This window comes from Micromonospora sp. NPDC005806 (genome assembly GCF_042871425.1).
Lineage (GTDB): Bacteria > Actinomycetota > Actinomycetes > Mycobacteriales > Micromonosporaceae > Micromonospora.
Window position 1 is genome coordinate 1 of the sequence record NZ_JBIAIL010000030.1, and the last position, 56,501, is coordinate 56,501.

General features: G+C 69.9%; 52 protein-coding genes and 1 pseudogene (1 of these 53 running past the window's edge). 25 read left to right on the forward strand and 28 right to left on the reverse strand.

Translation table 11 applies throughout. The features are described from left to right. Window positions 1–532 precede the first annotated feature (532 nt). On the reverse strand, window positions 533–973 hold the full coding sequence (locus ACFYOS_RS25935; RefSeq protein WP_387146738.1) for a VOC family protein: 441 nt from the start codon (window positions 971–973) through the stop codon (window positions 533–535). Window positions 974–1,075: 102 nt separating this feature from the next. Further along, the gene (locus tag ACFYOS_RS25940; RefSeq protein WP_387146741.1) at window positions 1,076–2,110 is read right to left on the reverse strand and encodes a LacI family DNA-binding transcriptional regulator; all 1,035 of its coding nucleotides are present in this window, start codon (window positions 2,108–2,110) and stop codon (window positions 1,076–1,078) included. Window positions 2,111–2,391: 281 nt separating this feature from the next. Here ACFYOS_RS25940 and ACFYOS_RS25945 point away from each other — a divergent pair, with 281 nt between their 5' ends. From ACFYOS_RS25945 to ACFYOS_RS25960, 4 genes are all read left to right on the forward strand, one after another. Then, the gene (locus ACFYOS_RS25945; RefSeq protein ID WP_387146744.1) at window positions 2,392–3,342 is read left to right on the forward strand and encodes a LamG-like jellyroll fold domain-containing protein; all 951 of its coding nucleotides are present in this window, start codon (window positions 2,392–2,394) and stop codon (window positions 3,340–3,342) included. A gap of 39 nt (window positions 3,343–3,381) precedes the next feature. Further along, window positions 3,382–5,484 (forward strand): PQQ-dependent sugar dehydrogenase, encoded by a 2,103-nt coding sequence (locus tag ACFYOS_RS25950; RefSeq protein ID WP_387146747.1) that lies wholly within the window; start codon window positions 3,382–3,384, stop codon window positions 5,482–5,484. Between the two features lie 414 nt (window positions 5,485–5,898). Further along, window positions 5,899–6,588 carry a class I SAM-dependent methyltransferase gene (locus ACFYOS_RS25955; protein WP_387146750.1) on the forward strand — a complete coding sequence of 230 codons (690 nt, stop codon included), beginning with the start codon at window positions 5,899–5,901 and terminating at the stop codon, window positions 6,586–6,588. 226 nt (window positions 6,589–6,814) lie between these two features. Then, the gene (locus tag ACFYOS_RS25960; protein ID WP_387146752.1) at window positions 6,815–7,612 is read left to right on the forward strand and encodes a maleylpyruvate isomerase family mycothiol-dependent enzyme; all 798 of its coding nucleotides are present in this window, start codon (window positions 6,815–6,817) and stop codon (window positions 7,610–7,612) included. A 143-nt stretch (window positions 7,613–7,755) separates the two neighbouring features. Here the strand turns inward: ACFYOS_RS25960 and ACFYOS_RS25965 are convergent, their stop codons facing one another. After that, window positions 7,756–8,247 (reverse strand): MarR family winged helix-turn-helix transcriptional regulator, encoded by a 492-nt coding sequence (locus ACFYOS_RS25965; protein WP_387146755.1) that lies wholly within the window; start codon window positions 8,245–8,247, stop codon window positions 7,756–7,758. Between the two features lie 115 nt (window positions 8,248–8,362). Between ACFYOS_RS25965 and ACFYOS_RS25970 the strand changes: the two genes are divergently transcribed. The 9 genes from ACFYOS_RS25970 to ACFYOS_RS26010 all read left to right on the forward strand — a co-directional run bounded on the left by ACFYOS_RS25970 (window position 8,363) and on the right by ACFYOS_RS26010 (window position 16,450). Next, the gene (locus ACFYOS_RS25970) at window positions 8,363–9,412 is read left to right on the forward strand and encodes an LLM class flavin-dependent oxidoreductase (protein WP_387146758.1); all 1,050 of its coding nucleotides are present in this window, start codon (window positions 8,363–8,365) and stop codon (window positions 9,410–9,412) included. After that, window positions 9,405–10,436 (forward strand): LLM class flavin-dependent oxidoreductase, encoded by a 1,032-nt coding sequence (locus ACFYOS_RS25975; RefSeq protein WP_387146761.1) that lies wholly within the window; start codon window positions 9,405–9,407, stop codon window positions 10,434–10,436. Before ACFYOS_RS25970 ends, ACFYOS_RS25975 begins: the two co-directional genes overlap by 8 nt. Window positions 10,437–10,438: 2 nt before the next feature. Continuing rightward, window positions 10,439–11,191, forward strand: coding sequence for an NADPH-dependent F420 reductase (locus ACFYOS_RS25980; protein WP_387146964.1), 753 nt, complete (start codon window positions 10,439–10,441; stop codon window positions 11,189–11,191). 182 nt (window positions 11,192–11,373) lie between these two features. After that, on the forward strand, window positions 11,374–11,880 hold the full coding sequence (locus ACFYOS_RS25985) for a SigE family RNA polymerase sigma factor (protein ID WP_387146764.1): 507 nt from the start codon (window positions 11,374–11,376) through the stop codon (window positions 11,878–11,880). Next, window positions 11,877–13,238, forward strand: coding sequence for a hypothetical protein (locus ACFYOS_RS25990; RefSeq protein ID WP_387146767.1), 1,362 nt, complete (start codon window positions 11,877–11,879; stop codon window positions 13,236–13,238). Before ACFYOS_RS25985 ends, ACFYOS_RS25990 begins: the two co-directional genes overlap by 4 nt. Before the next feature lie 391 nt (window positions 13,239–13,629). Then, the gene (locus ACFYOS_RS25995; RefSeq protein ID WP_387146770.1) at window positions 13,630–13,923 is read left to right on the forward strand and encodes a hypothetical protein; all 294 of its coding nucleotides are present in this window, start codon (window positions 13,630–13,632) and stop codon (window positions 13,921–13,923) included. 88 nt (window positions 13,924–14,011) lie between these two features. Beyond that, entirely contained in the window at window positions 14,012–14,740 is a 729-nt protein-coding gene (locus tag ACFYOS_RS26000; protein WP_387146773.1) for a phosphotransferase, read from the forward strand. Between the two features lie 86 nt (window positions 14,741–14,826). Next, entirely contained in the window at window positions 14,827–15,342 is a 516-nt protein-coding gene (locus ACFYOS_RS26005; protein WP_387146776.1) for a hypothetical protein, read from the forward strand. Between the two features lie 709 nt (window positions 15,343–16,051). Further along, window positions 16,052–16,450 (forward strand): hypothetical protein, encoded by a 399-nt coding sequence (locus tag ACFYOS_RS26010; RefSeq protein ID WP_387146778.1) that lies wholly within the window; start codon window positions 16,052–16,054, stop codon window positions 16,448–16,450. 252 nt (window positions 16,451–16,702) lie between these two features. Here ACFYOS_RS26010 and rph read toward each other — a convergent pair whose 3' ends face one another. Next, window positions 16,703–19,300, reverse strand: coding sequence for a rifamycin-inactivating phosphotransferase (gene rph, locus ACFYOS_RS26015; RefSeq protein ID WP_387146967.1), 2,598 nt, complete (start codon window positions 19,298–19,300; stop codon window positions 16,703–16,705). Between the two features lie 530 nt (window positions 19,301–19,830). Between rph and ACFYOS_RS26020 the strand changes: the two genes are divergently transcribed. Both ACFYOS_RS26020 and ACFYOS_RS26025 read left to right on the forward strand, forming a co-directional pair. Next, on the forward strand, window positions 19,831–20,046 hold the full coding sequence (locus ACFYOS_RS26020) for a hypothetical protein (RefSeq protein ID WP_387146781.1): 216 nt from the start codon (window positions 19,831–19,833) through the stop codon (window positions 20,044–20,046). A gap of 141 nt (window positions 20,047–20,187) precedes the next feature. Next, a pseudogene (locus ACFYOS_RS26025) lies at window positions 20,188–20,460 on the forward strand (IS30 family transposase); the annotation flags it as partial. Window positions 20,461–20,626: 166 nt separating this feature from the next. Here ACFYOS_RS26025 and ACFYOS_RS26030 read toward each other — a convergent pair. Then, entirely contained in the window at window positions 20,627–21,190 is a 564-nt protein-coding gene (locus ACFYOS_RS26030; protein WP_387146784.1) for a dihydrofolate reductase family protein, read from the reverse strand. A 494-nt stretch (window positions 21,191–21,684) separates the two neighbouring features. Here ACFYOS_RS26030 and ACFYOS_RS26035 point away from each other — a divergent pair, with 494 nt between their 5' ends. After that, on the forward strand, window positions 21,685–22,059 hold the full coding sequence (locus ACFYOS_RS26035; protein WP_387146787.1) for a YciI family protein: 375 nt from the start codon (window positions 21,685–21,687) through the stop codon (window positions 22,057–22,059). Between the two features lie 429 nt (window positions 22,060–22,488). Here the strand turns inward: ACFYOS_RS26035 and ACFYOS_RS26040 are convergent, their stop codons facing one another. Continuing rightward, complete coding sequence (locus tag ACFYOS_RS26040) at window positions 22,489–23,235, reverse strand: aminoglycoside phosphotransferase family protein (RefSeq protein ID WP_387146790.1); 747 nt, start codon at window positions 23,233–23,235, stop codon at window positions 22,489–22,491. A gap of 414 nt (window positions 23,236–23,649) precedes the next feature. Here ACFYOS_RS26040 and ACFYOS_RS26045 point away from each other — a divergent pair, with 414 nt between their 5' ends. Next, window positions 23,650–24,324 carry a hypothetical protein gene (locus ACFYOS_RS26045; RefSeq protein WP_387146793.1) on the forward strand — a complete coding sequence of 225 codons (675 nt, stop codon included), beginning with the start codon at window positions 23,650–23,652 and terminating at the stop codon, window positions 24,322–24,324. A 270-nt stretch (window positions 24,325–24,594) separates the two neighbouring features. Here the strand turns inward: ACFYOS_RS26045 and ACFYOS_RS26050 are convergent, their stop codons facing one another. The 11 genes from ACFYOS_RS26050 to ACFYOS_RS26100 all read right to left on the reverse strand — a co-directional run bounded on the left by ACFYOS_RS26050 (window position 24,595) and on the right by ACFYOS_RS26100 (window position 35,067). Beyond that, window positions 24,595–25,167 (reverse strand): GNAT family N-acetyltransferase, encoded by a 573-nt coding sequence (locus ACFYOS_RS26050; RefSeq protein WP_387146796.1) that lies wholly within the window; start codon window positions 25,165–25,167, stop codon window positions 24,595–24,597. Window positions 25,168–25,318: 151 nt separating this feature from the next. Continuing rightward, window positions 25,319–25,516 carry a hypothetical protein gene (locus ACFYOS_RS26055; RefSeq protein ID WP_387146799.1) on the reverse strand — a complete coding sequence of 66 codons (198 nt, stop codon included), beginning with the start codon at window positions 25,514–25,516 and terminating at the stop codon, window positions 25,319–25,321. A 285-nt stretch (window positions 25,517–25,801) separates the two neighbouring features. Next, a complete protein-coding gene (locus tag ACFYOS_RS26060) occupies window positions 25,802–26,563 on the reverse strand; it encodes an SHOCT domain-containing protein (RefSeq protein WP_387146802.1) in 762 nt (253 codons plus the stop codon). Between the two features lie 262 nt (window positions 26,564–26,825). Next, the gene (locus tag ACFYOS_RS26065; protein ID WP_387146805.1) at window positions 26,826–27,863 is read right to left on the reverse strand and encodes a DUF1062 domain-containing protein; all 1,038 of its coding nucleotides are present in this window, start codon (window positions 27,861–27,863) and stop codon (window positions 26,826–26,828) included. Window positions 27,864–27,941: 78 nt separating this feature from the next. Then, window positions 27,942–29,150 carry a glycerate kinase gene (locus tag ACFYOS_RS26070; RefSeq protein ID WP_387146808.1) on the reverse strand — a complete coding sequence of 403 codons (1,209 nt, stop codon included), beginning with the start codon at window positions 29,148–29,150 and terminating at the stop codon, window positions 27,942–27,944. Continuing rightward, window positions 29,150–29,989, reverse strand: a complete 840-nt coding sequence (locus ACFYOS_RS26075) for a sugar phosphate isomerase/epimerase family protein (RefSeq protein ID WP_387146811.1) — start codon at window positions 29,987–29,989, stop codon at window positions 29,150–29,152. Before ACFYOS_RS26075 ends, ACFYOS_RS26070 begins: the two co-directional genes overlap by 1 nt. Further along, entirely contained in the window at window positions 29,986–31,149 is a 1,164-nt protein-coding gene (locus ACFYOS_RS26080) for a dihydrodipicolinate synthase family protein (RefSeq protein ID WP_387146814.1), read from the reverse strand. The genes ACFYOS_RS26075 and ACFYOS_RS26080 overlap by 4 nt, the downstream gene beginning before the upstream one ends. After that, a complete protein-coding gene (locus ACFYOS_RS26085) occupies window positions 31,146–32,297 on the reverse strand; it encodes a Gfo/Idh/MocA family protein (RefSeq protein ID WP_387146817.1) in 1,152 nt (383 codons plus the stop codon). The genes ACFYOS_RS26080 and ACFYOS_RS26085 overlap by 4 nt, the downstream gene beginning before the upstream one ends. A 26-nt stretch (window positions 32,298–32,323) precedes the next feature. Beyond that, window positions 32,324–33,145, reverse strand: coding sequence for an ABC transporter ATP-binding protein (locus ACFYOS_RS26090; protein ID WP_387146820.1), 822 nt, complete (start codon window positions 33,143–33,145; stop codon window positions 32,324–32,326). Between the two features lie 7 nt (window positions 33,146–33,152). Further along, the gene (locus tag ACFYOS_RS26095) at window positions 33,153–34,172 is read right to left on the reverse strand and encodes an ABC transporter substrate-binding protein (RefSeq protein WP_387146823.1); all 1,020 of its coding nucleotides are present in this window, start codon (window positions 34,170–34,172) and stop codon (window positions 33,153–33,155) included. Window positions 34,173–34,188: 16 nt separating this feature from the next. Beyond that, window positions 34,189–35,067 carry an ABC transporter permease gene (locus ACFYOS_RS26100; RefSeq protein WP_387146826.1) on the reverse strand — a complete coding sequence of 293 codons (879 nt, stop codon included), beginning with the start codon at window positions 35,065–35,067 and terminating at the stop codon, window positions 34,189–34,191. 196 nt (window positions 35,068–35,263) lie between these two features. Between ACFYOS_RS26100 and ACFYOS_RS26105 the strand changes: the two genes are divergently transcribed. Together ACFYOS_RS26105 and ACFYOS_RS26110 are read left to right on the forward strand one after the other, a co-directional pair. Continuing rightward, window positions 35,264–36,292, forward strand: a complete 1,029-nt coding sequence (locus ACFYOS_RS26105) for a LacI family DNA-binding transcriptional regulator (protein ID WP_387146830.1) — start codon at window positions 35,264–35,266, stop codon at window positions 36,290–36,292. A gap of 14 nt (window positions 36,293–36,306) precedes the next feature. Continuing rightward, entirely contained in the window at window positions 36,307–37,473 is a 1,167-nt protein-coding gene (locus ACFYOS_RS26110) for a mandelate racemase/muconate lactonizing enzyme family protein (protein WP_387146832.1), read from the forward strand. 161 nt (window positions 37,474–37,634) lie between these two features. Here ACFYOS_RS26110 and ACFYOS_RS26115 read toward each other — a convergent pair whose 3' ends face one another. Then, entirely contained in the window at window positions 37,635–38,279 is a 645-nt protein-coding gene (locus tag ACFYOS_RS26115) for a dihydrofolate reductase family protein (RefSeq protein WP_387146834.1), read from the reverse strand. 186 nt (window positions 38,280–38,465) lie between these two features. Beyond that, the gene (locus ACFYOS_RS26120; RefSeq protein ID WP_387146836.1) at window positions 38,466–39,401 is read right to left on the reverse strand and encodes a LysR family transcriptional regulator; all 936 of its coding nucleotides are present in this window, start codon (window positions 39,399–39,401) and stop codon (window positions 38,466–38,468) included. 119 nt (window positions 39,402–39,520) lie between these two features. Between ACFYOS_RS26120 and ACFYOS_RS26125 the strand changes: the two genes are divergently transcribed. The 3 genes from ACFYOS_RS26125 (at window position 39,521) to ACFYOS_RS26135 (ending at window position 42,454) form a co-directional block, all read left to right on the forward strand. Continuing rightward, window positions 39,521–40,375 carry an aldo/keto reductase gene (locus ACFYOS_RS26125; protein ID WP_387146839.1) on the forward strand — a complete coding sequence of 285 codons (855 nt, stop codon included), beginning with the start codon at window positions 39,521–39,523 and terminating at the stop codon, window positions 40,373–40,375. A 76-nt stretch (window positions 40,376–40,451) separates the two neighbouring features. Next, window positions 40,452–41,483 (forward strand): L-glyceraldehyde 3-phosphate reductase, encoded by a 1,032-nt coding sequence (gene mgrA, locus ACFYOS_RS26130; protein WP_387146842.1) that lies wholly within the window; start codon window positions 40,452–40,454, stop codon window positions 41,481–41,483. Window positions 41,484–41,557: 74 nt separating this feature from the next. After that, a complete protein-coding gene (locus ACFYOS_RS26135; RefSeq protein ID WP_387146845.1) occupies window positions 41,558–42,454 on the forward strand; it encodes a GNAT family N-acetyltransferase in 897 nt (298 codons plus the stop codon). Window positions 42,455–42,620: 166 nt separating this feature from the next. Here ACFYOS_RS26135 and ACFYOS_RS26140 read toward each other — a convergent pair whose 3' ends face one another. The 4 genes from ACFYOS_RS26140 to ACFYOS_RS26155 form a co-directional block, all read right to left on the reverse strand. Then, on the reverse strand, window positions 42,621–43,106 hold the full coding sequence (locus ACFYOS_RS26140; RefSeq protein ID WP_387146848.1) for a DUF1062 domain-containing protein: 486 nt from the start codon (window positions 43,104–43,106) through the stop codon (window positions 42,621–42,623). Between the two features lie 491 nt (window positions 43,107–43,597). Beyond that, a complete protein-coding gene (locus tag ACFYOS_RS26145; protein ID WP_387146851.1) occupies window positions 43,598–44,170 on the reverse strand; it encodes a TIGR03086 family metal-binding protein in 573 nt (190 codons plus the stop codon). Further along, window positions 44,157–44,582, reverse strand: a complete 426-nt coding sequence (locus ACFYOS_RS26150) for an SRPBCC family protein (RefSeq protein WP_387146854.1) — start codon at window positions 44,580–44,582, stop codon at window positions 44,157–44,159. The genes ACFYOS_RS26145 and ACFYOS_RS26150 overlap by 14 nt, the downstream gene beginning before the upstream one ends. Further along, entirely contained in the window at window positions 44,572–44,967 is a 396-nt protein-coding gene (locus ACFYOS_RS26155) for an ArsR/SmtB family transcription factor (protein WP_387146857.1), read from the reverse strand. Before ACFYOS_RS26155 ends, ACFYOS_RS26150 begins: the two co-directional genes overlap by 11 nt. A gap of 153 nt (window positions 44,968–45,120) precedes the next feature. Here ACFYOS_RS26155 and ACFYOS_RS26160 point away from each other — a divergent pair, with 153 nt between their 5' ends. Next, window positions 45,121–45,513: an STAS domain-containing protein gene (locus ACFYOS_RS26160; protein WP_387146860.1), complete on the forward strand. Its 393-nt coding sequence runs from the start codon at window positions 45,121–45,123 to the stop codon at window positions 45,511–45,513. Here the strand turns inward: ACFYOS_RS26160 and ACFYOS_RS26165 are convergent. After that, window positions 45,427–46,404, reverse strand: a complete 978-nt coding sequence (locus ACFYOS_RS26165; protein WP_387146863.1) for a sigma-70 family RNA polymerase sigma factor — start codon at window positions 46,402–46,404, stop codon at window positions 45,427–45,429. The two genes, ACFYOS_RS26160 and ACFYOS_RS26165, sit on opposite strands and share 87 nt — an antisense overlap. 130 nt (window positions 46,405–46,534) lie before the next feature. Between ACFYOS_RS26165 and ACFYOS_RS26170 the strand changes: the two genes are divergently transcribed. Both ACFYOS_RS26170 and ggt read left to right on the forward strand, forming a co-directional pair. Beyond that, complete coding sequence (locus ACFYOS_RS26170) at window positions 46,535–47,356, forward strand: alpha/beta fold hydrolase (protein ID WP_387146867.1); 822 nt, start codon at window positions 46,535–46,537, stop codon at window positions 47,354–47,356. A gap of 161 nt (window positions 47,357–47,517) precedes the next feature. Continuing rightward, window positions 47,518–49,320 carry a gamma-glutamyltransferase gene (gene ggt / locus ACFYOS_RS26175; protein ID WP_387146870.1) on the forward strand — a complete coding sequence of 601 codons (1,803 nt, stop codon included), beginning with the start codon at window positions 47,518–47,520 and terminating at the stop codon, window positions 49,318–49,320. Window positions 49,321–49,579: 259 nt separating this feature from the next. Here the strand turns inward: ggt and ACFYOS_RS26180 are convergent, their stop codons facing one another. The 4 genes from ACFYOS_RS26180 to ACFYOS_RS26195 all read right to left on the reverse strand — a co-directional run. After that, complete coding sequence (locus ACFYOS_RS26180; protein ID WP_387146873.1) at window positions 49,580–50,452, reverse strand: TIGR03560 family F420-dependent LLM class oxidoreductase; 873 nt, start codon at window positions 50,450–50,452, stop codon at window positions 49,580–49,582. Window positions 50,453–50,506: 54 nt separating this feature from the next. After that, entirely contained in the window at window positions 50,507–51,994 is a 1,488-nt protein-coding gene (locus ACFYOS_RS26185; protein ID WP_387146876.1) for a purine-cytosine permease family protein, read from the reverse strand. Between the two features lie 203 nt (window positions 51,995–52,197). Continuing rightward, on the reverse strand, window positions 52,198–53,412 hold the full coding sequence (locus ACFYOS_RS26190; protein ID WP_387146878.1) for a sugar phosphate isomerase/epimerase family protein: 1,215 nt from the start codon (window positions 53,410–53,412) through the stop codon (window positions 52,198–52,200). Window positions 53,413–53,511: 99 nt separating this feature from the next. Beyond that, window positions 53,512–56,501, reverse strand: partial view of a ThuA domain-containing protein gene (locus tag ACFYOS_RS26195; protein ID WP_387146881.1) — the 3' portion only. 463 nt of this gene lie beyond the right edge of the window; the window shows 2,990 of its 3,453 coding nt (coding positions 464–3,453); the start codon falls outside the window, past its right edge; the stop codon is at window positions 53,512–53,514.

Sequence of the window (56,501 nt, forward strand, 5' to 3'; positions counted from 1 at the left end):
GCCCGCGTCCTGCCCGCAGGCCAACACCTCCACATCCACCGTGTTCCAGTGCTCAGCCAACAGGCCGCAGACCATCCCCCCCACCAGGTCGGCACGCCAGCCGATCCGTTGCGCAAGCACCGCCTGAGACAAGACCCCGCCGGTCTTCTCGTCCACCCCAGCACGCAGCAACCCACGAGCGCACGCAGTACGGAAGGCCTCACCCTCGGCCCGCGGCAGCTTCCGGCTCACCGACCCAACGCCCCCACATCGATCCAGGAGAACCCACGCCCACGACCGACCCACATCACCGGAACCCTCCCCCAAGCCAGTCTAAAAACGAAGGGCCACAGGGTGAACACCGAAACGCCTCGCAGCCCTCAAGCGCCGAACAACGTCCACACCGTCAACCTACGATCATCGACGATCCCTAATCAAATTGATCAGCCTGTCTTCTCGGGTCCAGGCTCGTTGACGGGCGGCGGGCTTGCCGCGGATCTTGCTGATGCCGTGCCCGGACAATCCGTTGGGTGAACGGCCCCTTCGGCACCCTTCAGCTGAGCTGCTCGGCCAGCGCGGCGATGATGCCCTCGGGGTCGCGGACGTAACAGAGCCGATAGCTGTCCTCGTACTGCGCCAGCTCGCCAACGAGTTCGGCGCCGTGGGTACGCAGGCGGGCAAGGACGTCCTCAATGTCTTCGACGGCGAACATGATCCGACGTATGCCCAGGGTGTTCGCCGGTGCGTTTTCCGGCTCAGCGCTGACCGCCGTCGGAGTGTGGAACTTCGTCAGCTCAAGCCGGCCGTGGCCGTCCGGGGTCCGCATCATGGCGATGTCGAATCGGACCTCGTCGAGCCCGACGACGCGGTCAACCCAACGTCCCTCGACTGGCGCCTCGCCCTCCAGCTCCATACCAAGTTCGACAACGAACGCAGTAGCAGCCTCAAGGTCGTCGACGACGACGCCGACGTGGTCCAGCCGCTGAATCGTCATATCCCCGAGCATAGGGGTCGGATGTGGCCGGCCGTCGATTCCGGCGAGCCGGCCCGCGCTGGCCCGGTCCCACCGACCGTGCCAGGCCGGCCAACGGCCGGGTCAGCCGCCCGTCGCGGGGCCGGTCGAGTCGCGGACGATCAGGGTGTGGCCGGTGGGCCGGCGCCGCGGGCGCGTCGACTTCGGCTTCAGCGCGAGGTTGAGCGCCATCCGCCCCATCTCGGTCATCGGCAGCCGTACGGTGGTCAGGCTCGGCGCCAGGTCGGCCGCGACCGACACGTCGTCGAAGCCGACCACCGACATGCGCTCTGGCACCGGGATGCGCCGCGCCCGCAGGATGGACAGCACGCCGATCGCCATCGCGTCATTGAGCGCGATGATCGCCGTGCTGTCCGGGTGATGGCGCAGGATCTGCTCGGCCGCCACCCGGCCACCGTCACGGGTGAAATCGGAGTGTACGACCGGCAGCTCGTCGAGGGAGAGGCCGTTCGCGGACAGCGCGGCGGCCACCCCGGCGAGCCGGTCGGCCACTGTGGTCAACCCCGGGGTGCCGGCGGCGACGGCGATCCGCCGATGGCCGAGCGCCAGCAGGTGCGCGCCGATGGCGCGCCCGCCGGCCTCGTTGTCGGGCAGCACGGCGTCAACGCCCAGGGTGTGCCGGCCGATGACGGCGACCCGGCCGCCGGCGCGCTGGAATCCCGCGAGTTCGGTACGCGCCTCGGCCTCCACGCGCGGGTCGTTGTAGCCGGACCCGGCGATCAGGATGATCCCCACCCGTTGAGCGATGAGGTGCCGCAGCTGGCGTAGTTCGTTCTCCGGGTCGCGGCCGGAGTGGGCGATCTGGACCAGCAACCCTTCCTCGGCGGCGACCTCGATGACTCCGCTGGCGATCTCCGAGAAGTACGGGTCGTCGATCTGGTGGACGATCAGGCCGACGGTGGAGCTGGCGCCACCGGCGAGGGTACGGGCGTACGGGTTGGCGACGTACCCGAGCTCGCGGGAGATCTGCCGAACGTGGTTGGCCACCTCTTCGCTGACGCCTTCGCGGCCGGCCAGGGCCCGGGAGGCGGTTGCCAGCGAGACGCCGGCGCGTTCCGCCACGTCGGCGAGGCGCAGCCGTGGACCGGGTCGGGGCATCGGCAACTCCTGACAAGCATTGATCCGCACCGTGCTCTTGCCTGTGGCGCAAGCCACAGCATAGGCTACGAAAGCGCTTACGTAAGCGCTTTCGTACGTGCGGCACCGCCGCCGCCCGACCGCCGTCCGGCGAGCCTCACCAGGGCCGTCCGGTGGTCGGACGGCCCTCTGTCCTGTCCAGACGTACCCCCGAACTTCAGCGACCCGAGCCCGGTTCCGCGCCCGTCACGTAAGCGCTTTCGTCCGTGCCCCACCTCGTACGACGAAGGGAGCACCTCCCCATGAGAAGAACCAGACGAGCCGCCCTCGCGGCCACCGCCGTGCTGGCGCTGGCGCTGACGGCCGGGGCGAGCCCCGCCCAGGCCGATCGGCCCGGCCCGTACGACGTCCACCCCGCCCTGTGGTCGCACCTGGTCGCCATGTACGACTTTGACCACCCGGCGCCCGGCGACGTCGCGCTGGAGCAGGACCAGGGCCGCTCCGGCACCGAGATCGCGCTGGTCAACGGCGGCGCGGACATGCGCGTGCCCGACCAGGCGTACAAGGGCAGCGGCAACGCCCTGCAGACCGGCCAGGTCAACCCCCAGGTCGCCGGCAACGACGACTGGAAGGCCGGCACCTGGTCGTCCAGCGGCGTGTCGACGCTGCACGCGTTCAGCGGCGCCGAAGGTGCGACCGTGATGGGCTGGTTCAAGCGGGACATGGACGGCCCGGCGCTGAACTCCACCACGGCCAACCCGACCGACCGGTTCAACGCGATCGGCCTGGCCGGCGTGCTGACCGGCGACTCCGACGGCCACGCCGTGCGGGCCCTGCTCGAACTCATCGACGTCAACGGCGAGTTGCGCCTGGTCGCGCTCGGCCGGCGGCTGGACGGCGGGTCCTCGCAGACGTTCGCCGCGAGCGAGGACTGGCGGACCATCCTCCCGAAGGGGGAGTGGGTGCACCTCGCCGCCACCTACGACTTCACCACCGGCACGATGGCGCTTTACCGCAACGGCGAGCCGGTCGACGGCTTCTACACCGTCGCGGGCGACCCGTGGAAGGTGGCCGGCCCCGGCCCGCACGTCACCACCGCCACCGACCCGCGCGGCATCAAGATCGGCGGGAGCTTCCCGCAGAACACCCTGGAGCGCAACCCGTGCGACTGCCGCATGGACGGCCTCATGTTCCTCGACAGCGTCATCCCGGCGAGCGACGTCGCCAAGCAGTACCGCTACATGGCCCGCTGACCATCCCTCGGCACCGTCCCACCGAGAAGGAGAACCCGCGTGTTCATACGCGCTGGCAGCACCGGCAGGCTCCGTAGAGCCGCGCTGACCGCCGGAGTCACTGCCGCCACCCTCGTCCTGTCCACCCTGGTCGCGGGGCCCGCCCGGGCCGCCGGGGCCGTCTACGACCCGATTCCCCAGACGCCGATCCAGTCCCGGCTGGGGCTGGTCCTGCAGGAGTACGCCAGTTTCCCGCAGTCGACCCCGAACCCGGCCCCGGTCGACCAGCGCCTGGTGCGCAAGGCCCGGATCAACACCATCAGCGAGCTGCCCGACGGCTCGGGCCGCCGAGCGGTGCCGGACCTCAACGGCAACCTGTACCTGGTCGAGAACGGCGTGCCGCAGGTCTACCTCGACGTGGCGGCGACCTTCGCGCCGCAGTTCTTCTCCGGTCGCGGTCTCGGCCAGGGCTTCGGGTACGTCGCGTTCCACCCGGACTTCGCGCACAACGGCCGCTTCTACACCATCCACACCGAGCAGGCCTCCCTGGCCACCCGGACCCCGGACTACGCCCAGCCCAACACCATCTACCAGGGCGTCATCAACGAGTGGACGGCCACCGACCCGGCCGCCGACACCTTCTCCGGCACTCATCGGGAGCTGCTGCGCATCGGCTTCGGCGGCCAGATCCACGGCATTCAGGAGATCAACTTTAACCCGACCGCGGAGCCGGGAGACAGCGACTACGGGATGCTCTACCTCGCCGTCGGTGACGGTGGCCAGGGCTACCGCAACGGCGACCCGCAGAACATGGGCCTGCCGCACGGCAAGCTGCTGCGTATCGACCCGCGCGGCACCAACTCGCCCAACGGCCGGTACGGGATCCCGGCCGACAACCCGTTCGTCAGCAAGGCCGGCGCGCTCGGCGAGATCTACGCGGTGGGTTTCCGTGACCCGCACCGGTTCAGCTGGGACCGAGCCACCGGCCGGATGTTCCTCGGCCACATCGGCGAGCACGCCATCGAGTCGATCTACGAGATCCGGGCCGGGGACAACTTCGGCTGGAGCGAGCGCGAGGGCTCCTGGGTCTTCGACAAGACCGCGACCAAGCCCTGCGACAAGCTCTACCCGCTGCCGGCCGACGACGCGCAGAACGGCTACACCTACCCGGTCGCCGCGTACGACCACGACCCGGCACCGGGCTGGAACTGCACCTCGGACGTCGGGGTCGCGGTGGCCGGCGGGTTCGTCTACCGCGGCCAAACCCTCCCGCACCTGATCGGCAAGTACGTCTTCGGTGACCTCGTCGACGGTCGGGTCCTCTACACCGAGGCGAACGAGATGCGCCGCGGCGAGGGCCTCGCCCCGATCCACCGCCTCGCCCTGTACACCACCGCCGGCGACCTGGTACGCATGCAGGACCTGTCCAGCCCGGGCGCGCCCGGCGACCCGAACCGTGTCGACCTGCGCTTCGGCACCGACGCGGCCGGTGAGATCTACATCGTGGCCAAGGCCAACGGGAAGATCTGGAAGGTGGTCGGCACGAAGACGGTGGCGGAGGGCGACGTGGGCGACGCCAAGGTGGTGCACACCGGCGGCGCGGAGAACTGGACGCCGGTGACCCCGTCGAAGTGGCAGTTCGACGGCGACGAGGTGATCCTCGCCGAGGCCGGCGTCAGCCGCCCCGGCCCGCGCCGGCCGTTCGAGTACGCCATCCTCAACAAGGGCCCGGCCTGGTCGTCGGTGCAGATCGACGCCCGGGTACGGCTCGACACGCCGGTGGAGGTCAGCAACCGGGACGTGATCATCGTCTTCGGCTGGCAGTCGGACACGCAGTACTACTACGCGCACCTGTCCACCGACAACACGATCTACCCGCACAACGGCATCTTCAAGGTCAACAACGCCGACCGGGAACGGATCGACCACCAGTGGAACGGCCGCTCCCGCGGCGCCAACCCGGCGATCACCGACGCCGACTGGCACAAGGTGCGGGTCGTGCACCTGCCCGCCACCGGTGAGATCGCCGTCTACGTCGACAACGACCGGGACCCGCTGATGACCGCGAAGGACACCACCTTCACCTCCGGGCGGGTCGGCTTCGGCTCGTTCGACAACATCGGCCGTACCCGTCTCTTCACCGTGACGGGCTCTCCGGCCTGACGAACGAACAGCGCGGGGGCGGCGGCGAGGATGCCGCCGCCCCTGACCGGCAGACCAGAGGACGGCCTGACCCACCGGTCCGGACCACCGCGTAGCGATCTGTCGCGCTGGTGGAGTCGCCCCCGTCTGCGTACCGACACAAGGGCTGCGCGGGTGGGTGACCGACGGTCTGCTCCCAGTCGCCACCGCTCTTACCGTCGCCACAACCAGGGCCATCCGGACCGAGGAGGCGTCACCGTGAACGGCATCGGCGTCATGAACGCCGCAGGGCGACCGGCGATCGTCGATGTTCCCACGCCCTGGTCGTGCAGCCGCGGCGTAGGATCGCCTCCAACCCGCGTCATGCCGACAGGATGGTGCGTGCTGGTCGAGCCCAGGTTCATGCCGGCGAGCTAGTTGTGCAGGGGGTTTGCGGTGACCGGACGCAATGCCGAGGTCGATGGCGACGAGCCCTATGACATCGACTACGACGAGCTCTACCGCAACACCGCCGATTCGGGCGGGCCGCCCTGGGACATCGGCGGTCCGCAGCCGGCACTCGCGCAGGTGCTCGACGACGGGGTGAAGGGCCCGAAGGTGCTCGACATCGGCTGCGGCCCCGGTGATCTCGCGATCGCCCTCGCCCGCCGCGGCTACGAGGTAACGGCGATCGACATCTCGCGCGTGGCGATCGACATGGCCCGCGCCAAGGCCGCCGGCGAGGGCCTGACGGTGCACTTCGAGGTCCACGATGCCACGGCCCTGTCATTGCCGTCGGCGCCGTTCGACTCGGTGTTCGACTCCGGTCTGCTGCACAGCCTCGTCCGCCGCGGCGGTGTCGGGGCGGACGAATACCTCGCGCTACTGCCGGGCCTCGCCGCGCCGGGCGCGACCGTCTTCGTGCTGGCGGTGTCGCTGGAGGCGGGCCAGGGCTGGGGCGTGACCGAAGAGTTGCTGCGCGCGGGCTTCGCCGAGCCGGAGTGGGTCGACACGGAGGTCGAGGAGATTGACGTGGCCGCGGAGATGGACGGCCGGGAGCTCACTCTGCCCGGCTTCCTGCTCAGCACGGTCCGAGCCTTCGAGACCCAGGCCCGACCGGCGACGGCCGAACCGCTGGCCCAATAGCGCCGCGTCCGCCAGCCACCCGAGCAGCCTTACCCCGACACCGTGAACATTCGTGGTCACGGCACTCGCGGAGCCACAACCGAAATGGGTCTCGGGCCACTCTTACTGGTCGTTTCAGAATGAGGACACCGCGTCATCCGAGGGCGCGCGGCCCGGCCGCGCGGCCCGCCGCGTCGGCTGCGAAATTCGCTGTCCGGCTGCCGGAGCACGGTGATAGACAGCCGGAGTGGTGAAGACTCTGGAGTTCCCCGATCTGCTGCGGCTGATCGACGAACGGTCGACCGCCTTCCGCGCCGCGGTCGCCTCCGCGCCCAGCCTCGACGTGCAGGTGCCGACCTGCCCCGAGTGGACGCTGTTCGATCTGGTGCAGCACCTGGGCGAGGGGCGCCGCTCTTGGGCCGCCACCGTCGCCGCGGGGCCTGCCGCCTCGGCCAGGTCCGCATCGGAGGGCCCGGCTGCGCCTCGGGAGCGCGAGGCCCTGCTGGCCTGGTTGGCCGCATCGACGCAGCAGCTACTGGACGCATTGCGGGAGGCTGGCCCGGATCGCGGTTGCTGGACGTGGTGGGCTACGTCGCAGTCGCCGCAGACCTGCGGTGCCGTCGCCCGACACCAGCTCCAGGAGATCGCGGTGCACACCTACGACGCCCAGGTCACCCTGGGCGCCCCGCAATCGCTGCCGGACGAGGTGGCACTCGACGGTGTCGACGAGTTTCTGTCGACCTGCTGCGCAACGACGGCCGCCTGGCCGCACGAGCCCGCTGCCGTCGACTATCACACCACCGAGGGCCGCTCCTGGCGCCTCTGGCTCTCCGCCGACGGCGCACGGGCCGCCCGCCTGCCCACACCCGGCACAATGTCCGCCACCGCTGCCGGCGAGGACCCGGATGCGGCCGACGCCTCCGCCCGGGGCACGGCCAGCGAGCTGGTCCTGGCTCTGTACGGCCATATTCCGGTGGACTCCCTGAAGCTCGACGGCGACCGACGTCTCTTCGACCTGCTCCTGGCCTGGGACCCGGATGAGTAGGACGTAACGCCATTGTCGTCGAGCTGGCCCACGGCCAGTGCGCCGAGCTGGCCAAGTATGTCGACCGGCAGGCCTGCATACCCGTATCCGACGGCGGGGACTCTCGTTCGCCGTGAGCCGGGGGGAGCCAGGCTCCCCGATGATCATTCCTTGTGCCGCGCGTCCAGGTGTACGCGGAGCGCCTCGGCGATCTCGCCCGCCGCGCGGAGCTGATCCGGCGTGAGCGCGTCGACGAAGTGTTCGCGGATGGCGCGCAGGTGCGGGACGGTGGACCCGCGGAAAGCCTCGGCGCCGGTCGGCGTGAGGTGGATCTCCGCCCCGCGGGGATCGGTTGCACACTCCTGGCGGCGGATCAGCCCGCGCCGCTCCATCCGGCCGAGGTGATGGGAGAGTCGGCTGCGTTCCCAGCCGACGTGCGTGGCGAGTTCCGAGGAGCGCAGCTGCCGGTCCTGCGCCTCGCTGAGGGCGAGCAGGACGGCGTAGTCGCCCGGCGAGAGGGAAGACTCGACCTGCAGGCGCGACGCGAGCCGGGACCTGAGTGCCTCCGCCGTCTCGATGAAGTTCCGCCAGATCTGTAGCTCCTCGGCGGTCGGCAGTTGGCGCCTTCTCCGCCGATCGGGTGTGGTCTTCGTCATCATCATCTCCTGATTGACATGTCAATTTGCAGGCTAGCATGTTTGACGTGTCAATCATCGAGGGCGGCCTGCCGGTGCGGGTCGGCCACCTGGCAACGCACGTGAGGAGGAGACGGTGACAGCGGAAGGCTTCGAACTGGGGCTCAACTCGTTCGGCGAGGTGGCCAGCGACGGCGACCGGATCCTGAGCGACGCCGAGACCGTACGGCTGCTCGTCGACGAGGCGCGGCTCGCGGAATCGGTCGGGCTCGACGTGTTCAGCGTGGGCGAGCACTACCGGGAGGGCCACACCGACTCGGCGGCGCCCGTACTGCTCGCAGCGATCGCGACGGCGACCGAACGCATCCGCCTCGGCACCTCGGTCACGGTGCTCAGCACGAACGATCCGGTACGGCTCTACCACGAGTTCGCGACCCTCGACGCGGTCTCGAACGGCCGCGCCCAGATCGTCCTCGGACGCGCGTCGGCGACCGAGTCGTTCCCCCTGTTCGGTTACGACCTGGCGGACTACGAGCGGTTGTTCGAGGAGAAGCTCCACCTCTTCGTACGGCTCCAACGGGACGAATCGGTCACCTGGTCGGGTACCGTACGCAGCCCTCTGGTCGCGCAGCGGCTGCATCCGCGGATGCGGGCGGGAGGCATCCCGACCTGGATCGGTGTCGGCGGGAGCCCGAACTCGGTGATCCGCGCCGCCCGCTACGGGCTCCCGCTCATGCTCGCGATCATCGGCGGACGCCCGCAGCGGTTCGCCGGCCACGTCGACCTCTACCTCCGGGCGCTCGAACAGGTCGGGCATTCGGTGCAGCCGATCGGGCAGCACTCGCTCGGCCTCGTCGCCGACACCGACGAGGAGGCGGTGGAGACCTGGTGGCGGTACTGGCAGCCCGTCGTGGCGCAGCTCGCCGAGGAACGCGGGTTCTACAAGCCGGACCGTCAACGTTTCGAGGCCGAGCTCGACCACGGGGCACTGTTCGTCGGGTCACCCGAGACGGTCGCGCGGAAGATCGCCACGGTGGCCCGGGATCTGCGGCTGAGCCGCTTCGACCTCAAGTACGACATCATGCACCTGCCCCGTGAGGCACGCGCACGCACGATCGAGCTGCTGGGCAGCGAGGTCGCCCCGCGTGTCCGGGAGCTGTTGGCGAAGGAGCCCACCCATGTCTGACCTCGTGTTCGGCCTCGACACCTTCGGCGACGTGCCGGAGGACGACTCCGGCAAGCCCGTGTCCCATGCCGCGGCGATCCGGCAGGTCGTCGATGAGGCTGTGCTGGCGGACGATCTCGGCGTCGACGTCATCGCCCTCGGCGAGCACCACCGGCCGGAGTACTCGGTGTCCACGCCCGAGACCGTGCTGGCGGGGATCGCCACCCGCACCTCGCGCATCCGGCTCGCGTCCGGCGTGACCGTGCTGAGCTCGGACGACCCGGTCCGGGTGTTCCAGCGCTTCGCGACGGTGGACGCGCTGTCGAACGGCCGGGCCGAGGTCATTCTCGGCCGCGGCTCGTTCACCGAGTCCTTCCCCCTGTTCGGCTACGACCTGCGCGACTACGACGTGCTGTTCGAGGAGAAGATCGAGCTGTTCGCGAAGCTGCTGGACGAGAAGCCGGTGACCTGGAGCGGCAGCGTGCGTGCCCCGCTCGAGCACGTCGACGTCTTCCCGAAGACGGAATCGGGGCGCCTCACCACTTGGGTGGGCGTCGGAGGCTCGCCGCAGTCGGTCGTGCGTACCGCCCACTATGGATTCCCGCTGATGCTCGCCATCATCGGGGGCGCTCCCGAGCGTTTCGCGCCCTACATCGACCTGTACCGGCGGGCGGCCGAGCAGTTCGGCACGACCGCGCACCCGGTCGGGATGCACTCGCCAGGCTTCCTCGCCGACACCGACGACGAGGCGAAGGAACTGTTCTGGCCGCACTACCGCGTCATGCGGGACCGGATCGGCGCGCTGCGGGGCTGGCCGCCGATCCGTCGTGAGGAGTTCGACGCCGAGGTGGCGCACGGTTCCCTCTACATCGGCTCGCCAGAGACCGTGGCCCGCCGCATGGCCCACGCGATCCGCAGCCTCCGCGTCGGCCGGTTCGACCTCATCTACACCGCCGGCGCGCAGCCGGTGAGCGCCCGGATGCGCGCCGTGGAACTGTACGGCACCCGGGTGATCCCCCTGGTCCGCGACATCCTGGCCAGTTGACTGTGCCCACGGACGCCCCCTTCGGCACCCGGAAGGAAGACATGAACGACAGCGCCCACAACGGGCCACAGACCCTCGGCATCCTCGGTGCCGGCAAGGTGGGCACCGTGCTCGCTCGGCTCGCCCTCGCCGCCGGCTACCGGGTGCTCATCGCCGGTTCGGGTGACCCGGCGAGGATCGCCCTCACCGTCGAGGTGCTCACGCCCGGAGCGGTCGCTACCACCGCGGCCGACGCCGTGGGCGGCGCCGACATCGTCATCCTCGCCCTCCCGCTGGGCAAATACCGCAGCATTCCCGCCGAGGCGTTGCGCGGCAAGCTCATCGTCGACGCCATGAACTACTGGTGGGAGGTCGACGGCATCCGTGACGACCTCACCGACCCGCGCACCTCGTCGAGCGAGACCGTCCAGGCTTTCCTGGCCGGTTCCCGCGTCGTCAAGGCGTTCAACCACATGGGGTACCACGACCTCGAGGACGAGGCGCGACCGAACGGCGTAGCCGGCCGCAAGGCCATCGCGATCGCCGGTGACGACGCAGCCGATCTCGCCGTCGTCTCGTCGCTTGTCGATCGTCTCGGCTTCGATCCGGTCGCCGCGGGTCCCCTCGCCGAGGGCGTACGGCTCGAACCGGGCAGCGAGTTGTTCGGCGCCGACGTGAGCGCCGACGAGGTGCGTGCCATGCTCGACCGCTTTCCCGAGTCGGAACGCGGGCGGGCCGTCGCCCACGCGCGAGCCGGGCGGCCGGAGGCGGCCTGACCCGTCACCGGGCGGACAGTCCCTCACCTCGCGACCGGGTCGGACGCGTGCGATACCAAGATCCTGGCGTGGCGGCGGTCCGGATTATCTGATCCCGGCCCGAAACGGCTTCGAAACCGGCCCTGGCCGCGGCACAACCGAAACGGGTCTCGGGCCACTCTTAGTGGTGGTGGGAGGCCGGGTTGCGGAGTGAACGAGAGTACGTCGAGTACGTCCAGGCGCGCATGCTGTGGCTGCGACGCCTGGCGTACCGACTGTGCGGGCAGTGGTCGGCCGCTGACGACCTGGTGCAGGAGTGCCTCGTCGCGCTCTACCGGCACTGGCGGAAGGCGACGGCGGCGGACTCGCTCGACGCCTACGTTCGGACGATGCTGGTCCACGCCTACCTCGCCGAGCGGGAGCGGTCCTGGAGCCGCCGGGTCCAGCCTGTGGCCGACGTGATCGGGCCCTCGGCGGCGCCGCTGGCCGGGGCCGAACACCGCATCGACCTGTTGGCCGCGCTCACCAAGCTGTCCCGCGGGCAGCGCGCGGTGCTGGTCCTGCGGTACTGGGAGGACCTCGACGTCGCGCAGACGGCGGCGGCGCTGGGCTGCTCGGCGGGGACCGTCAAGAGCCAGACCTCGTACGCCATCGCGGCGCTGCGCCGCCTACTGCCGAACTACGTGCCGGGAGGGTGGGACACACCATGAGAGAACTGTTCGCCACCCTCCCGGACGATCCGCCGCCGTTGCCGCTCGGCTACCTGGACAGCGTGCTCACCCGGGGCCGCCGCTCGGTCCGGCGCCACCGGATCGCCGCCGCCGCGGTGTGGGCAGTCGTCGTGCTCCTCCTGGCCGTCCTGGTCGTGCCCGGCGTTCCGTTTCCCGTCCAGCCAGCCGGCCCGGCTAGGATGCCAGGTCTGCCGGACCGCTTCGCCGGCTACTCGGTACTCACCAGCACCGTCACCAGGGCGCCCGCCGGCCGCGCGATCGCCCTCTACGGATACGGCAACGGCGAGCTGTTCAACATGTTCCAGTCGCTGGTCGTCGGAGCCGATGGGAACAGCTACCGGCGCGTCGACGCCATGGAGGAGCGGAACCGCCCGTCGGCGCTGCTCGCCCCGGACGGCACCCGCGTGCTGCTCGGCGATGATCGCGGCGCGACCGGCGACCTGATCCTCGTCGACCTGACCACCGGCAAGCGCCGATCGATCCCGCTCGGCGATTCGGTCGGCGTGCGGCTGCTGGCCTGGTCTCCGGACGGCCGCCACGTCGCGTACAGCGCCGCGCCCCTCACCGGCTCCGGCGAGTTCGGCAGCGTCAATGTCGTCGAGGGCGAGGTGGCCCGCACCGGCACGCTGCGGCTGCTCGACCTGTCGACCGGACGCAGCACCGAGGTGCCGGCGATCAAACCGGCGTGGACGGCGGCGTTCGCGCCGGACAGTCGCGGGCTCGCTGTGCAGGTCGGCCAACAGGCTCACCTCATCGACGTCGACGGCCGCGAGTACGGCAACGTTCCCATCCCGAGCGGACGAGAGTTGGCCGCCGAGGTCGGCTGGTCGCCGGACGGACGGTTCCTCGCCACCATGCCGTGGCTGGCGGACGGCCCGTTCAACGGCACCACCGGCGGCGACACCCGCCACGGCACCTTCCTGTGGAAGGTCGGCGACGTCAAGTTCGTGCCCCTCACGAACGGCAGCTCACCACCGGCGCCGGTCCCGGACGTGGTGCAACTGCTCGGCTGGCGCTCGGCGGGCAGCATGGTCGTCGCGGCCGTCAACGCCGCCGGTCACACATCGCTGGCCGAGGTGCAGCTCGGCGGCGGCACCCGCCGGACCCTGGCCCACTTCGACACCGGTAGTACCTGTGAGCTCGGCACCCAGAGCTGCCAGATCTTCGACCTGCACCTCGCCACCGGTCTGCTGACCGACCTGACGGTGCAGCGCGCCAATCGCGCGCACCGCGGCCCCTGGCCGATGGCCCTGAACGGCGTCGTCGGCGTCGTCGTCCTCGGCGCCGCGTTCCTGCTCTGGCGTCGGATACGTACCCGACGGGCGCGTATGGGATAGCGGCATCAACGGCATCCCGGCGGCCTGCCTCCCCGGTTGGCGTTATCCCCGCCCTAGCGGGCGAGGATTCCCTCCAGGCTGCGCGCGGAACAGCGCGCTTTGGGTCTGTCGGGCCGCCCGCACGTCGAGCACGTCCGGGACGTCGGCGGCGCACCCTTGACCGTGCTACGCCAGTACATCGAGCAGCAAGACCGGCCAGGCTAGTGCACCGTCGGGCCTTGACGGCCCTCCCACGCGGGCCTTCACCCCGCCCCGAAGAGCGGCGCACTGGCCCGCACCTCGGTAGTCAGGCCCGCCTGCGGGTCCGCGGCACTTCCTCACCGACGCCGCGCTGGTCAACCGCGCGACTCGCGGCGTGAGCTGACGTCGACTCGCGTGAGAAAATTCGCCCATGAGCAGCGACGTCGCACTCGAGGTGAGCGCCCTGGCGATCAATGTCACGATCCCCGAGGGGCTCCGCTGGACCGACACTCGAGGCGGTGAGGAGTTCGCACTGACCACACTCAACGTCCGGCTCCTCCGGGACGGGCGCCTCGCGGCAAAGGCCTACGGCCGACCGACTGGCGGCGGCCGCGGCACATACGTCTCGTTTCCCGTTCCCGACCGGCCCGAGCTGGTGGCCCTGATCGACCAAGCTGCCAGCCGCGCCGGCGTGCTGTGGGCCGCCCATCGCGGGCTCAGCTGAAGGTTCGACTGGCTGTGATGCGGCCGTCCAGGTGACGCGGCGGGCTCGGCCGCTAGGGTCGCGAGATGGGGCAGATAGCGAGCATGACGTGGAGCAGCCCTTGGTCGGGGGCCGCTTGACAGCTGGTGTGGTTCGGGTTGGAGACACGGTGCGCCGCCCGGCCTCGTCCGCGTCGCGTTTCGTGGCGCGGCTGCTGACTCATCTCGCCCAGACGGGTTTCGACGGCTGCCCTCAGCACCTGGGTTGGGACCGACACGGTCGTGACATCTTGTCGTTCGTGCCCGGCCACGTTCCTCCACGATGGCGGCATTTCACCGACGACCAGGTCGAACAGGCAGCGACGCTGCTGCGACAACTGCACGACGCCACGCGCGACTTCGTATCCATCCTTCCGGATGAGGTGGTCTGCCATCACGACCCCGGTCCGAACAACACGGTCTTCCGCGACGGCCAGCCCGTCGCCTTCATCGACTTCGACTTCGCGGCGCCTGGCCACCCGCTCGAGGACGTGGGCTACATGGCATGGGCCTGGTGCATCTCGTCACGGCCAGACCGGGGACCCGCGACTGCACAGGCCCGCCAGGTGCGGATCCTGACGGACGCCTACGGCTTGAGCCCGGCCGACCGCGACTGTCTACCTGCCGCCATCCGCGAGCGCTTACACCGCAACGAGGCGTTTTGGCGGGACATCCTCGACGACGACTCATCTCCGATCCCGCGCGCACGCTCTGCCGAGGTGCTCGCCTGGACCCAACGCGAAATCACCTACACCGAGGCCAACCAGAAGACGTTCACCGCCGCACTGAAATCCGCCTGACCGCGCGGAGCGCGTCAGATGAGCGCGGGACTGCCGGAGCCTCGACGACAAGCGCCGGAGGCGTTGAGGGCCGGCATACTGGGCCGGTGTTCGACTTCGGGATCGCCGGGTATCAGCCGCGCTGGTTGAACGGGAAAGACGAGGTCGCGAAGCATCACGGACGACGCCTGAGCAGGCTTGTCGGCCGCGAGCTGACAGGTCCGTGGGTAGTGTGGGACACCGAGAGCGACGAGTGGTTTGCCGACTGCCCGGTGGTGCTCGACTTCGCCGGGGAGCGTCTGGAAGTCAATCACCAGAAGTTCGATGACCTGTCGATCACATGGAACTCGGTGGAGGTGACCCGGCCACCGGTGTGGCCGACATCGGACGGCTTCCGGCTGGTCTGGCGCGATGACGTTCCCGCCGTGTTGGCTGGCCGGCGCGGGCAGCGGCTTGAGGCCGTCGAGCTTCTCGAATGGGCTGGCGGAGACCTCGCGGACGGCGCCGTCGCTGTTGGCCTGCGCTTTCCGGACGGCTGGTTGACCCTGTACAACGCCTTGGACGAGAACGGACTCGCGTTCGGCCAGCTCCAGCCACAGTACCGCCGACACCGGCTGGGGTAGGGCTTGCTCGATGTCCGGCGAGCCGGGATGCTGGTGGATCGGAGGGGATGTGAACGCCCTGAATCCCGCTAGCGGCAAGAGCCGCAGGAACTGACAATTGCACCATGATCGACTACCGTTGCTCGGGCTGCGGCCAGCGCTGTGCGACCGATCTCCCAGCACATGTCGATGAGCCCTGCTACATCTGTGCTGCCAAGACTACCTGGGAGTCGCTTCCGCCGGAGACCCAGCGGGCGATCGATGCGGCCATCACTCGTCGAGCGATACCTGGTCTCCTCGCGATCGAGAAGCGGACCCGCCGATCCTGCTACCCCAGGCCATGGACGTACCCCAGTTCCGCACCAACGCCGGCCTGAGTGACGCGCCGGTTGCCGAGGAGCCGCCTCACCTTGGGTAGCTGGCGATTCGCGGCATGAGCGCGCACCAGATCTTTGAGGTTCAGGTGCGGCGGATTCTTGAGAAGTCGGTTCCAAACGAATATTGCCGGCGGTAAACGGCCGCATGGAGGTCATAGGCGACCGCCGTTGTCCTTCCATAGATAGAGGTCCCGAAGCAGGGACATCTCCGCGCCGTGGTGGATGACCTCCCGGTGGATATGCAGAATGAACTTCACTATCGGCGCATCCGCGTACGGCGGCGGTGACATAGCGCCTTGCGGGCCAGCCAGCCCTGCTGCGCCGAGGCGACGCACATCGCGGATCCACGCATCGTGACCTTCGTCGAGCTGGCGCAACGCGGCGAGCTGAGCATCGATGTGGACTGGTGGTACAGCCTGGCCGGGGTAGGTTCCACTGGCCCAGCAATCGAGCATCTGCCCGGCTGCAAACGGAGCGGGTCGACGGCAAGCTGGGATCTGCCCACCATCGCCGACATCTATGTCAACCGGGTCCCACCGGACGCCGTTGCGACTCTGGTCCAGCTCCGACGACTGCTCGGTGCCCCATGGCCGTTTTCCGGCCTTCGCGACCTGCTCGCCTCCCAACCGTTCCTCGCCGCTGCCGGCAACCCGTCCATGCTGTATCGCACACTCACCTCGCTGCCCGAACTACGGCCGCATCTCTTCTACGGCACGGAGGGTGGGCTCATGCCGGTGTGGTCCGGTACATGAACCTCACCAGACCCTGCTGCCTGATCGCGCCCTCACAATCGGCAGTTGCGGACGCCCCCATCGAGCGGCCAACGCACGGTCAGCGGCACGAGCGGGCGGCTTGATCAAGCCTTACGCCGATACTCTCCCGACACGAAGGCCGTCAAGCGGTTCTCAATGCCTGACGTCCATCGCGTCGTTCACTGCCTCATAGATCAACTGCTTGGCGCTGCCTTACGGGAAGCTACGGATGGGCCTTCTCGGTGTGGTCGGTCAAGGCAAGATCTCGACGTACCCGTCGGTTCCATGCACGCGGATCCGCTGCCCGTCCCGGATCAGCCGGGTGGCCTGCTCCACGCCCACGACGGCCGGCAAGCCGTACTCCCGGGCGATCACTGCGCCATGGGTCATCAGGCCGCCCACCTCCGTCACCAGGCCCGCGATTCCGACGAACAGCGGCGACCAGCTGGGGTCCGTGAAGGTCGTGACCAGGATGTCGCCCGTTTCGAGCTCGGCCTCCGCCAGGTCAAGGATGACGCGGGCCCTTCCCTCGATGGTCCCGGCGGAAACCGGTAGGCCGATCAGGGCGCCGGCCGGCACGTCGTCGCGCCGGTACGCCCCGGTGACGGCCTCACCATCCGAGGTGAGCACCCGGGGCGGTGTGAGCGCGTGGTACGACCGGAACGTGTCCTTGCGCTGCTGGATGAGCTGGCCATCCACCTGGTTCGAGCGCACGACGTCGTGGAGTTCCTGGAACGTGAGGTAGAAGATGTCCTCCTTCTCAGGAAGCACGTTGGCCTGCACGAGGCGCTCGGCCTCCTCCAGCAGGGCCTGCTTGTAGACGAAGTAGCGGCTGACGATGCCGTACTTCGGGTACTCCCGGTACCCGATGAAGGTTCGGACCCGGTCGATCATCCGCTTGGCCTCGTCGGCTTTCTGGTCCCCGTCCGGCAGGGCCCGCAAGCGTGACAGCACGTCCTGCTCCTTCTTCTGCGCCTTCTGCCGCCCTTGCTCGAAGCGCCGCTCGGCGGCGCCCGGCCCGAAGTTCCTGACGTTGTCGAGGATCACGGGCACGAGCGTGGTGGGGCGCTCGCGCCAACGTGGCCTCGTGATGTCGATCTCGCCGACGCAGCGCATGCCGTATCGGTCGAGGTAGGCCTCTATGGCGTCGCGCGCTTCGGTCCCGCCCGCGAGCTTCGGCAGCTCGTCCAGGAAGCCCTCGTCCTCGACGCCCTGCAGGAACGCCATCACCTCCGGGTGCGGGCGGATCACGTCGGCGACGTCGAGCAGCGCCAGTCCCATCTCCGAGGTGACGTTGTTGGGGGCGGACAGTGTGAGCGTGTCGGCCCCGTTCTTCTCGCCCAGCCACTCGTGCAGCTGGTCGTTGAGCCACCAGGTGGCCTCTATCCCCGCCATGATCGCCTGCATGCTCAGCGGATCGCTGAGGACTCGCTTGTGCTCCTGGAAGGCCTCCAGCAGGAAGTCGAACAGCGCCGGTCCGGTCTTCGTCCGGATGTCGCGCCGCAGGGCGGCGATGGACGCCTGGCTGCGCTCGATCAGCTCGGTGACGATGGCCGGGTCGGTCTCGATCGGGGTGGACGCGCCGCTGGCCCGCGGCCTACCGGCACCCGTGTCCGGGAGCGACGGGACGAAGTCGTCGCGGTCGAGGACGGTCTCCAGCGCGTCCCTGGTCAGCGGATCTTCTCTCCCCGCCATCTCCAGGAAGCCGGCGCGGCCCGCGGGCGAGGCCAGGGCCCGGGTGGCGTCGACGAACAGCCTCCCGCCGGCCTCGTGCATCGGCGCCATGGCCGTCAGCTGCCACATCGAGGCGCCCAGTGGCTTCATGGGGTCGGTCATCATCTGTTGGTGGCCGACTGAGAGGTAGACGTGGTTCCCTGCGTCGCGGGCCGCGGGGATGGGGAACAGCGTGGTGATCGGCCGGCTCTGGACGATCTGGAAGTCCTCGCCGACCAGGCACCATTCGATGTCCTGCGGGCGGCCGAAGTGCGCTTCGATCCGCCGTCCGAGCTGCACGAGCCGCGCGACCTGCGCGTCCGTCAGTGCCGGCTGCTCCTGCCGCCTCGGGTCGATCGCCACTTCCTGCGTACCGCCAGTCGGCAGGGCGTGCACGGCACGCTGCTTGGCGGCGATCGCCTTGGCGACGATCTCGCCGTCGCGCACCTTGAAGGTGTCCGGGTTCACCAGGCCGGAGACCAGGGCCTCGCCGAGGCCGAAGCTGGCGTCCACGGTGGCGACCTTCCGGTTGCCCGTGACGGGGTCGGCCGTGAACAGGATGCCGGCCGCATGCGGGAAGACCATCTGCTGTACGACCACGGCCATGTTGACCGAACGGTGGTCGATGCCGTTCCGCTCGCGGTAGGTCACGGCCCGCTCGGTGAACAGCGACGCCCAGCACCGGCCGACGTGCTGGAGGATCGCCGCCGGCCCCACGACGTTGAGGTACGTGTCCTGCTGGCCGGCGAAGGAGGCCGTCGGCAGGTCCTCTGCCGTCGCGCTGGATCGGACGGCGTAGGCGGCTTGCTCGCCGAACCGGGCGAGCGTGCGGGTGATCGCCGCCGTCAGATCGTCGGGGATGGCGATCCCTTCGATGGTCCGGCGGATCTCCGCGCTGATCGTGCGGATCGCCTCCCGGTCGTCCGGGTTCAGGCGCGACAGCTGATCGAGCCGGTCGTCGATCGACGGCGCTTCCGCCATGATCCGCCGGAAGGCGTCCGTCGTCACGCAAAAGCCAGCCGGCACGCGGATGCCTTCGATCCGCGACAGCCCGCCCAGGTGCGCGCCCTTGCCGCCAACGACCGCGACCTGCATCTCGTCAACATCTTGAAGACCCAACACGTACTGCTCGCTCACCGCGATACCTCCGAGGCCGCCGTGCTCCGTTGCCCTGCACTGGCCGCTCGAATCAGCGGCGCCTCCAGCTCTGTCGAACCTCTTGTTGCGCACGTCCTCATCTCTGGTTGCCTTCCCTTTGACGAGTCGACCGGCCGCTCCGCCCAGTCGGCCGGCGCGCACACCCGCACCTCCGCCCCGAGCGCCCGCAACCGCACCGCCCCCACCACTGGCTCGACGTCACCGCGTCCCCCATACGTCGACAACCCCACACGCACGTCGTGCCCCCATTTCCGCAGGTTGTGGCCTCGGCCGACGATTCTGCGCCACAACACGGGTCTTGCCGCAAGCCCCCCAGTGCGCTATACGTTAGAAGTGGCAAGGAGAGAGATCTCCTTGCCTTTGCCATTTGCCATCCGCTGGAACTGACAAGAATCCCGCGAGGCGGCGGCGCGCCTCGTACGGCGGTACGCGTCGTTGGCCCAGGCGGATGTCCCATCGGCCTACGGATGCAGCCGCGGCGTCTGCGCGCAGAGCCAGCGCCCCTCAGGGTGATCGCCGGATTCCTGGCCACGCTGCTGCTCGCCGGCTGCGGGCTCGTCGCTCGCCCCCGCCCCGGCGCCCCGCTGCGGTTTGAGTTCGCGGCCACCACCGGGGACGGGTATATGAACCAACTGCTCACCATCTACAACGGCAGCACGAAATGCTTGCCCCGACACTGGAGTTCACGGCGCTCGACGCCACCCGAAGCCCGCTACCGACGGTAAAGGTCACCACGGTCTACGGCAGCGACCAGGGCAAGCTGGTCATCCCACCGGGCGGTGGCGTCGACGTGCTGATCTTCACGAGCGAGGGAGCCCAATTTTCCGAGGATGTGGTCGTGTCCGTACGCACCACGGAGACGGTCACAGGGCAAGGAGATGTCCCGGCACGCCCAATTCACCGCGGCCACCGGCGTCCAGGTCTACTTCTGCGACCCCCACAAGCCCTGGCAGCGTGGCTCGAACGAGAACACCAACGGCCTGCTGCGCCAGTACATGCCCAAAGGAACCGACCTGTCGGCCCACACCGCCGACGACCTCGCCCGCTTCGCCCGCAGCCTCAACACCCGCCCCCGCAAAACCCTCGGCTACATGACACCATCCGAGAAGCTCGCCGAGCTCCTTGCGCACACCGCTTGAACCCGCCACGTCGAGCATCCGGTGGGACTAGACAGCGCACGGCAAGGCGCGTCTTGTGCCATACACACGGTCTGTGATCCGGGACGGGCATCACGATCGCCTCGAAACACAGCGCCACGAGATCCTTGAGCGGCCCGAAGCCCGGGCCGATCCGAGGTTGGGGTACTCAGCGCCTGGTCTCGTACCTGGTCAGGACCACGCCGTCAGGGAACGTCCGGGTCTCCACCAGGGTCAGGTTCACCCAGTTGTCCAGGGCCGCAAAGAACGGCGTGCCGCCACCTACCAGGACCGGATGGGTGACGATCGCGTACTCGTCGATCAGCCCGTCCCGCATGGCCACTGCGGCGAGTGTGGCGCCACCGATGTCCATGGGGCCGCCGTCTTCGGCCTTGAGCCGCGTGATCTCGGTGACCGCGTCGCCGGTGACCAGGCGGGTGTTCCAGTCGACCGTGCTGGTCGTCGAGGAGAACACCACCTTCGGCATGTCCCGCCAGCGGCGGGCGTACTCGATCTCCGCCGGTGTGGCGCCGGGCTGCTGGTCGGCGGTCGGCCAGTGGGAGCTCATCGTCTCCCACAGTTTGCGCCCGTACAGCGCCATGCCTGTCGCCCTCACCCGGTCGGACCACCACTGGAACAGCTCGTCGCTCGGCACACTCCAGCCGAGGTCGTCGCCGGGCGCGGCGATGTAGCCGTCCAGGCTCAGGTTCATGCCGAAGGTCAGTTTTCGCATGGTGTCAGCCTCCCGTGAGTCGGTACTCGGCGTACAGACCAGCACGGCGCGGACGAATCATCGGTCAGGCCACACCGAGGGCCGGTTCACCACCACGCCAGGACCCCGTAGCGCCAGGACGGCGATACGATCTCCGCACTTATCTCTAGACCAACCGCCAAGCAACACCTAGGACGGCCTCGTCAAGCATCAGGTGGGACTCGACAGCGTGGCCGGCGCAGTGTCCTCCGTCGACTGATGCGCGACAGGCGTCCGCCAACCGATCTGCGACACCTCACCGCGCTGATTGCGGCAGATAAGTGCGGTGGGACTACTCGTCGCCGGTGGCGGCGGCAATGATCCCCACGGACACGGGCGACATGACGCCCGTGGGCGCCGAGCGGCGGAGGTCCCGTGAGAAATTCTTCTGGCATAGCGTCGGATCCGGGGCGAGTCGTTCGTAGAAACAGGTGAGAGGCGGCCGGAGAGGGCCACCGGGACAAGGGAGTCATGGGATGACGCGGTACTTGATCTCGTTCAATGACGGCGCGATGGACCACATCCCCGACGAGGAGATGCCCGACGTGGGCAAGGCCTCACACGCGGTGGTCCAGGACGCCGTGAACGCCGGCGTGTTTGTGTTCGGCGCCGGACTGGAGCGCCAGAGGGCGAACGTCGTAGCCACGGACGGGATGGTCACCGACGGCCCTTACCCGGAGACCAAGGAGGTCATCGGCGGGTTCGTGGTCGTCGACGTGGCCTCACGCGAGGAGGCGCTGACGTGGGCTGCCAAGATCGCCGGCGCTTGCCGCTGCGCGCAAGAGGTCCGGCAGCTCATGCCCGACCCCGAAACAGACGCGATGCTCCGCCAGGCTGACAGGCGATGGTGACATCCCGACGACGACTGATCGAGGGAGACCCGCCATGTTAGAGCAAGAGTTGCGTGGCCGCAGTTGACGACGCGGATCTGCGCATCGACCTGAACTGGAAACGCGGGGCGGTGACCCCGAGGATCGGGCATGCGACGAAGCCCGGTCCTCGGGCCTCGCCGATCCCCGTAACCAATGATCACCCACCCAGTGGAGCGACAGCCACGCCCATCGCGGCGAGTGTGCCCGCTCATCGGCAGATCCGGTCGTTTCGGACGCGCTGTCAGCGGCATGCACCCAATCGTCGAGCGCGCTGGTAGCCGACTGAAGGAAGCACCGCCCAGGATCTTCGAGGACCGTGACCGCGTCGGTCTGGAAGACGACGCGCTTCAGGAGGTGGCCCGCTCGATGCGGCAGTACGGCACTCGTGGGCGTCGGGCTCGTGGAGCCTCACATCCGGGATCTCAGCACGTCGACCTCGCAGCCTGGCGAGAACGGGTCGAAGCCGTGCTCGACCAGCCAGCGGATGACCACCAAGCTCCGCCAGGACCACCACGCGCGGATCACGTCGAGGTCGACGTCGGTGCCGTAGCCGGCGACCACGGCGTCAAGGTGCTCCTCGTGTCCCAGCGTCATGATGGCGAGATCGAACAGGGCGTCGCCCCGGGCCGCCTCGGACCAGTCGATCACGCCCGTGATCTGGTCACCGTCGACGAACACGTGGTCGACCTGCAGGTCGCCGTGCGTGAATACCGGTGTCCACGGTCGGAGCGCGGCCTCGGCAACCCGGCGGTTGCGCGTGACCAGGTCGGTGGGAAGGACGACGTTCGTGACGAGCCACTCGCATTCGCCGTCGAGGCGCATTGCGATCTCGTCGAGGCTCCGACCGGGCCATGGCGGCAGCGGCGCGTCGTGCAGCATCCGTGCGGCGGCACCCGCCGCGGCCCATGCCGCCGACGACGCGATCGACGGCTCGCCGAGGCGGCCGAGTGCCGTGCCTGGGAGGGCGGCGAGCGCGAGCACGGGCGGCTTCCGCCACAGGACCTCCGGAGTCGGGATCGGCGCCATAGCCATCGCCTCGACCTCGACGTCGGTGCGCGTCTGATCAGCGTCGATCTTCAGGAACACGTCACCGACGCGCAGGGTCGCGCGCTCGTTATGAGCAACGACGACCTTGACCTCCTCCACGTCGGCCATTGTCGCGGGGAATGACCACCGACGTCACCGGGTTTTGCCGCCTGCGACTGCGTGGCTGACCGCGTCCCGCTGCCCGGCGGCCTCGCGCACGCCACCGACCGCTGACGGGTCGAGCACTGCCTCGGTCCGCGGGGCCTCGGCACGTGGATCGTGAAGTCCAAGCGGCATGTCGTCGCGGTCGGTGGCCTCGGAGTACGACTCTGCATGCGTTGCGGCGCATAGGCATGGGACCTAGCCGACTCGCTCACATCGGCAGATCCGCACCGCGAGCCCCGAGCAGTCACGCAACCCTGCGTAGCGCGCGGATCGCGGCAGGTCCGTGCACCTGACCTTGATCAGCATGCGGCCAGCGGCACCAATCTGGCCGGCTATTGGTTGAGCGCTCGGTCTCGGCCGGGCCACTACAGTTGTCGCATGCAGCGCGACCACCTCGGTGACGTCCTGTTCCGTTCTCGTGACGGGGGAATGCTTCTCGCCCGGGATATCCGCGGACTCCTCCAAGAGCTGCCCGCCACCGCAGGGTGCACGTGGCGTCCTGACGAACGGCATCGCACCCTGGCCGCGGAACTCGACCGGCATGGCCTGTGGAGCCACCTGCCGCAGGAGCAACGGGCCTCGGCGCGACACGACGTTGCGACGGGCTGTCATCCACTCGACTTCGATCTGCTGTACGGGCACATCGAGTTCTTCGCCGACGGTGAGACCCTGGCCGAGGGCGGGGTCGAACGGTTCCTGTCGGAGATCGGGCCCGGGCTTTCCCGCCTCGGACTGTTGCTCGACGTGGTGACGGTGCAGAGTCCGTACCGAAGTGGGCAGAACGACGACTACGTTATCAATGTCAACGGTGTCCGGTGCGCCGTCTGGACGACCGAGGAATGGGGTGACGACGGTGACCTGTGGGCGAAGGCGACCGTGCGCCCGTTGGCCGTCGTCAACCGCCTTCTCGCCGCCACCACCCCGGTGCGGGCCCACACGTTGTACACCGGCGGCAACGAAGCACTGCTCCTCCTCATCCAACCGGGCGTTCCCGCGGCGATGCGGATGAGCGGTCTCTTTCCCGAGCGGGAGATCCCGGCCCTGGCGCAGTAGCCGGGCCAGCCCGGCATACCGGACTCCGACGCTCCACACGGACGCACAAGCTCTTCCGGCCGGCGCGTGATTACAGCGCGCGGTCTGATGCCCGGCAAGAGCGCGAAGTCGGAGTGATGGTCGGCGACCGATCGGGGCATACGGATGGTGACGGGGTTTCCGACGGCCGACGCGCACCGGCGGCGGCATGAGAGTGCACTGTGCTGGCCCCATCAACTCAGCGGAACGAAGCGCCCGGAGGCCGGGCGCCGTCTCGCGAGCGAGGAGGACTCAGCGGGCGGGAACCGGCTCGGGCGACGGCCGCCACTCCCGCCTGATCAGCCCGTACACCCACGAGTCCGAGACCTCGCCGTTCACGACGCAGTCTTCTCGCAACGTCCCTTCACGCACGAATCCGAGCTTCTCCAGGACGCGGGCAGATGCCGCGTTGCGCGTATCGGTCTCGGCCTGGACTCGATTCAGGTCCAGCGTGTCGAATGCCCACTGCAGCAAGGCGCGCGCGGCCTCCGTCGCGTAGCCGTGGCCCCATGCTGCATCGTCGAGGCAGTAGCCCAGCGACGCGCTGCGGTAGTCCGGGTTCCACCGGGTCAGACTGCACCAGCCGATGAACGCCCCGTCGGAAACGCGGTCCACGGCCAGCCGCGTCCCGGTGCCTTCCTCTGCCATCTGCCGACAAGCCGTTATGAACCGTTCGGCGCGCACACGTTCGGTCCAGGGCGGCGCGTCCCAGTAGCGCAGCACGTAGGCGCTGCTGTGCAGCGCGAAGAGGGCGTTCGCGTCCGCGTCGTTGAAGGGACGCAGTCGCAGGCGAGCGGTGTGCAGCGTGGGGGTGGGCAGGGACATGAGTGCCATGTTGCCTCTCTCAGTGGGCGGACAGAAAGACGTGCCGCCCATCGGCACGTCCGGATGGAGGCACCCGCGATCCGGTTACCGTCCGTGACGAGCGTTTCGCGGCAGATGCGGATAGCTGACCTTGGCGAGCGACAGTCCCGGACTAACGGCACATCCAAGCGGCGTGCCGGGCGCGACGATGCCGCGTTACACGGTCACCACCGCGGTCCACGCACAACTCGTTGGTCTCGTGATCGATCCAATAGGTCTGCCCGGCAACGATGAAGGTCGGCTCTTGCAGGTAGAGCCAGTGATCCACCACGTTGACGAGCATCAGCCGGTCAGCAGCCACACGGTTCACCACGGCACCTCGTCGAGCAGACATCGCACTGCGCGTGCCTGGTGATCATATGCCAGCCGACGCTTCCGCGGTTTCGCGCTCATCGGCAGAGCCGCGACCTCGGCGCCCGACCGCCCGTGACGCGCTGTGACGACCGGTCGGCGGCATGACCGGGTGGCCGCAGCGCACGCTATCTGCGGCGTGTGCGGACGTTACCGCGCGGTGGCTGATGGCGGGAGGTAGGAGTGTGACCCTGCGGCCGCGCAGCTGCGCCGGGCGGCTACCAGCATGTCTGACGTGCTGCGATCAGGGGTCACCGAGCAGTTGCTGGCGAGCCGCAGCGAACTCCTCGTCGGTCAACTCGCCGCGTTGATGCTGCCGGACCAACACCGACAGTTGGGAGATCTGGTCGTCCGTCGGACGGGCTGCCCCAGCGACCGGCGCTGGCGCCGAGCCGCCCAGGTAATGAGTAGCTGGCGGCGGTGCCAGCTGTCTGACCGGACGGAAGAAGCGGTTGGCTGAGGGTCGCGCGAGCAGCACGACGACGACGATCAAGGCGAGCATCGCGAAGAGGGCAAAGCCGCCGCTGAGGTATCGATAGGCCGGCGGGTACGCGGCCGGTAACCGCTGGACGAACGTGTGAGTTCCGGAGTCGTCACGGCTGAAGGCGGACACGTAGGCGATTCCGCTGAAAGCGGGCGTACCAGCTTGGCCCAGCCCGCAGGAGCTGCAGATCAGGGACAGACCGATCGCGATCCAGGCGATGATGCGGCCCGCGAAGTGCCCCGCACGCACCGAGGCCGCGATACCCAGTAGGACCAGTGCTGCCACGGCGGTGATCAACGCCGCGACGTAGGGCAATGCCGAGGCCACTGGCTTGAGGGCGTCAAAGGCACGTGGGTCGACCTCGGAGGCGTTCAGTGCCTCGCGCACACCGTCCGGGTATGCAGCTGCCCCGGCGGCGACCGCCACCGCGTCTGCGAGATACCCGACGGCCACGACGGTCATCAGAGTCGCCGCAATCGTTACCGACCGCGGCCGTCCACCGATCTCCACCCGATCCACCATCGGCACTCCCCTCACAAGGGTTGCCGGTGACGCTAGCAGCGGCCGTCAATGGGACGCGATCGGTCGAACGCCTGGACCACACTCTCATCGGCCAAATGCGGATGCTCGGCGCGGACGGCGCAGGTTTCGGCCCGTGACAGAGCGTCACTCTGGCGGCGTTGATGAGGTGAATTCCGACTACTCGATCAACGGAGCCTGCCAGTCAGTCTCAACCCCCGATCCGTGGCCCGACCCGTCAGGGTCGACGATGGAGTCCGGGCGTTCACCTTCGTCGCTGGTATCGGGCCGGCCCTGACCTTCGTTCGTGCCCGGTCATGAGCGACTGCGCGCGGACCGCCGCGTGATGCAGTCCGGGGCAAGGCCACCTTGCCTCTCGCCCCGGCTCAGGCCCACGGCGGCGGCTCATGGCAGGACGAACGAGAAGTCCCTGTGAGTTCTGCGGTTCAGCGGAATGCCGATCTTTACGCGGCGAGCGATCTCCCAGGGGCTGATGTCCAGCCCCTGGGCGATGAGCCGTTCGGGGCGAAGGGGGCACGGGGTCGTCGAAGATGACCGAAATCTGGATGGGCCAGGGGCTTTCGGGAGGGGACGGGGGGAGCAGTTCCCAGCATGAGTCCCACTGCAGGGCGAACCGGTTGCGCCGGGCGATCAGCGAGTCGAGAAGGACGCGGGCGATGACAGAGGAGTTGCCGGAGTAGGCCTCCAGAAGGGTCGGATCCAGGTACCGGACCGGGACGCGATCGTGAAGGGTGATTTTGCTGGTGCGGTTGCAGGAAACGCAGGCGACCAGGAGCCAGATGTCGAGGGGTTTGCCGTTGGCATTGACGCGGAACTTCCCGTCGCCGGTGCTGGCGAGGCCGGAATGGCAGTGGACGCAGCGGAACGCGAGCAGCGGAAGGCGCGTGCGCCGAACGGTCCAGGACAGCCCGATATGAGGACGCGTAGACATGATCTCTCCGAAGACCTGACGGAAGGCATGGGAAAAGAGCCGACGGCGACGTCGGCGACCGATGCACGGGAAAGGTGTCAGTTCTAAAGAGCAGGCGTCGTCACGCGGGGTGAAGTCCTCTCGTGAGTGGGTCGGAGAAGAAGATCCAGTTACAAGGTAGGGCGGGGCGGGCTGGCGAGGCCACCCATTTTGTCCTGGTGCCGAGCACTGAGGGGCGGGGTCGGCGAGCTGGGCGTCGACCACGCGCCGATCGCCCCCGCGGCCCCTTTCTGCCGTATTCCGACCGCCCCAACCCGACGTGCAGGCGCATGGGACAGAGGCCCTGCAATAGCGCCGCACGGGCACTCTCATCGGCGAGCTGATGGCTGACGTGGCGGCGCAGCGTCGTCGCGGTGCCCATGCCCGTCCGCGTCGCGATCTGCTCGACGCTCAGGTCCGACGTCTCCGGCAGTTCCTGTGCCCGCCGTACCCGCTGGGTCGGTCGACCTGTCCATGACGGGTGGGGGAAGGGCGGCCGACGGAAGCACGCGCCTGACGGCCGATCGACCCGACGCCCAGCCGGCCCGCCAGCACGCCACCGGCCTCGACCAGCCAGCGCGCCGGCTCGTTCAGCGCTGCCTCGACCGAGCCGGCGAGTCTCGCCAGGGACACCGTCGCCGACACCGACCCGGGAACCGGCCCGCCGACCTGCCCGGCGGCCACCCCCACGCGTACGGCGGCGGACGCGGCCGCCTCCAGCAGCGAGCCGACCACCTTGCCGGTCAGTGACGTCTCGTCGAACCGTCCCTCCCCGGTGAGCAGCACGTCCGCGCCGGCGAGCGCGTCGGCCAGCCCGACCAGTTCGGCGATCGTCGTCGCACCCGGCACGATCCGAGCCCCCCACAGCGTGGCCAGCCCGTACGCGGTGCCGCCCGCCGCGCCGGCGCCCGGCTCGTCGGGGTTGCCGCCGGCCAGCTCGGCGAGTCGGCGTAACGCCGTGTCCAGCAGCGTCACATCTGCCGGTTCCGCGCCCTTCTGCGGCCCGTATACGGCGGCGGCACCGGCCGGGCCGGTCAGCGGTGCGGTCACGTCGACCAGTAACTGCACGCCGCCGGACGGTGCGGGCTGCAGGTTGGTGGTGTCGACGTGGGCCAGGTCGGCGAGCGCGGCGCCGCCGAGCGGCAGGTCCCGACCCTGGCGGTCGCGCAGCCGCAGGCCGAGGGCGCGCAGCGCGCCGGTGCCGCCGTCGGTGGACGCCGAGCCGCCGAGGCCGATGACGAGGCGGGTGGCGCCGGCGTCGAGGGCGGCCCGGGCGACCGCGCCGAGCCCGTACGTCTGGGCGCCGAGTGGGTCGGGGGCGCGCATCAGCGGCAGGCCGCTGGACTGTGCGAGTTCCAGCACGGCCGCCCCGTCGGGCAGCAGCAGCCAGGCGGCGGGCACCGGGCGGCCGTCGGGCCCGGGCACGGTCACCGTACGGTGCTCGGCGTCGGGCAGGGCGGCGGCGAAGGCGTCGACCGTGCCTTCGCCGCCGTCGGCCAGGGGGAGCAGCCGTACGTCGTCGCCGGGCCGGTGGGCGAGCCAGCCGCGGGCCAGGGCCCGGGCGGCGTCGTCGGCGGTGACGCTGCCCTTGAACGAGTCCGGTGCGACGACGACGCGCATCAGTCGGCCAGGACGAGCCGGAGGCAGCGGTCCTTCATGGTCGCGAGGACCTCGTCGGGGTCGGTCGCCCACACCTCGGCGTTGAAGATCTCCACTTCGGTATCGCCGGTGTAGCCGGCCTCCTCGACGGCCCGCCGGAACGGCGGGAAGTCGATGTGGCCGTCGCCCATCATGCCCCGGCCGAGCAGCACGTCGGCCGGAAGCGGGGTGAGGAAGTCGCAGACCTGGAAGCTGGCGATGCGGTCGCCCGCCCGGGCGATCTGCCGCCACACGTCCGGGTCCCACCAGATGTGGAAGGTGTCGACCACGACGCCCACCTGCTCGACCGGGAACGGTTCGGCGAGGTCGATCGCCTGCCCCAGGGTGGACAGCACCGCCCGGTCCGCGCAGTACATCGGGTGCAGCGGCTCCAGGGCCAGCCGGACGCCGCGCTCGCCGGCGTACGGGGCGAGTTCGGCGAGCGCCTCGGCCACCCGCTGCCGGGCGCCACGCAGGTCGCGGGAGCCGGGCGGCAGACCGCCGACCACCATGACCAGGCAGTCCGTGCCGAGGCCGGCCGCCTCGTCGATGGCCCGCCGGTTGTCCTCCAACGCGGCCCGGCCGGCTTCGCCGTCGGCGGTGAGGAATCCGCCGCGGCACAGTGACGACACCCGCAGCCCCGCGTCGGCGACGAGCTTCGCGGCAGCGGGCACCCCGATCTCGGCCACCGGCTCCCGCCACAGCCCGATCGCCGGGATGCCGGCCCGGACACAGCCCTCGACGGCCTCGCGGACCGACCAGGACTTCGTGGTCTGCTGGTTGAGCGACAGCCGGGCCAGGCGTGGGTCGACGGCGGTCACGCGGTCACCCCGGCGACCGACAGGTACTGACGCATCCGCTCGACGGCCAGGTCGGGGTCGAGCAGCAGGCCGGCAGCGTCGGCGAGGCGGAACGTGTCCACCAGGTGCGGAACACTGCGCCCGCTGTGCAGGCCGCCGACCATGGTGAACCCGGGCTGGAAGCCGTTGAGCCAGGACAGGAACGCGATGCCGGTCTTGTAGTACTGCGTCGGCCGGGCGAAGATGTGCCTGGACAGCAGCACGGTGGGGCCCAGGATCTCCCGGAAGCCCGCGGTGTCGCCGGCGTCGAGGCGTTGCAGGGCCGCCGACGCGGCGGGGGCGATGGCCGCGAACGCGCCGAGCAGGGCGTGGCTGAACTGCCGGCCGTCGCCGGCGATCAGCTGCGGGTAGTGGTAGTCGTCGCCGGTGTAGACCTTGACGGTGGCCGGCAGCAGCTCGCGCAGCCGGACCTCCCGCTCGGCGTCGAGCAGCGACACCTTGACCCCGTCGATCACGTCGGCGTGGGCCTGCACCAGCGCCACGAAGGTCTTGGTCGCCGCGTCCAGGTCGGTCGAGCCCCAGTAGCCGGCGAGGGCCGGGTCGAACATGTCGCCGAGCCAGTGCAGCACGACCGGCGCGGTCGTCTCGCGGAGCACCTGCTCGTAGACGCTCAGGTAGTCGTCCGGGCCGGTGGCCAGCGCGGCGAGCTGCCGGCTGGCCATGACGACGGCGGTGGCGCCGCAGTCCTGGACGAAGGCGACCTGCTCGGCGTACGCGGTGACGACCTCGTCCAGCGTGTCGGGCACGCCGGTCAGCTGGTCGGTGGCCGCGCCGGCCACGATCCGCCCGCCGCAGGCAGCCGCCTCGGCGGCGCTGCGCCGGATCAGCTCCTGGGTGGCGGCCCAGTCCAGCCCCATCCCGCGCTGGGCGGTGTCCATCGCTTCGGCGACCCCCAGCCCCCAGGCCCAGAGGTTGCGCCGTACGCCGAGGGTGGCGTCCCAGTCCAGCCGGGCGGGCTGGCCGGGGGCGTTGTCGGCGTACGGGTCGGCGACCACGTGCGCCGCCGCGTACGCGATCCGGCTGGTCGGCGGCGCGGCGGGCCGCTGCCAGCCGGCCGGCTCCCGCAGCGTGAGCATTTCGCTGCCGCCGCCCGCGGCGGGCAGGGTGATCCGGGCGGTCACAGGCTGATCTCCTCGATCTCGACCCGCCGTCCCTCCCGGGCCGAGCGCAGACCCGCCTCGGCGAGCTGCACGCCGCGGGCGCCGGCCAGGAAGTCCCAGGGGAACGGCTCGTCGTCGACCACGTGGCGCAGGAACGCCTCCCACTGGACCTTGAACCCGTTGTCGAAGTCCTCGTTGTCGGGCACCCGCTGCCACTGGGCGCGGAAGTCCTCGGTGGCCGGCAGGTCCGGGTTCCACACCGGCATGGGGGTGGTGCTGCGGTGCTGGATGCGGCACTCGCGCAGCCCGGCCACGGCGCTGCCGTGGGTGCCGTCGACCTGGAACTCGACCAGTTCGTCGCGGTACACCCGCACCGCCCAGGAGGAGTTGATCTGCGCGGTGAGGCCGCCGGCCAGCTCGAAGATGCCGTAGGCGGCGTCGTCGGCGGTGGCCCGGTAGGTCTGGCCGTTCTCGTCCACCCGCTCGGGGATGTGGGTGGCGATGTGTGCGGTCACCGCGGTCACCGGGGCGAAGATCTGCTCCAGCACGTAGTGCCAGTGCGGGAACATGTCCACCACGATGCCGCCGCCGTCCTCGGTGCGGTAGTTCCAGCTCGGCCGCTGGGCGTCCTGCCAGTCACCCTCGAACACCCAGTAGCCGAACTCCCCGCGCACCGACAGGATCTGGCCGAAGAACCCCCCGTCGACCAGCCGCTTGAGCTTGCGCAGGCCCGGCAGGAACAGCTTGTCCTGCACCACGCCGTTCTTGACGCCCTTGGCCGCGGCGAGCCGGGCCAGCTCCAGCGAACCGGTCAGCCCCTCCGCGAGGGGCTTCTCGGTGTAGACGTGCTTGCCGGCTTCGATCGCCGCCCGGATCGCCTTCTCCCGCTGCGCGGTGACCTGCGCGTCGAAGTAGATCTGGTGCGAGTCCTTGGCGAGCGCGGCGTCCAGGTCCGTCGTGTACGACGTCAGCCCGTGCCGGGCGGCGATCTCGGCGAGCTTGGCCTCGTTGCGGCCCACCAGGGTCAGCTCCGGCCAGATGCGGCTGCCGTCGCGGGCGGGCAGTCCGCCCTGCTCGCGGATGGCGAGCAGGGACCGGACGAGGTGCTGGCGGTACCCCATCCGTCCGGTCACGCCGTTGAGGATGATCCCGATAGACGTGCGCTCCACGTGTGTTTCCTTCCCAGGTCCGGTGGTTATTCGGCGGTCGTCGTCGCACCCAGCAGGTCGCGGATGCGTCCCGTGGCGCGCGCGAATCCCGGCTCCGACATCGTCTGGCCGTAGTCACGCTCGACGGGGAGGCCGACGTCGATGACCTCGGCGACGGTGCCGGGTCGAGGGGTCATGACGATCACCCGGTTGGCCAGGTAGACCGCCTCGGCGATGGAGTGGGTGACGAGCAGGACGGTGGTGCCGGTCTCCCGCCAGATTCGCCGCAGCTCGACGTTCATCTGCTCCCGGGTGAGGGCATCGAGGGCCCCGAACGGCTCGTCCATGAGCAGGACCGGGGGGCGGTGCAGCAACGCGCGGCACAGGGCCACGCGCTGCTGCATCCCGCCGGACAGCTCGTTCGGGTACGCGTCCTCGAAGCCGGTCAGGCCGGTCATCGCGATCAGCTCGTCGACGCGCTGGCGCGCCTGCGCCTTCGGCATGTGCCGCATCTCGGCCTGGAGCAGGATGTTGCGCCGGGCCGTACGCCACTCCAGCAGCGCGGCGCGCTGGAAGACGTACCCGATGTCGCGCCGCGGCCCCCGCACCTCCTCGCCGTGCAGGCGGACCTGGCCCGACGAGGGCCGCAGCAGGCCGGACACCAGCTTGAGCAGCGTCGACTTGCCGCAGCCGGAGGCACCGACGATGGAGACGAACTCGCCCGGCTCGATCCGCAGCGAGACGTCGCGCAGCGCGGTGACGTCCTTCTTCTTGGTACGGAAGCGGACCGCGACCTGGTCGATGTCGACCGCGGCGCCGGTCGCCGTCGCGTCCGCGGAACGCTGCGTGGTGGTGTTGCCGACCGTCATCGGTCTCTCATCCCTTCGGCGCGAAGCTCGCGTCCCAGTAGGCCGACGGCGACTCCGCCTTGCCGATCACTCCGGCGTCGGCGAAGACGGTGATGGTCTTCTGCCAGTCGGACTCGTCGTTGATGCCGGGGGCCTGGCCCTTGGTGGCGTCGGTGTGCAGCAGCTGCAACGTGGCATTGAACTGGTCGGTCAGGACCTTCTCCGACGGCAGCTGCTGGGAGGCGCCCTGCATCGCCGTGACCGCGCCGGCCGGGTCCTTCTCGGCGGCGGACCAGGCCTCACTGGTGGCCGCGACCATCCGCTTCACCAGGTCCTGCTTGTTCTTGATGGTGTCGGTCGAGGCGAGCAGACCGTTGCTGTAGAAGGTCAGGCCGTGCTCGGCGAACTTGAGGTAGGAGACCTGCTTGCCGGCCTTCTCCTGCATCGTCGGGCCCTGGTCGGTGGCGAAACCGAGCAGCGCGTCGGTCTTGCCCGACATGACGGCGGCCATCTTGCCGGCCGGGTCGGTGTTCTGCAGGGTCACATCGGTCGGAGCCAGGCCGTTGGCCTTGAGGAAGGCCGGGAAGGTCTTGCTCAGCGCGTCGCCGGCGGTGGAGGCGATGGTCTTGCCCTTGAGGTCGGCGGGGGAGCTGATGTTCTTGTCGCTGAAGAACTGCACCGACGACGGGGTGGTCTGCAGGAATACGCCGACGCTCTTGACGTCCATGCCCTGGCCCACCGCCGACAGCAGGGCGGGGGTGTCGGCCCAGCCGAAGTCGGTCTGCCCGGCGGCGGTCGCCTGCACGGTCTTCTGCGAACCCTGACCGGCCTGGATGGTCAGGTCGATGCCGTGCTTGGCGAAGATGTCCTGCTTCTTGCCGAAGTAGAACGGCGCGTGCTCACCGTACGGGTACCAGTTGAGGGTGAGGGTGACCTTGTCCAGGCCCTGAGCGTTCTTGGCCTGTTCATCCGAGGACGAGCCGCAGGCGGTGGCGGCCAGAAGAAGGAACGCCGGCATGAGCGCGGCGGCGAGGTTACGCAACTTCATGCGAGGGATCTCCTATTCAGAGCGACGTCGTAGCGGCGTCGGCACGGCGGCTGGCGTGCCAGGGAAGGACGAAGTACTCGAGCAGTTCCACGACCACGAACAGGACGACGCCGAGCAGCGACATGATGAGCAGCCCGGCGAACAGCGTCGGGGTGTCGAGGTTGCCGTTGGCCTGCAGGATCACGTAGCCGAGGCCCTCGTTGGCGCCGACGAACTCGCCCACCACGGCGCCGGTGACGGCCATCGTGGCGGCGACCTTGAGGCCGGCGAACAGGTGCGGCAGGGCGCCGGGGAAGCGGATCTTCCGGAATGTCTGGGCCGGGCCCGCGCCCATGGTCGCCGACAGTTGCAGCATCTCCGGGTCGATGGACTTCAGGCCGGTGACCGTGGAGATGACGATCGGGAAGAAGGCCATCAGGACCGCGACGACGACCTTCGGCGTGAGCCCGAAGCCGAGCCACACGATGAACAGCGGAGCGATGGCGATCTTCGGGATGACCTGGGCGAACAGCAGCAGCGGGTAGAGGCTCTTCTCGACCGTCGGGGAGTAGACCATGACGACGGCGGAGACGACCCCGACCAGGATCGCGATCGCGAAGCCCAGGATGGTCTCGTAGCTGGTGATCCAGGTGTGGTGGGCGAAGTAGCCGGTCTGGGCGAGGACGACGTCCAGCGTCGTCCCCGGTGAGGGAACCAGATACGGCTTGACCAGGTTCGCCGCGGTCACCGCCCACCAGATGACGAAGATGGCCGCGAGGACCGCCGCCGGGCGCCAGGTGCCCTGGACGAACCGGAGCAGGCTGGCACCTGCGCTGGCCGGGCGGCGGGCGGCCGGCGCGGTGGTTCCGGCGGGAGCCGTGGGCTCCCGTTGCTCGATGGTGCTCTGCGCGGCCATGACCCTCCGTTCTCCTTGGCTGGCCGGCGGTTCCGGGTGCTCAGCCGCTGGGTAGGCGTGTGCCGTCGGGCAGGGCCGTGCAGGCCCCGGTGGACGGGGACGCGGCCCTGAATGCGCTTTCAGTAAGCGCTTTCAGAGTGCTACGGTAACCACGCCGAAATAATCCGGTCAAGAACTTCCGCAGGGGGAAAAGTCCATGCAGCCACGGACGCACGTGACCCTGGAAGATGTGGCCAGAGAGGCCGAGGTCTCGCTCGCCACCGCCTCCCGGGCGCTCAACGGCATGCGGGTGACCCCCCAGCTGCGGGACCGGGTGCTGGCCGCCGCCGAGAAGCTGGCCTACATCCCGAACGCGCACGCCCGCGCCCTGGCCGGCGCCTCCCATCGCACCGTCGGCGTCATCTGCCACGACGTCAGCGACCCCTACTTCGCCGCCGTCGCCGGCGGCGTCATGCGCGTCGCCGGCAACAACGACCTCCTCGTCATGCTGGCCAGCACCTTCCGCGACCCCGAGCGGGAGATCGCGTACGTGTCCATGCTGCGCGCCGAACGCGCGCCCGCCATCCTGCTCATCGGCTCCGGGTTCGAGGACCCCCGGTGGGAACGGGCCCTGGACGCCGAGCTGAAGCCATACCTCGAGGGCGGCGGCCGGGTCGCCGTGGTCAGCCGGCACCGCAGCCTCAAGGTCGACAGCGTGCTGCCGGAGAACCGGGCTGGCGCCGCCGCCATGGCCCGCGCCCTGCTCGACCTCGGCCACCGCCGCTTCGCCGTGCTCACCGGACCGCAGACCCTGACCACCGTCGCCGACCGGCTCGGCGGCTTCCGCGACGAACTCACCAAGGCCGGCGTGGCGCTGAACCCCGCCGACATTGTCGAAGGCCCCTTCACCCGCGACGGCGGATACGGCGCCATGACCGAACTGCTCTCCCGCGGGCTGACCGCCACCTGCGTCTTCGCGCTGACCGACGTGATGGCCATCGGCGCCTGCGCGGCCCTGCGCGACCAGGGCCTGTCCGTGCCGAACGACGTCTCCGTCGCCGGCTTCGACGACATCCCGATCGTCCGCGACCTCACCCCGCCGCTGACCACCGTCGCGCTGCCGCTGCAGCAGCTCGGCGAGAAGGCCATGGAGATGGCGCTCACCGAGAACCCTGGACGCCGCCGCCGGATCCTGCGGCTCGGCGGCGAGGTGGTCGTCCGCGCCAGCACCGCCAAGCTCGCCTGACGGAAGGCTCACCCGTGATCTCTGCCGCCACCGCCCTGGCCGGACTGACCATCGACTCGGTCGACACCTACGCCGTCGCGCTACCCACCGTGCGCTCGTTCGGGGTGTCCGGCGGGTCGGTCGCCGTCGCCGGCACGCCCAGTATCCGCGTCCTGGTCAAGGTCACCGCCGACGGCGTCACCGGCTGGGGCGAGGCCACCCCCATCCCCGCCTGGACCTACGAGACGGCCGAATCCATCGTCACCACCGTCGACCGCTACCTGGCCCCGGCCATCCTCGGCCGCCCCGCCTGGGACCTCGACGGCGTGACCACCGCGTTCGACCGGGCCGTCAACCGGGGCTTCACCATCGGCGCGCCCCTGGCCAAGAGCGCCGTCGACGTCGCGCTGCACGACCTGCTCGGCCGCGCGATGGGCGTACCGGTGGGAGTGTTGTGGGGGCAGCGGCGTCGGGAGACCATCCAGCTCGGCTGGATCGTCTCCGGCCAGACCGCCGCAGAAGTCGCCGACGCGGTGGCGGAGGGCAGCGACCTCGGCTACCGGGCGTTCAAGGTGAAGGTCGGGCTGCACAGCGAGGCCGAGGACGCCGCCGTGGTGCGGGCCGTCCGGGAGGCCGCGCCCGACGCCGCCCTCTGGGTGGACGCCAACCAGGGGTACACCGTCGACGGGGCGCTCCGGATGGCCCGCCGGCTCGCCGACCTCGACGTCACCGCGTTCGAGCAGCCACTACCGGCCAACGACGTCGCCGGGCAGCGCCGGCTGCGGGAGACCTCCCCCATTCCGGTCGCCCTCGACGAGAGCCTGCGCCACCCGAGCGACCTGGCGACCTTCGTGAAGCTGAACGCGGTGGACGTGGCCATCGCAAAAGTGCAGCGCAGCGGCGGCCTGACGTTGTCCCGGCGGCTCTGTGCCCTCGCCGAGGACGCCGGGGTGCGGCTGATGGGGTCCGGGCTCACCGACTCCGACCTGGGCCTGGCCGCGTCGCTGCACCTGTTCGCCGCGTACGGCATCGACACACCGGTCGACCTGAACGGGCGGCAGTTCCTCACCTCCTCCTACGCCACCGGGGCGACGGTCGAGGTCAAGGACGGTGTCGCACGGGTGCCGACCGGGCCGGGGCTCGGCGTCGAGGTGGACGAGGCGGTAGTGCGGGATCTCGCCGTTGACGTGCTCGCCCACTAGCTGGGGGTGACGGGGCCGGCCAGACCATTGCGTGACGGCGGCGCCGCTCTGGCGAGGCACTTCGTCACGGCGTCGGCACCTCGAGCTGCCGACGCCGTGACGGAATGCCAACCTGGCGGATTCACCGCCGACGACACGGGCCCGCCTGGCGCGGGGCGGCTTCAGTCGTCGCGCCCGACACCGCGATCGGGTGCGCTCATGTCCCCCGTCCCGGGTGTGCCATCGGCGAGCCCGTAGCGCAGGTACACGGTGCCCTTCGGACCGGCTACCGGCAGTTCGAGGAGTGTGACGTTCGTGGGCACCGCGCCACCGTCGAACACCTTCTTCCCGACGCCGAGCACGATCGGGTGCACCCAGAGGTCGAGACGGTCGAAGAGCTTCTCGCGCAGGAGGGTCTGCACCAGGTTCAGGCTCCCGACGACCTTCACGTGCTCGTGCCGGTCACGGATCTCGCGCACCGCGCCGGCCAGATCCGGGCCGAGTTGCGTGGACCCGGCCCACGAGAGGTCGGGCCTGCCGCGGGAGGCCACGTACTTCGGGACGCGGTTGAAGAGCGTGGCGATCTCGTTGTCCTCGCCGCCCTCCTGGTGCGGCCAGTAGGCGGCGAAGATGTCATACGTCCGCCGGCCGAGCAGGAGGGCGTCCGTGCCCTCGTACGCGGCACCGACCTGCGCCCCGGTGACCTCGTCCAGCAGGGGCGCCTGCCAGCCGCCGAACGGGAACCCCACCGGGTCCTCGTCGGGGCCGCCGGGCGACTGCCCGACGAGGTCGAGGGTTGCGAACAGCTCGATGTGGATAAGGCCCATGCCTTACTCCCGATGAGTTGGTTGTCTCGGTCGGGAGGCAGACCTGTGGGCGCCGGCAGACTCATCGCTGCGACGGCACCCAGCTTCGTACTCGTCGAGCGCCGCGCCCGGTGCATCGGTCACCGGCGCGATTGACGGCTGTGGTACTAGCCGGGTCCGCCGCACCCGCCAGGCGCGGACCGCCGGTCAGGCGGGCTGAGCGGCCGGCTGCCCCGCCGCACGGCCCGGCCCGGCCAGCCGACCCTGCGGCAGGGCCATCCGCAGCAGCTCGGTGGTCGCCGGGCCGGGTGGCGCGGACGCGGACACGGCCACCGACACCTGCCAGGTCGGGCCGTCCTGGGCGGCGAGCGCGGCGACGTGCAGCCCGTTGGCGTGCGGCTTGCGGGTCACCGGGGCCGGCACCAGCGCCACGCCGAGCCCCTGATGGACAAAGTCGAGCAGGGTGTGCACGTCGTTGACCTCGACCGAGACCCGGCGCTCGGCGTCCGCCCGGGCGAACGTCTGGTCGTTGACCCGCCGGGCGCCCCAGTCGGTGCTGAAGTCGACGAACTCCTCGTCGAGCAGGGCCGCCACGTCGACGGTGTCCCGCTCGGCGAGCGGGTGCGCCGGGTGGCAGAGCAGGACCATCTTCTCGGTTGCCAGCGGCAGCAGGCGGACGCCGTCCGGCGGCGGGCCGGGCAGCGCCACGAAGCCCACGTTGAGGCGGCCCAGCCGGATCTGCTCGGTCACGTGGCCAGAGCCGGCGTAGCGTAGCCGGATCTCCACGCCGGGGTGGGCGCGGCGGAACGACGCCAGCAGCGGAGGCAGGTCGATCACGCCCAGGCACTGCTCGGAGCCGACGGTGAGGCTGCCGCGCAGCAACCCCCGTACGGCGGCCACGGCGTTGCGGGCCGCGGTCGCGCTGGCCAGCGTCCGGTGTGCCTCTGCGAGCAGCGCCCGGCCGGCGTCGGTCAGCTCCACCCGGCGGGTGCTGCGGACGAACAGTTCGGCGTCGAGGTCCCGCTCCAGGGTGCGGATGGCGGCGGACAAACCGGACTGCGCGACGCGCATCCGCTCCGCCGCCCGGGTGAAGTGGCGTTCCTCGGCAACCGCCACGAAGTACTCCAGGTGTCGCAGCTCCACGATTGAGCAGTCTAGGTGCTGATTCCGAGCGGCTTCTTCTGTTGGACTGCGAGCGGGCGCGGTACCAGGCTGGAAACCTGGACCCGTGAGTGCGGGGCCGCGACGAGGAGGTATGTGCCATGCAAAGCCGTCGCATCGGCGACGTTGAGGTGAGCGCGATCGGTCTCGGTGGCATGCCGATGTCGATTGAGGGCCGTCCGGACGAGAAGCGCTCGATCCGGACGATCCACGCAGCGCTGGACGCGGGCGTAACGCTGATCGACACCGCGGACGCCTATCACCTCCACGCCGACGAGGTGGGCCACAACGAGTCCCTTATCGCCCGCGCGCTGGCCACGTACGGCGGCGACACGTCGACCGTGCTGGTCGCCACCAAGGGCGGGCACCTGCGGCCGGGCGACGGCAGTTGGACGCTCAACGGCTCCCCGGAGTACCTCGCCCGCGCCTGCGACGCCTCGCTCAAGCGCCTCGGTGTCGAGGCCATCGGCCTCTACCAGCACCACCGCCCGGACCCGCGGGTCCCGTACGCCGACTCCATCGGCGCCATCCGTGACCTGCTCGACGCCGGCAAGATCCGCATGGCCGGCATCTCGAACGCGAACCCGGAACAGATCCGCGAGGCCCAGGAGATCCTCGGTGGCCGGCTGGTGTCGGTGCAGAACCAGTTCTCACCGGCCTTCCGGTCCTCCGAGCCCGAGCTGGAGCTCTGTGACCAGCTCGGCATCGCCTTGCTGCCCTGGTCGCCGCTGGGCGGCATCGGCCGCGCCGACCACTTGGGCGGCCACGCCGCCGCCTTCACGGCCGTCGCCGAACGGCACGGCGTGAGCCCGCAGCGTGTCTGCCTCGCCTGGCACCTGGCCAAGTCCCCGGTCGTCATCCCGATCCCCGGCGCCAGCCGCCCGGAGACCATCCTCGACTCGGCACAGGCGCCGGAGCTCACCCTCACCGCCGAGGACCTCGACGCCCTGGGCTGAACCGGGCTGCCATGACATCGCGCGGGATGGCGGCGCACCTCGTCGCCATCCCGTTCACTCTGATCCGAGGAGCGCCATGACCACCAGTTACCTCGCCGCGCCCGACCGGTACGGCTCCATGGAGTACCGCCGGTGCGGCCGCAGCGGCCTGAAACTGCCCGCCGTGTCGCTCGGTCTGTGGCACAACTTCGGCGACAACCGGCCGCTGAAGACCCAGCGGGCCATTCTCCGCCGCGCCTTCGACCTGGGCATCACTCACTTCGATCTCGCCAACAACTACGGCCCGCCGTACGGCTCGGCGGAAGAGAACTTCGGCCGGATCCTCGCCACCGACTTCCGGCCGTATCGTGACGAGCTGGTCATCTCGACGAAGGCCGGCTACGACATGTGGCCCGGGCCGTACGGCGAGTGGGGTTCCCGGAAGTACCTGACCGCGTCGCTGGACCAGTCGCTCGCGCGGATGGGCTTGGACTACGTCGACATCTTCTACTCCCACCGCTTCGACCCGGAGACCCCGCTCGAAGAGACGATGGGGGCGCTGGACGCGGCGGTGCGCGCCGGCAAGGCGTTGTACGTCGGCATCTCCTCCTACTCCGCGGCGAAGACCGCCGAGGCCGCCGCGATCCTCCGCGATCTTGGTACGCCGCTGCTGATCCACCAGCCGTCGTACTCGATGTTGAACCGGTGGATCGAGAATGACCTGCTGGACACTCTGGAACGGGAAGGCGTCGGCTGCATCGGCTTTTCCCCGCTCGCCCAGGGCATGCTCACCGACCGCTACCTGGACGGCGTACCCGAGGACTCGCGCGCCCATGCGGGCAGCTCGCTGTTTCCGGAATGGCTGACCGAGGAGAACCTGGACAAGATCCGGAACCTCAACGCCATCGCCGCCCGGCGCGGGCAGAACCTCGCGCAGCTGGCGATCGCCTGGACCCTGCGCGATCCACGGATGACCTCCACGGTGCTCGGCGCCAGCAGCGTGGCCCAGCTGGAGGCGAACGTGGCGGCGTTGGACAACACCACGTTCACCGGGGACGAGCTGGCCGAGATCGACCGGTACGCCACGGAGTCCGGCATCAACCTCTGGGCCCGCTCCAGCGCCGACTGACGCGCCGTCACACGCGAGCGGCTACGCGAGGCCCGGCTGGCCAACCGCGTGAAAGCCTGACTAAAGTCAGGCATATGAGTTCGGAGTTCATCGCCACCGTCCGGCGGTTCAACCGGACGGTCACCCAGCGGGTCGGCGCACTCGACGACCAGTACATGTCCCGCGATCGCCCGCTCGCGCAGGCGCGTGTGCTGTGGGATATCGGTCCCGACGGCGCTGAGGTCGCGGCGCTGCGGGCCCGGCTCGGGTTGGACTCCGGGCATCTCAGCCGGCTGCTGCGCACCCTGGAGGGCGACGGGCTGGTGACGGTCGGCCCGGCCGACCGGGCCGGCGGCGACGGGCGGGTGCGCGTCGCCGCACTCACCGAGGCCGGTCGGGCGGAGTGGGCCGAGCTGGACACGCGTTCCGACGAGTTGGCCCGGTCGATCCTCGAACCGCTCAGCGAGCACCGCCGCGAGCGTCTCGTCGCGGCGATGGCCGAGGTGGAACGGCTGCTGGTCAGCTCGATGGTGGTGATCGAGCCGTGCTCACCGGGAGACCCCCGAGCGCGGGCGTGTGTACGGGCGTACGCCCGGGAGGTTGCGCAGCGATTCGACGAAGGGTTCGACCCGGCACTGAGCAACCCGGTCCGCGACGAGGAACTCCTCCCACCCGCCGGCGTGTTCCTGATCGCCACCCTCAACGGCGAGCCTGTCGGCTGCGGCGCGATCAAGCTCCACGCGGGCGCACCCGCGGAGATCAAGCGGGTCTGGGTGGCGGACAGCGTACGGGGGCACGGGATCGGCCGGCGGATCCTGAGCCAGCTCGAGCGGCACGCCGCTGACCACGGCTGGACCGCCGTCCGGCTGGACACCAACCGCAACCTGACCGAGGCGATCGCCATGTACCGCGCCGCCGGCTACCAGGAGATCGAGCCTTACAACACCGAGCGCTACGCGCACCACTGGTTCGAGAAGCGCCTCTCGCCGTGACGTGGCCGAGCGCGGCATCCCGGCTCAACCGGTGGCGCCCACGGACCCCCACACCACGATCGTGCGGCAACTCGACGCCCAGGGGGTTGAGGAACATCGGAACAGAAGACCGATGAGCAGGGGTGGAGCCGGGCGGGCCGAGTGGCCCGCCGCGGCTACATCCCCGCTAGTCCCCGGCCATCACGGTAAAGGTGAACCCGGTGCTCGTCGGACGGCGCAGCGGAATGTCGCACTTGATCCGGCGCAGTACCTCGTTCCTGCTGAGGCCGAGCCCTTGCGCGATGAGCCGTTCCGGGCGCACCGGTACCAGATCCTCGAAGACGACCTCCACCTGGACCGGCCACGCCTCGTCGAGCCATGCCGACGGGGTGTCCAGCCGCCAGGCCCCCGTCCAGTCCAGGGTGAAGCGGTTGCGCCGGGCGAGCAGCGGATCCAACAGCCTGGACGCCACCAGTTCCGGATCGTTGACGCCGTAGCCGTGGAGCTCGGCCGGATCGAAGGATCTGACCGGCGCTCGCTCGTGCACGGTGAGCTTGCTCGTCCGATCGCAGGATACGCAGCGGACCAGCAGCCACACGTCCAGCAGCTTGCCGTTGGCGTTGACGCGGAACCTGCCCTCGCCGGTGGTGGCCGACTCCGACCGGCAGTCCACGCACCGCAACGACAGCAGAGGCAGCCTGGTCCGACGAACGACCCAGGGCAGCACGGTATGAGGTTGTGAAGACATGATGTCTCTAGACCTGATCTCTCTAGACCTGACACGAGGCCGATTACGCGCGACCTCAAACGCTGTATGACCGGGCGCACAAGGGCAGCCCAGCGGAACCGACGGGAGCGTCGGCTACAGGTGAGCGGAAGAAGGTGTCAGGTCTAAAGGGCAGGCGGGGTCACGCGGTTTTGTCCTCTGTCCTCACTGCGACGGGCCGTAGGCAACCTACGGGAGCGCGGAGGGAAGGCTCAAACGGTTTTCGGCCGAAACCGCTCAGTGCTACCGGGACCCTTCAGTGGCGAAGGCGATGGTGTCGTCGAGGCCCGGCCGGTAGCCGTCGCTGGTGTCCACGGTGAGGGTCGGCAACGCTCCGCGTCAGCCCGGGGCGATCCCGGTAGGTCTCCCGAGGCTCCGCACCCCGGGCGGTGTGCGGATCACCGCTGCGACCAGAACGGGTCCCGGCCGATGAAACCCAGCAGTTTGGTCTGGGCGTCCGCGCCGTCGGGTACCTCGACCCGGCTGCCGAACTGGCCGGAGGAGCGGATGACCTCCTCCATCTGCTCCATCCCACCGAGGAGTTGAGCGCAGAAGTCGGGGTCCAGCCGGTCGTCCTGGCCAGTAGCCGTGGAGAGATCCCAGGTGTGCATGAAGACGTCGGTGGTGTAGAACCGGTCGATCGCGGCCGCCAGCGGCAGGCTGCCGATGTGCGGGTTGGTGAAATCCCGGTGCGCCGTCTCCGGATCGTCCAGCACCGCCTGCACACCGTCGCAGTGCACCTGCCACGCGGCGACCGGGTCTTCGGCCACGGACGGCCCCTGGGGGAGTGTGATGCCGGCGCCGGAGGCGAGAAACCCGGGGCACCATTCGGTCAGGTGACGCACGACGTCCCGGGCGGTCCAGTCGGCGACCGGGGCGGGCGCGTCCCACGATCGGGTGCCGCGGACCCGGTCGGTGAACAGCCCGGCAACCTGCCGGTGCCGCTCGGCCGGACGGTCAGACAGCGCCATCGATGAGCATCCTCTCCAGCTTCGCGTAACCCTCGTCGACACCGACCTCCATACCGCTGCGCAGCCACGCGTCGCGGCCTTCGAAGCTGTCGACCAGGGACTGTGTCCGCAGCCGCGCACGGCCGTCGCCCAGCTCCTCGAACCACAACGTCTCCAGCGCGACCCCGTCGGGATCGCCCTCGAACGTGAAGGTCTGCACGATGCGGTGCGGCCGTACCTCGTGGAAGCAGCCGCGAAACCCGTACTCCGTGCCGTCGTGCACCGAGACGTACCGCCAGCTGCCGCCGGTGGACGCGTCCCAGTGCTCGATCCGGGTGGCAGTGGCGTCGGGGCCCACCCACCGGGCGAACAACACGGGATCGGTGTGGGCGCGGAACAGTTGCTCGGGCGTTGCCGCGAAGTCACGAGTCATCCGGATGACCGGCAGTCTCGGATCGGCTTCGATGACTGTCTCCGTGATCCTGTCCATGCTCGTTTCCCTTCATCTCCGCCAGGACGGCGTCCAGGCGGCGGTAGCGCTGCTCGACGCGGCTCCGGTGGCGCTCGATCCAGGTGTCCATCAGGTCGAAGGCGTGGACCTCCAGGCGTACCGGCCGGGGCTGCGGCCCTTGCGGTCGGCTGACGAGCCCGGCGTGCTCGAGGACCCGCAGGTGCTTGTAGACGGCCTGCAGCGTGATCCGGTACGGCTCGGCCAGTTGGCTCACGGTCGCGTCGCCCTCCGAGAGCCGCGCCACCATGTCGCGCCGGGTGGGATCCGCGAGGGCGGCGAAGGCCCGGGACAGCGCGTCCGTGGTCATCCGCCCCTCCCTTTCAACCCGATGGTTGAAAGGACCATAGCCAGCAGGCGAACCGTCTGTCAGCCCTGTGGTTGAAAGTGCTGCTCGCGCTGCGCGTCGGCCGGCGCCGCCTCGCGGGCGATTTCCTCCTCCGGTGAGGCGTACGGAGGCGCGATGAGTTCCGCGCCGGCGCGCGGTCCTATCGGGGTGGCGGCCCCCGGGATCTCCTTCGCGGTCGGCGCGGCGGTGGCCCGCGCGGACATCCCCGTCCTCTGCGCCGACCTCGCCGAACTGCTGCGCGGCCGTGCTCCCGGGGTCGTCAGCTGCGACGTGGCCGGCGTGGCTTCGCCCGACGTGGTGACGGTCGAGGCGCTGGCCCGGCTGCGGTTGACCGCCCGGCGGCACGGCTGGCAGCTCGTCGTCCGGGGAGCCGGCCCGGCACTGCTGCGGCTGGTCGGCCTGCTCGGCCTGGCCGACGCGTTACCCGAGTCGGGCCGGCAGCCCGAACAACGGGAAGACACGGGCGGTGTCGAGGAAGTGGGTGATCGCGGCGATCCGCCCGGCTGACAGCTCCAGCACGATCAGGGACCACGGGTCGTGTCCCGAGCCGGTGAGGCCCGGCCGGTACTGCCCGAACGCCGGCATGCCGTTGGCCACGACCGGCACCAGGCGAGATCCCCGGCAACCAATGCCCGTACCGGCCATCCAGGCCCGGATGTCATCGGGGCCGCGCAGCCACAGCGGCAGCGGGGGCATGGACATGGTCACGTCCTCGTGCAGCAGCGTGGTGAGGGCGTCGAGGTCGTACTCCTCGAAGGCCTGCACATAGCGCGCGAGCAGCGCCTGCTGTTCGTCGTCCAGCGGCTTGTGCATGTCGGTGGTGGTATTGGCGGCCGCCAGGGTTGCCCGGGCCCGCTGCAGGGCGCTGTTGACGCTCGCCACCGAGGTGTCGAGCAGTTCGGCCACCTCCTGGGCCGGCCAGGCCAGCACCTCGCGCAGGATCAGTACGGCCCGCTGCCGCGGCGGCAGGTACTGCAGCGCCGCGACGAACGCCAGCCGGACCGATTCGCGCGCGGTGACCACGTCGGCGGGGTCGCTGTTCTCCGGTAGGACCCGACTGTCCGGTGCCGGGCCCACCCAGATCTCGTCGGGGCGCGGCTCTCCCGGCTCCGTGGCGTGGCCGGACCCGGCCGGGCCGAGATCCATCGGCAGGACCCGCCGTTGCGCGCTGGTGAGCATGGTCAGGCAAACGTTGGTCGCGATCCGGTACAGCCAGGACCGCAGCGTTGCCCGCCCTTCGAACCGGTCGAAGCCGCGCCAGGCCCGCACGAAGGTGTCCTGTACGGCGTCTTCGGCCTCGAACACGGACCCGAGCATGCGGTAGCAGTAGCCGGTCAGTTCCGGCCGGTACGTCTCCAGCTGTGACTCGACGGATCCACTGGTCGCCACCTCACCCACCCCGACCACGGTAGTCGACCGTTCGCCGTAGGTGCACCCCGCAAACTCGCCGGGCCGGCGGCGATGAGTTCCCGACGCCTGGCTGGTCAGTACCGGCGTCAGTGCGACGAGACGACACGAGGAGCACACCATGACCGCGACTCAGCACACCGCCGGCTCGGGGCGGTACGCCGACGTCAACGGCATCAACCTCTACTACGAGACGCACGGGGCGGGCCACCCGATGGTCCTGCTGCACGGCGGCCTCTGCTCGGGGGAGATGTTCGAGTCGATCCTGCCCTCGCTGGCCGACCATCACCAGGTCATCCTGGTCGACCTGCAGGGACACGGCCGCACCGCCGACATCGACCGGCCGCTCGACGTCACGCTGATGGCCGACGACATCGCCGCCCTCATCGATCACCTCGGGCTGCGGAAGCCGGATGTCGTCGGCTACTCCCTCGGTGGCGGGGTGGCGCTCCAGGTCGCGATCAGGCACCCGCACAAGGTGGGCCGCCTGGTCGCGGCATCGGCGAACATCCGCCGCAACGCCATCTATCCGGAGATGCTCCAGCAGCAGGGCCAGGTCGGTGCCGCGGCCGCCGAGTTCATGAAGGGCACCCCGATGTACGAGCTCTACCAGCGGGTGGCCCCGCGCCCCGAGGACTTCCCGCGGCTGCTCGACAAGATCGGTGCGGCGATGGCGAAGGACTTCGACTACACCGACGAGGTCCGCGGCCTCCAAGTGCCGACACTGATCGTGGCCGCCGACGCCGACATGGCCCCGCCCAGCCACTACATCGAGGTCTTCAAACTGCTCGACGGCGGCCTACGCGACGGCGGCTGGACGGGCGAGAGCCGGCCGAAGGGGGGTCACGCGCTGGCCGTCCTGCCCGGGCTGACGCACTACGACATCGCCGTCTCGCCGCTGTTCGCCGCAGTCACGCTCGCCTTCCTCGACAAGCAGGACTGAGCTGCTGGTGCCCCGCCGGGCGGACTCCGCCCGGCCGGGCGGCGAGCGGCTCGCCCCGCGTACCGCCCGCGCTGCACCCATCCACCGGGCCGCCTCGGGTTGCCCGCCCTCGATCGGGGGAGTAGGCAGGAGGTCCACTCATGTCGATCTGTGGAGGCTAGATGAGACCTCGGGCCCTCGTCACCGCGACCATCGCCCTGGCCACGCTCGTGGCCGCGACCTCAGTTCCCGCTCAGGCGACACCGGCCGGGCCACCGAAGGAGCCGACAGCCATCGGGTACGGGGGAGCGGTGTCCACAGTGGACGCAAATGCCACGGCAGTCGGCCTGGACGTGCTGCGACGTGGTGGCAACGCGGTCGACGCGGCGGTCGCCGCCGCGGCGACGCTCGGCGTCACCGAACCGTTCTCCGCCGGAATCGGCGGCGGCGGCTTCTTCGTCTACTACGACGCGAAGAGCCGGCAGGTGCACACCATCGACGGTCGCGAGGCGGGACCGGCGTCGATGAGCGAAACCACCTTCATCGACCCGGCCACCGGGCAGCCGTACCGGTTCGACGAGGCGCGGATCAGCGGGCTGTCCGTCGGCGTCCCCGGCACCCTGCTCACCTGGCAGGACGCGCTGGACCGCTGGGGCACCCGGTCGCTGGCGCAGCTGCTCAAGCCCGCCGCGCGGGTCGCCGAGGACGGCTTCACCGTCGACGAGACCTTCGCCGGCCAGGTCGCCGGGAACCAGCCGGCGTTCGGTCAGTTCAGCTCGACCAGCGCGCTGTACCTGCCCGGCGGCCAGCCGCCGGCCGTCGGCAGCACCTTCCGCAACCCGGACCTCGCCGAGACGTACCGGCTGATCGCCAAGCGAGGCACCGACGTGTTCTACCGCGGCGAGGTCGGTGGCGACGTGGTCGCCACCGTGCAGCAGCCGCCGATGGCGGCGCAGCCGGTCGGCTCGTGGCCGTACCCGGTCCGCCCGGCCGGGATGACCGCCGCCGACCTCGCCGGCTACCGCACCCGGTTCCCCGAGCCGACCCGGTCGGACTACCGCGGCCTCGAGGTGTACGGCATGTCCACCCCGTCGAGCGGCGGCACCGCGGTGGGCGAGGCGCTCAACATCCTCGAGCAGTTCGACCTGCGGTCGATGACCGCGACCCAGGCGATGCACCACTACCTGGAGGCCAGCGCGCTGGCGTTCGCCGACCGCAACCGGCACGTCGGCGACCACACCCCGCAGAGCGTGCTCCGCGAGCTGCTCAGCGACGCGTACGCCAAGGAACGCGCCTGCCTGATCAACCCGTCGGCGGCGCTGCCCAAGCCGGTCGCGCCCGGCGTCCCCGACGGTGCCTACGGCGGCTGCTCGGCGGCGAAGGTCGCCGACATCCGCGACGACCGCACCGGCACCACCAACCTGACCGTGGCCGACCGGTGGGGCAACGTGGTGGAGTACACGCTGACCATCGAGGCGACCGGCGGCAACGGGATGGTCGTGCCCGGTCGGGGGTTCCTGCTTAACAACGAGCTGACCGACTTCAACTTCACGCCGACCCAGGGCGCCGCGCCCGACCCGAATCTCCCGGGGGCGGGCAAGCGCCCGCGCAGTTCCATGTCGCCCACGATCGTGCTGGCCGACGGCCGGCCGTTCCTGGCTGTCGGCTCGCCCGGCGGCGCGACGATCATCACCACCGTCCTGCAGACGCTGGTCAACCGGATCGACCGGGGCATGACGCTGCCGGAGGCGCTGGCGGCGCCGCGGGCGTCGCAGCGCAACGGCGCCAGCACGCAGGCGGAGCCGGCATTCATCACCGGATACGCCACCGGTCTCCCGTCGGGTCATGCGTTCTCGCCGACTGCGGAGATCGGCGCGGCGACCGGTATCGAGTTCCTGGCGGACGGCCGGCTGGTCGCTGCGGCCGAGCCGGTGCGCCGGGGCGGCGGCGCGGCGGCCGTGGTCGGCCGCTGGGCGCGCGACTGACGGTTGGGGAGCGCGGCGACGGCTCGGGTCCCGCCTGAGCCGTCGCCGTGCTCCTCGCCGCCTGAGAGCTGGTCGGCTGCGACGCGTCCAGCGACGAACGCCGCACTTTGTTCGAGCGCCGATGTCGATGCTGCCGGGCCGGTTCCGACTATCTCGTGCCGCCGCTGGACAGCGGCGCCGAGGGTGTGCAGGAGGTTGGCGACGGGCAGGGTCGTGCTGGACGTGTCGATGTCCCTGGACGGGTTTGCGCGGTGTTGGATCAGGCGAGTTCGGCGAGTCGCGCCACGACCCGCTGCTCGGCCAGTTCCTGCGCGAACTCGACCGGGTGCCGGTCGGGCATCGTCTGCACCTCGGTCACGCCGAGCGCCGCGTACTCGGCCACCTCGGCGACGAACGCGTCGACGTCGGGCAGGGGCGGCCGCATGACCAGCACGGTCTTCTCGATGCTGCCGTAGTCCCGGCCTTCGGCGGCACAGTGTTCGCGCAGTACGTCGAGCTTGTGCGCGACCTCCGCCGGGCTGTTGCCGAACAGATTGCACGCGTCGGCGTAGCGGGCCACGAGCCGCAGGGTCTTCTTTTCGCCGCCGCCACCGATCATGATCGGGGGGTGCGGTCGGCTGATCGGCGCCGGCACGTTCAGCGTCTCAGCGAGCTGGTAGTGCTTGCCGTCGAACCGGCCGTTGTTGTCGCTCCACATCTGCAGACAGATCTGCAACGTCTCCTCAAGACGTTCGAAGCGCTCGGTGACCGGGACGTTCGGTACGCCGAGGCCGCGCTGCTCGCGGTCGTACCACGAGGCGCCGATGCCGAGCCGGGCACGCCCGCCGGAGAGCACGTCGAGAGTGGTGACAATCTTGGCGAGGAGGCCGGGATAGCGGTACATCACCCCGGTGACGAGGACACCGAGTGTCATCCGTTCGGTCTTCGCGGCCACGTAGCCCAGCGTCGTGTAGGCCTCGAGCATCGGCTCCTCGGCCGAGGTGGTGAACTCCATTTGGAAGTAGTGGTCCATGACCGTGAAGGTGGAAACCCCGGCCTGGTCCGCGATCCGGGCGGTCTCCGCCAGTGCCCCGCCCATCTCGGACGAGTCGGCGGGCGTGGAGAAGTTCCAGTAGTGCAGGCCGAGCTTCATCGCCCATCCTTCCGAGTTCCTGGGGCAACTGGCATTATGCCGGGACTGCCCGGATCACGCGGTGCGTTCCTGGTTGCGGACGCGGCGCCGGCCGAGCAGCAGGTAGCCGAGGAAGCCGATGGCGAAGGAAGCCGCCACCCCGAGGTTCGCGTAGGCCCAGCCGCCGGCCTTGCCGCCGAGGCCCGTTGCCGAGAGCAGGTAGCCCTGCCAGGACAGCCACGAGGCCAGGCTGTTCGTCACCAGGCCCCAACCGACGGCGGTGCCGGCGACGACGAGTCCGACCGCCGCCGCGCCGATCGAGCCGTATCGGCCGTCGGGCCGGTAGAGGTCCGCTTCGGCGTACGCGTGCCTGCGCAACGCGAGATCCGCGAGAAACACCCCGCACCAGCCGGCGATCGGCACGCCGAGGGTGATGAGGAAGCCCTGGAACGGGCCGATGAAGCTGCTGGCGATCCAGACGATGTAGATGGTGCCGAGGATCATCAGGACGCCGTCGATGCCCGCCGCCACCCACCTCGGCGCGCGCAGCCCGAGGGTGAGCAGCGCCAGGCCCGACGAGTAGATGTCCAGGACCGCGCCGCCGATGAGGCCGAGGATGGCGACGATCGCGAACGGTACGAGGTACCAGGTCGGGACGAGCGCCGTCAGGGCGCCGATGGGGTCGGCGGCGATCGCGCTGCTGAGCTGCTCGTCGGAGGCGGCGAGCAGCAGGCCATAGACGACCAGGACGACGGGCGCCACGCTCGCCCCGAACGTGGTCCAGCCGACGACGCCGCGGCTCGACGCGCCGCGCGGCAGGTAGCGGGCGTAGTCAGCGCCGGAGTTGACCCAGCCGAGGCCGAAGCCAGTCATCGCGAAGATGAGGGTGCCGATGAACGCCTCGATGGACCCGCTCGGCACCGACGACACCGTGGCCCAGGAGACGTGATCGGCGGTCAGCACGAGGTAGCCGACGGTCAGGACCGCGGTGCCCATGGTGATGATGCCCTGCAGGCGCATGATGGCGTCGAAGCCGAGGACCCCGGCGAGCACGACGACCAGGGCCACGACGAGGAACGCGACGACCTTCGTGGTGTTGCCGCTGCCCCAGCCCAGCCGGTCGAAGACGGTCGCCGTGGCCAGCGTGGCGAGGGCGCAGAGCACAGTCTCCCAACCGACCAGCAGGACGTAGCTGATGGCCGCCGGCAACGCATTGCCGCGGACGCCGAACGGGGCCCGGCTGAGGACCATCGTGGGCGCCGAGCCGCGCTTGCCGGCCAGCGACACGAAGCCAACGAGCAGGAAAGACACGACGGTCCCGAGCACCCCCGCGAACGTCGCCTGCCAGAAGGAGACTCCGAAGCCGAGGAAGAAGGAGCCGTAGCTGATGCCCAGGACGGCGATGTTCGCGGCGCACCATGGCCAGAACAGGTCGCGCGGCCGGCCCTTGCGTTCCTGCTCCGCGATCACGTTGATGCCGTTGAGCTCGACGGGCAAGCCGGCCGGCCCGCCGGCGCCGGGCTCCGAGCGGTGACTCCCCGTTGGTCGAACCTCTGTGCTCATGGCTCCCCCTGCTCTGCGGACGGGTGACGACTGGGACTGATCGAGGAGCAGTGGACGACGGTGCGGGCCATGACCAGTGTCCGGGTGGCGGGCATCGATGGACAAGAGCCACGTCCACGGTCCGGTGATCGGGGGCGTAGAAACGAGATCGCCCGCTCCGGCCGACGCGTCGGTGGCCGGAGCGGGCGAGCCCGTGGGAGATGTCAGTAGCGCAGCGCGCGGAGGTTGGCGTAGCTGTCGCAGGCCGACGAGACGCCGTCCGGGCGGGGGCTGTCGTTCTCGGTCAGGTAGTAGTCGACGCCGCTCATCGCGCTGTAGGCGAAGATGCGGGCGAAGTCGATGGTGCCCTCGCCCACGTCGGCGAAGGACCCGTTGGGGGCCATGTCCTTGACATGGAACAGCGAGAACCGGCCTGGATACTGCTTGATCAGGTCCACCGGGTCGGCGCCGCCGCTGGTCGCCCAGTACAGGTCGAGCTCCATCGCCACCAGGTTCGGGTCGGTCTCGCGTACCAGCACGTCGTAGCCGCGTACGCCGTTCTGGGTGGTGAACTCGAACGCGTGGTTGTGGTAGGCGACGGTGATGCCCACCTTCTTCAGTTCGGCGCCGACGGCGTTGAGGGTCGCCGCGACCTCGGAATAGTCGTCGAGCGTCCAGGAGGCCGAGCCGGAGATCCGGACGTATTTGGCGCCGAACGCGTTGGCGTTGGCGATGACGCCGTCGAGGTTGTTTCTGAGGTCGCCGAGGCCGATGCCGATCGACGGGACGGACGGCCCGGCGTCGGCCACCAGGGGTGCCAGCGCTGCGGCTGTCTTGCCGTAGAAGTTGTTCACCGCGCCTGAGGGTTCCGCGTTGCGGTAGCCACAGGCGGCGAGCGCGGCGAGGGTGGCGTCGGGTGCGTTCGGCATGGTGGCCCGCACGGTGTAGAGGACAAGGCCGATCCGGTCGTCGGGTAGCGCCCGTGTCCCGGAGGCCGGCTGCGGCTTGCCGATCTCGGAGTCAGCCGCCGCCTGTACGATGCTCGCGCTCTCCTCCGGTGTGATGACGTCGTTCTGCCTGAGCGCGTTGGCCAGCCCGCTGACCGTGCTCACGAAGTTGCCGTGGTTGGCGAACGGTGCGTCGGCCCAGACGGCGTCCATGATCGTGCATCCGTCGCCGAGGTCGCGGTTGGGTACGCCCGAGTCGGCCCGGTCCTGGCCGAAGAAGACCGTGGACGAGGTGGTGTAACCCCAGGGGCAGGCGTCCGCGGTCACCTGTTCGATGGCGGCGGCGGGAGCGCTCGAACCGTCGGTCGTTGATTCGGCGGCCGACGCCGGGCTCGGTGTGAACGGCAGGAGTGTCGCGGCGAGCGACGCGGCGAGCAGGTGGCGCGCTCGTGTCGATCGATGGAGGGACGGGCGGGCGGAGCTGGCATCCATGTTGTCTCCCAATAGGTGAGGAACTCGGACGGTGCGGTGGTCGCTGTGCCGGGCCGGTGGTGGCGGGGTGCCGTCCCACCCCGCCACCGCTCCGGACGCTCAGCGCACCGTCACGACCACGGTCGAGGACATGGTCGCCCCGAGGCTGTCGGTGACGGTCAACTGTGCGGTGTAGATGCCCTTGCGGGCGTACGTGTGACCGGCCGTCGCGCCGTGCACGGCGGCGGCGTTGTCGCCGAAGTCCCATGCGTAGTCGGTGATGGTGCGCCCGACCGCCGGCGAGGCTGCCCCGGTGAACGCGACCGCCAGCGGCGCGGTGCCGGTGGTGGGTGTGGCCGAGGCCGACACCGTGGCGTCGGTCTGTTCCCGCACCGCGGCGCCGTTGAAGCGCAGCCAGTCCAGCGCCATCAGGTCGGGGGTGCCACCGGTCTGGTTCGGGTTGACGAACACCAGGTAGAGCGTGACCGTGCGGCCCGGATCGGTCAGCTCGACGGTGGGCGAGACGAGGTTGTCCCAGCCGCCGGTGCCGCCGATGGTGGCCCGCCCGAGGAGCTCGCCGGTGGGGGAGTCGGCCCTGACTTCGATGTCGCCGCCGCTGCTGCCCGAGGCGACCCCGAAGGTGACCGTGTCGATGTTGCGGAGGTTGACCGGGCCGAAGTTGATCCAGTCTCCGTTGTCGATGTCACCGATGCGCTTGCCGGCGCTCGCGGTGGCACGGTCGATCACCTGGATGCCGTCCTGGCCGTCGAAGTGCTCGGCCTCCTTGCGTTTGGTCTGCAGCTCCACCCGGGTCGAGCCGATCAACGCCGGCGCTCCGGCCGACCCGCCGTCGGTGTACTGCGCGGTGAGCACGGAGTAGAGGTTCTGTCCCGGGCCGTGCCCGTCGCCGCCGTTGCTCTCGGTGGCCGCGACTCCGCTGCAACCGATGTAGTTGTCCAGCGGGTGGGTGTGCGAGTCGTGGCCGAGTTGGGTCTGCACGACCACCTTCGAACAGTCGATGCTGTTCTCCTCCGGGTCGGTGACCGTCACCGTGTAGGGGATGCGGTCACCGAAGTCGAAGAAAGCCCCGTCGGGGACGCTGAGGGTCACCGTCGGGCGTGTGTTGCCGGCAGTGATCTCCTGTACGGCGACCGCGGTCTGCCCATTGGTGGCGGTGACGGTGAGTCGGGCGGTGAAGCGCCCCGGCGTGCTGTAGGTGTGGCTGGGGTTGGCGGCGGTGGAGTCGACGCTGCCGTTGCCGTCGAAGTCCCAGGCGTACTTGATGGCGGTGCCGTCCGGGCCGCTGGAGCCGGCGCTGGAGAAGGCGACGGTCAGCGGCGCGGGTCCGCTGTCCTTGTCGGCGGTCAGCTTGGCCACCGGGGGACGGCTGTTGGCGACGTAGTCGATGCGGTAGATGCCGGCGCCCTTGTTGCTGCCGCCTCGACCGCTGCCGCTGCCCTCGCCGAAGTCGATGACGTAGAGGGAGCCGTCCGGCCCGAACTCCGCCTCGAACGGCTGGATCCACGACATGTTGCCGAAGATCCCGTTGATGGACTGCAGGTCACCGACGTTGGTGGCGCCGAAGCGGGGGTCGTCGAAGGTCTGGGCGGTGTCGTGGATCGACAGCGTCTTGAACCACCTGCGGGTCAACTCGTAGACGATCCACTTGCCGTCGTAGTACTGGGGGAACTTGGTCAGCCGCTTGTTGGACGGGTCGTAGTCGTAGACGGGTCCACTCATGGGGCCGCCGCCACCGGTGCCGAGTTCGGGGAACTGCGGGGAGGCCGAGTAGGCGTACCAGACCAGCGCCGGCTTGGCCGCGGGGAGGTTGGTCAGCCCGGTGTTGTTGGGGGAGTCGTTGACCGGCGCGGCGCAGTCGAACTTCGGTCCGGAGCTGGAGGTGGCGAAGTCGTAGTCGTTGAACGGGAGGTTGTTGCCGATGCAGTAGGGCCAGCCGTAGTTGCCGGCGCTGGTGATCCGGTTGAACTCGACGGTCCCTTCCGGCCCGCGGTTCGGGTTCGCGGAGCGGGCGTCGGGGCCGTAGTCGGCCACGAGCAGCGCGTCGGTCTTGGAGTCGACGGTGATGCGGAACGGGTTCCGCATGCCCATCGCGTAGATCTCGGGCTTGGTCCTGGGCGTGCCCGGGGCGAACAGGTTGCCGTCCGGGATGGCGTACGTGCCGGTGGGCAGCGGCTTGATCCGCAGGATCTTGCCGCGCAGGTCGTTGGTGTTGCCGGCGGTGCCCTGCGCGTCGTACGCGCGGCGGCCGGCCCGCTCGTCGATGGGGTTGAAGCCGCTGGACTCGAACGGGTCGGTGTTGTCGCCGATGGCGGCGTACAGGTTGCCCTGCTGGTCCATCGTCACCGACCCGCCCATGTGCGAGTTGGCGCGCGCCTCACCGCGCCAGGTGGGGATCGTGAGCAGGCGCTTCTCCGAGTCGAGGCTGACGGTGTCGCCGGTGACGGTGAACCGGGACAGGTTCAGCTGCTTCTCCACCCGGTCGGACCAGAGCAGGTAGATCCAGTTGTTCTTGTCGAAGTGCCGGTCCAGTGTCATGCCGAGCAGGCCGTCGGACTGGCTGGTCTGCTCGGGCGTGTAGGCGAAGTTGAGGAGGGTGGTGACGGCGAGGGTGTCCTGGTTGATGACCTTCAGTGCGCCGGTGCGCTCGATGTAGAAGACCCGGCGGTCCGGTGCCACGGCCAGTTCGAACGGGTCGGAGAGGTCCTGGTTGACCAGGGGGATCCGTTCGAAGTTGGTGGTCCTGGTGGCGCCGCAGTCACCGGGGGCGGCGCCCGCCGCCCACGTGATGCCACCGAGCAGGTGCTGCAGGAAGGTCGGCTCCTGGAACGACGAGGAGCTGTGCCCGCCGGCGGTGAACCAGGACCGGCCGCCGTCGTAGTTCTGGCACCACGAGTACGGGTGGTCGACGCCCTCGTTCAACCCGGGGATGCCGTCGCGCACCTTGATCTGGGCGAGGGTGTGGACTTTGCCGGTGGGGTTGGCCCGCCAGTTGTACCACTCCTCGCTGCGCTCCCACAGCTCCGGCAGGCCCCTGGTGGAGGGGTGGGCGTGGTCGAGGACCTTGATCCGGCCGGGGAAGGTGCCGCCGG

What these genes read in the sequence shown, in the direction of transcription:
- ACFYOS_RS25935 (WP_387146738.1), bottom strand. Translation starts at nt 973, where the DNA reads ATGACGATTCAGCGGCTGGACCACGTCGGCGTCGTCGTCGACGACCTT.
- ACFYOS_RS25940 (WP_387146741.1), bottom strand. Translation starts at nt 2,110, where the DNA reads ATGCCCCGACCCGGTCCACGGCTGCGCCTCGCCGACGTGGCGGAACGC.
- ACFYOS_RS25945 (WP_387146744.1), top strand. Translation starts at nt 2,392, where the DNA reads ATGAGAAGAACCAGACGAGCCGCCCTCGCGGCCACCGCCGTGCTGGCG.
- ACFYOS_RS25965 (WP_387146755.1), bottom strand. Translation starts at nt 8,247, where the DNA reads ATGACGAAGACCACACCCGATCGGCGGAGAAGGCGCCAACTGCCGACC.
- ACFYOS_RS25975 (WP_387146761.1), top strand. Translation starts at nt 9,405, where the DNA reads ATGTCTGACCTCGTGTTCGGCCTCGACACCTTCGGCGACGTGCCGGAG.
- ACFYOS_RS25990 (WP_387146767.1), top strand. Translation starts at nt 11,877, where the DNA reads ATGAGAGAACTGTTCGCCACCCTCCCGGACGATCCGCCGCCGTTGCCG.
- ACFYOS_RS25995 (WP_387146770.1), top strand. Translation starts at nt 13,630, where the DNA reads ATGAGCAGCGACGTCGCACTCGAGGTGAGCGCCCTGGCGATCAATGTC.
- ACFYOS_RS26030 (WP_387146784.1), bottom strand. Translation starts at nt 21,190, where the DNA reads ATGCGAAAACTGACCTTCGGCATGAACCTGAGCCTGGACGGCTACATC.
- ACFYOS_RS26035 (WP_387146787.1), top strand. Translation starts at nt 21,685, where the DNA reads ATGACGCGGTACTTGATCTCGTTCAATGACGGCGCGATGGACCACATC.
- ACFYOS_RS26040 (WP_387146790.1), bottom strand. Translation starts at nt 23,235, where the DNA reads ATGGCCGACGTGGAGGAGGTCAAGGTCGTCGTTGCTCATAACGAGCGC.
- ACFYOS_RS26045 (WP_387146793.1), top strand. Translation starts at nt 23,650, where the DNA reads ATGCAGCGCGACCACCTCGGTGACGTCCTGTTCCGTTCTCGTGACGGG.
- ACFYOS_RS26050 (WP_387146796.1), bottom strand. Translation starts at nt 25,167, where the DNA reads ATGTCCCTGCCCACCCCCACGCTGCACACCGCTCGCCTGCGACTGCGT.
- ACFYOS_RS26060 (WP_387146802.1), bottom strand. Translation starts at nt 26,563, where the DNA reads ATGGTGGATCGGGTGGAGATCGGTGGACGGCCGCGGTCGGTAACGATT.
- ACFYOS_RS26065 (WP_387146805.1), bottom strand. Translation starts at nt 27,863, where the DNA reads ATGAGAGTGCCCGTGCGGCGCTATTGCAGGGCCTCTGTCCCATGCGCC.
- ACFYOS_RS26070 (WP_387146808.1), bottom strand. Translation starts at nt 29,150, where the DNA reads ATGCGCGTCGTCGTCGCACCGGACTCGTTCAAGGGCAGCGTCACCGCC.
- ACFYOS_RS26090 (WP_387146820.1), bottom strand. Translation starts at nt 33,145, where the DNA reads ATGACGGTCGGCAACACCACCACGCAGCGTTCCGCGGACGCGACGGCG.
- ACFYOS_RS26095 (WP_387146823.1), bottom strand. Translation starts at nt 34,172, where the DNA reads ATGAAGTTGCGTAACCTCGCCGCCGCGCTCATGCCGGCGTTCCTTCTT.
- ACFYOS_RS26100 (WP_387146826.1), bottom strand. Translation starts at nt 35,067, where the DNA reads ATGGCCGCGCAGAGCACCATCGAGCAACGGGAGCCCACGGCTCCCGCC.
- ACFYOS_RS26105 (WP_387146830.1), top strand. Translation starts at nt 35,264, where the DNA reads ATGCAGCCACGGACGCACGTGACCCTGGAAGATGTGGCCAGAGAGGCC.
- ACFYOS_RS26115 (WP_387146834.1), bottom strand. Translation starts at nt 38,279, where the DNA reads ATGGGCCTTATCCACATCGAGCTGTTCGCAACCCTCGACCTCGTCGGG.
- ACFYOS_RS26125 (WP_387146839.1), top strand. Translation starts at nt 39,521, where the DNA reads ATGCAAAGCCGTCGCATCGGCGACGTTGAGGTGAGCGCGATCGGTCTC.
- mgrA (WP_387146842.1), top strand. Translation starts at nt 40,452, where the DNA reads ATGACCACCAGTTACCTCGCCGCGCCCGACCGGTACGGCTCCATGGAG.
- ACFYOS_RS26135 (WP_387146845.1), top strand. Translation starts at nt 41,558, where the DNA reads ATGAGTTCGGAGTTCATCGCCACCGTCCGGCGGTTCAACCGGACGGTC.
- ACFYOS_RS26145 (WP_387146851.1), bottom strand. Translation starts at nt 44,170, where the DNA reads ATGGCGCTGTCTGACCGTCCGGCCGAGCGGCACCGGCAGGTTGCCGGG.
- ACFYOS_RS26150 (WP_387146854.1), bottom strand. Translation starts at nt 44,582, where the DNA reads ATGACTCGTGACTTCGCGGCAACGCCCGAGCAACTGTTCCGCGCCCAC.
- ACFYOS_RS26155 (WP_387146857.1), bottom strand. Translation starts at nt 44,967, where the DNA reads ATGACCACGGACGCGCTGTCCCGGGCCTTCGCCGCCCTCGCGGATCCC.
- ACFYOS_RS26160 (WP_387146860.1), top strand. Translation starts at nt 45,121, where the DNA reads ATGAGTTCCGCGCCGGCGCGCGGTCCTATCGGGGTGGCGGCCCCCGGG.
- ACFYOS_RS26170 (WP_387146867.1), top strand. Translation starts at nt 46,535, where the DNA reads ATGACCGCGACTCAGCACACCGCCGGCTCGGGGCGGTACGCCGACGTC.
- ggt (WP_387146870.1), top strand. Translation starts at nt 47,518, where the DNA reads ATGAGACCTCGGGCCCTCGTCACCGCGACCATCGCCCTGGCCACGCTC.
- ACFYOS_RS26180 (WP_387146873.1), bottom strand. Translation starts at nt 50,452, where the DNA reads ATGAAGCTCGGCCTGCACTACTGGAACTTCTCCACGCCCGCCGACTCG.
- ACFYOS_RS26185 (WP_387146876.1), bottom strand. Translation starts at nt 51,994, where the DNA reads ATGAGCACAGAGGTTCGACCAACGGGGAGTCACCGCTCGGAGCCCGGC.
- ACFYOS_RS26190 (WP_387146878.1), bottom strand. Translation starts at nt 53,412, where the DNA reads ATGGATGCCAGCTCCGCCCGCCCGTCCCTCCATCGATCGACACGAGCG.